Source organism: Janthinobacterium sp. HH104 (genome assembly GCF_001758715.1).
Lineage (GTDB): Bacteria > Pseudomonadota > Gammaproteobacteria > Burkholderiales > Burkholderiaceae_D > Janthinobacterium > Janthinobacterium aestuarii.
In genome coordinates this window covers 112885-155554 of record NZ_LRIB01000048.1, presented here as the reverse complement: position 1 = coordinate 155554, position 42670 = coordinate 112885, and the positions used below count along the sequence as shown (strand labels likewise).

34 protein-coding genes (1 of these 34 cut by a window edge) are annotated in these 42670 nt (G+C 62.1%); 9 read left to right on the top strand and 25 right to left on the bottom strand.

All coding sequences use genetic code 11. From position 1 onward, the window contains the following. Positions 1 to 187 precede the first annotated feature (187 nt). The 7 genes from JAB6_RS23055 to JAB6_RS23025 all read left to right on the top strand — a co-directional run bounded on the left by JAB6_RS23055 (position 188) and on the right by JAB6_RS23025 (position 11658). Entirely contained in the window at positions 188 to 376 is a 189-nt protein-coding gene (locus JAB6_RS23055; protein ID WP_139143484.1) for a hypothetical protein, read from the top strand. Then, complete coding sequence (locus JAB6_RS23050) at positions 373 to 987, top strand: hypothetical protein (RefSeq protein WP_217494653.1); 615 nt, start codon at positions 373 to 375, stop codon at positions 985 to 987. The genes JAB6_RS23055 and JAB6_RS23050 overlap by 4 nt, the downstream gene beginning before the upstream one ends. Continuing rightward, positions 984 to 1835: a phosphoadenosine phosphosulfate reductase family protein gene (locus JAB6_RS23045; protein ID WP_070304801.1), complete on the top strand. Its 852-nt coding sequence runs from the start codon at positions 984 to 986 to the stop codon at positions 1833 to 1835. The genes JAB6_RS23050 and JAB6_RS23045 overlap by 4 nt, the downstream gene beginning before the upstream one ends. Before the next feature lie 15 nt (positions 1836 to 1850). Further along, entirely contained in the window at positions 1851 to 2219 is a 369-nt protein-coding gene (locus JAB6_RS23040) for a hypothetical protein (protein ID WP_070304798.1), read from the top strand. After that, positions 2216 to 2488, top strand: coding sequence for a hypothetical protein (locus JAB6_RS23035; protein WP_254671760.1), 273 nt, complete (start codon positions 2216 to 2218; stop codon positions 2486 to 2488). Before JAB6_RS23040 ends, JAB6_RS23035 begins: the two co-directional genes overlap by 4 nt. Before the next feature lie 1597 nt (positions 2489 to 4085). Further along, on the top strand, positions 4086 to 6353 hold the full coding sequence (locus JAB6_RS23030) for a phosphocholine-specific phospholipase C (RefSeq protein WP_070304796.1): 2268 nt from the start codon (positions 4086 to 4088) through the stop codon (positions 6351 to 6353). A 262-nt stretch (positions 6354 to 6615) separates the two neighbouring features. Further along, on the top strand, positions 6616 to 11658 hold the full coding sequence (locus JAB6_RS23025; protein WP_070304793.1) for a diguanylate cyclase: 5043 nt from the start codon (positions 6616 to 6618) through the stop codon (positions 11656 to 11658). Between the two features lie 27 nt (positions 11659 to 11685). Here the strand turns inward: JAB6_RS23025 and JAB6_RS23020 are convergent, their stop codons facing one another. From JAB6_RS23020 to JAB6_RS22945, 16 genes are all read right to left on the bottom strand, one after another. After that, a complete protein-coding gene (locus JAB6_RS23020) occupies positions 11686 to 13185 on the bottom strand; it encodes a nucleobase:cation symporter-2 family protein (RefSeq protein ID WP_254671754.1) in 1500 nt (499 codons plus the stop codon). A gap of 504 nt (positions 13186 to 13689) precedes the next feature. Continuing rightward, positions 13690 to 13854: a hypothetical protein gene (locus JAB6_RS29440; protein WP_175444602.1), complete on the bottom strand. Its 165-nt coding sequence runs from the start codon at positions 13852 to 13854 to the stop codon at positions 13690 to 13692. A 128-nt stretch (positions 13855 to 13982) separates the two neighbouring features. Continuing rightward, positions 13983 to 14309 carry a hypothetical protein gene (locus JAB6_RS23010; RefSeq protein WP_070304789.1) on the bottom strand — a complete coding sequence of 109 codons (327 nt, stop codon included), beginning with the start codon at positions 14307 to 14309 and terminating at the stop codon, positions 13983 to 13985. Further along, positions 14306 to 14803 carry a glycoside hydrolase family 19 protein gene (locus JAB6_RS23005; RefSeq protein WP_070304787.1) on the bottom strand — a complete coding sequence of 166 codons (498 nt, stop codon included), beginning with the start codon at positions 14801 to 14803 and terminating at the stop codon, positions 14306 to 14308. Before JAB6_RS23005 ends, JAB6_RS23010 begins: the two co-directional genes overlap by 4 nt. A gap of 14 nt (positions 14804 to 14817) precedes the next feature. Next, positions 14818 to 15246, bottom strand: coding sequence for a hypothetical protein (locus JAB6_RS23000; protein ID WP_070304785.1), 429 nt, complete (start codon positions 15244 to 15246; stop codon positions 14818 to 14820). 174 nt (positions 15247 to 15420) lie between these two features. After that, a complete protein-coding gene (locus JAB6_RS22995) occupies positions 15421 to 17001 on the bottom strand; it encodes a tail fiber domain-containing protein (RefSeq protein ID WP_070304783.1) in 1581 nt (526 codons plus the stop codon). Then, positions 17001 to 17831 carry a hypothetical protein gene (locus JAB6_RS22990; protein ID WP_070304781.1) on the bottom strand — a complete coding sequence of 277 codons (831 nt, stop codon included), beginning with the start codon at positions 17829 to 17831 and terminating at the stop codon, positions 17001 to 17003. The genes JAB6_RS22995 and JAB6_RS22990 overlap by 1 nt, the downstream gene beginning before the upstream one ends. Then, positions 17828 to 18316, bottom strand: coding sequence for a DUF4376 domain-containing protein (locus JAB6_RS22985; protein ID WP_070304779.1), 489 nt, complete (start codon positions 18314 to 18316; stop codon positions 17828 to 17830). The genes JAB6_RS22990 and JAB6_RS22985 overlap by 4 nt, the downstream gene beginning before the upstream one ends. Beyond that, positions 18316 to 19797, bottom strand: coding sequence for a hypothetical protein (locus tag JAB6_RS29125; protein WP_070304777.1), 1482 nt, complete (start codon positions 19795 to 19797; stop codon positions 18316 to 18318). Before JAB6_RS29125 ends, JAB6_RS22985 begins: the two co-directional genes overlap by 1 nt. Continuing rightward, a complete protein-coding gene (locus tag JAB6_RS22975; RefSeq protein WP_070304776.1) occupies positions 19794 to 21263 on the bottom strand; it encodes a hypothetical protein in 1470 nt (489 codons plus the stop codon). The genes JAB6_RS29125 and JAB6_RS22975 overlap by 4 nt, the downstream gene beginning before the upstream one ends. Beyond that, complete coding sequence (locus JAB6_RS22970; RefSeq protein WP_175444601.1) at positions 21260 to 25675, bottom strand: phage tail length tape measure family protein; 4416 nt, start codon at positions 25673 to 25675, stop codon at positions 21260 to 21262. The genes JAB6_RS22975 and JAB6_RS22970 overlap by 4 nt, the downstream gene beginning before the upstream one ends. 228 nt (positions 25676 to 25903) lie before the next feature. Continuing rightward, a complete protein-coding gene (locus JAB6_RS22965) occupies positions 25904 to 26107 on the bottom strand; it encodes a hypothetical protein (protein ID WP_051991236.1) in 204 nt (67 codons plus the stop codon). Between the two features lie 140 nt (positions 26108 to 26247). Beyond that, positions 26248 to 26691 (bottom strand): hypothetical protein, encoded by a 444-nt coding sequence (locus tag JAB6_RS22960; RefSeq protein WP_070304773.1) that lies wholly within the window; start codon positions 26689 to 26691, stop codon positions 26248 to 26250. A 79-nt stretch (positions 26692 to 26770) separates the two neighbouring features. Next, positions 26771 to 27976, bottom strand: coding sequence for a phage tail tube protein (locus JAB6_RS22955; protein WP_034751877.1), 1206 nt, complete (start codon positions 27974 to 27976; stop codon positions 26771 to 26773). A 331-nt stretch (positions 27977 to 28307) separates the two neighbouring features. Continuing rightward, positions 28308 to 28850, bottom strand: coding sequence for a zinc finger-like domain-containing protein (locus JAB6_RS22950; protein ID WP_034751879.1), 543 nt, complete (start codon positions 28848 to 28850; stop codon positions 28308 to 28310). Positions 28851 to 28875: 25 nt separating this feature from the next. Continuing rightward, positions 28876 to 29292 carry a FeoC-like transcriptional regulator gene (locus JAB6_RS22945; RefSeq protein ID WP_070304771.1) on the bottom strand — a complete coding sequence of 139 codons (417 nt, stop codon included), beginning with the start codon at positions 29290 to 29292 and terminating at the stop codon, positions 28876 to 28878. A 149-nt stretch (positions 29293 to 29441) separates the two neighbouring features. Between JAB6_RS22945 and JAB6_RS22940 the strand changes: the two genes are divergently transcribed. Further along, positions 29442 to 30155: a S24 family peptidase gene (locus JAB6_RS22940; protein WP_070304769.1), complete on the top strand. Its 714-nt coding sequence runs from the start codon at positions 29442 to 29444 to the stop codon at positions 30153 to 30155. Between the two features lie 44 nt (positions 30156 to 30199). On the opposite strand, the gene JAB6_RS22935 is transcribed toward JAB6_RS22940, so the two are convergent. From JAB6_RS22935 to JAB6_RS22895, 9 genes are all read right to left on the bottom strand, one after another. Beyond that, on the bottom strand, positions 30200 to 32086 hold the full coding sequence (locus tag JAB6_RS22935) for a propionate--CoA ligase (protein WP_070304767.1): 1887 nt from the start codon (positions 32084 to 32086) through the stop codon (positions 30200 to 30202). Positions 32087 to 32132: 46 nt separating this feature from the next. Beyond that, positions 32133 to 33359 (bottom strand): hypothetical protein, encoded by a 1227-nt coding sequence (locus JAB6_RS22930; RefSeq protein WP_139143483.1) that lies wholly within the window; start codon positions 33357 to 33359, stop codon positions 32133 to 32135. 9 nt (positions 33360 to 33368) lie between these two features. Continuing rightward, positions 33369 to 34925: an MBOAT family protein gene (locus JAB6_RS22925; protein WP_070304759.1), complete on the bottom strand. Its 1557-nt coding sequence runs from the start codon at positions 34923 to 34925 to the stop codon at positions 33369 to 33371. 156 nt (positions 34926 to 35081) lie between these two features. Continuing rightward, positions 35082 to 36272 carry a 2-methylaconitate cis-trans isomerase PrpF gene (gene prpF / locus JAB6_RS22920; RefSeq protein WP_070304758.1) on the bottom strand — a complete coding sequence of 397 codons (1191 nt, stop codon included), beginning with the start codon at positions 36270 to 36272 and terminating at the stop codon, positions 35082 to 35084. Positions 36273 to 36371: 99 nt separating this feature from the next. Beyond that, positions 36372 to 38966, bottom strand: coding sequence for a Fe/S-dependent 2-methylisocitrate dehydratase AcnD (gene acnD, locus JAB6_RS22915; RefSeq protein WP_070304839.1), 2595 nt, complete (start codon positions 38964 to 38966; stop codon positions 36372 to 36374). An 11-nt stretch (positions 38967 to 38977) separates the two neighbouring features. Then, on the bottom strand, positions 38978 to 40132 hold the full coding sequence (gene prpC / locus JAB6_RS22910) for a 2-methylcitrate synthase (protein ID WP_035819899.1): 1155 nt from the start codon (positions 40130 to 40132) through the stop codon (positions 38978 to 38980). A gap of 69 nt (positions 40133 to 40201) precedes the next feature. After that, entirely contained in the window at positions 40202 to 41089 is an 888-nt protein-coding gene (gene prpB / locus JAB6_RS22905; RefSeq protein ID WP_070304753.1) for a methylisocitrate lyase, read from the bottom strand. A gap of 368 nt (positions 41090 to 41457) precedes the next feature. Beyond that, entirely contained in the window at positions 41458 to 41706 is a 249-nt protein-coding gene (locus tag JAB6_RS22900; RefSeq protein ID WP_034751890.1) for a hypothetical protein, read from the bottom strand. Positions 41707 to 41829: 123 nt separating this feature from the next. Next, complete coding sequence (locus tag JAB6_RS22895) at positions 41830 to 42066, bottom strand: hypothetical protein (RefSeq protein ID WP_070220955.1); 237 nt, start codon at positions 42064 to 42066, stop codon at positions 41830 to 41832. 176 nt (positions 42067 to 42242) lie between these two features. Here JAB6_RS22895 and JAB6_RS22890 point away from each other — a divergent pair, with 176 nt between their 5' ends. Further along, positions 42243 to 42670 carry the 5' end (the start) of an MBL fold metallo-hydrolase gene (locus JAB6_RS22890; protein WP_070304837.1) on the top strand. Its footprint extends 430 nt past the window's final position, so only the first 428 of its 858 coding nucleotides appear in the window; the start codon lies at positions 42243 to 42245; its stop codon lies beyond the right edge, outside the window.

Sequence of the window (42670 nt, the reverse complement as noted above, 5' to 3'; positions counted from 1 at the left end):
ATGCCGTGATCGTTCGCACGCAAACCGAACGCTTTGAATTTTTTGAGGTTGCCGCTTCCAGCGGCGACGTGATCGACGCCGCCATCGACCGCTACGGCGTATGCGGCGTTACCGCCAAACTGAAAGGAGCATCGCAATGCTGACCACCCTGACCGATTCACCGCGGCAAATCGCCCTGGGCGACCGCGTGACATTCGATACCGACGAAGGCTACCAGGCCGGCACCGTCAACGACCTGCGCCGCGACGTGGGCAATGGGGAGCTGCATGCGTGGGTGGAGCTGGATCACCAGTGGCCGGGCATGTTCCGGGCCGTGCCGCTGGGCGCCATCGAGGCGGTCAAGAAGACTGTCGCTCCTGTCGGGTGTCCAGCATGACAGCGGAACGGTCATTACCTGCCGTGGCGGCCTTGTTCGTGCGCGCCAATTCCATCTACAAGACCATGCCGGCGGTTGATGCTTGGGATGCGGAGCGCGACGCCCGCGCCTGGCCAGGTGGCGTGCCCGTGGTGGCGCATCCGCCGTGCCGCTCGTGGGGAACGCTGCGCCACCTGGCCAAGCCGCGCCCGGACGAAAAGGAACTCGCGGTGTGGGCCGTCGCCCAAGTCCGCAAGTTCGGCGGCGTGCTCGAGCACCCGAAGCGCTCGACCCTCTGGCCACACTGCAACCTGCCAGCGATCGGCGAGCGGGACAAATTTGGCGGCTGGACGTTGCCGATTTTCCAAAGCTCATTTGGTCACCGCGCGGAAAAGGCCACCTTGCTGTACATCGTCGGCTGTGCGCCAGCTCAAATACCGGCCATGCCCATCGTCCTGGGCGACGCCTCGCATGTGATCGCCCCATCCGGCCGCAACCGCGCCGGCGAGCGGCGCCGGAAAGGCGATCCGGGCTGGCGGCCGGAATGTGGCAAGGCAGAACGCGAACACACGCCGCCCGAGCTGGCGCATTGGCTGGTCTCCCTGGCGCGACGCTGCATGGTGCCCGCATGAACAGCCCATTCCTGTTCGACGGCCCGGGCGTCATTTCGTTCAGCGGCGGCCGCACCAGCGGCATGATGCTGTGGATGACGATTCAGGCCTACGGCGGCACGCTGCCGGCTAACGTGGTGGTTTGCTTCGCCAACACCGGCAAGGAAGAGGAAGCGACCCTTGAATTTGTGCGCGACTGCGGCGAGCGCTGGGGCGTTCCCATCGTCTGGATAGAAAACCGTCCTCGCAACGAAGCGCGCGGCAAGGAATTTACCATCGTGGACTTCACCACGGCCAGCCGCCGCGGCGAGCCGTTCGCCGATCTGCACGACGAAAAGAAATTCCTCCCGAATCCTGTGGCGCGCTTTTGCACGGCAGAACTCAAGGTGCGGCCGATGCAGCGCTATTTGAAGTCGATAGGCCTGGTCGAGTGGACCACGTTTATCGGCATGCGCGCCGACGAGCCCATGCGCGTGGCGCGGCTGGCGAATCAGGACTACGGCAAGCACGAAGTGAAAGAAGCGCCGCTGGCGGCGGTCGGCCTGACCGTGGCCGATGTCAGCGCGTTTTGGGCAAAACAAGATTTTGACCTGGGCTTGCCGAATATGAGCGGCAAGACGATGCACGGCAACTGCGACCTGTGCTTCCTGAAAGGCGGCAACCAGGTGTTATCCCTGATCCGCGAAAAGCCAAGCCGCGCGCTGTGGTGGATACAGCAGGAAAAGAACGCCCAGACGGCCGGATCGGGTGCTGGCGGCTGGTTCCGCAAGGACAGGCCCAGCTATCAGGCGATGTATGACATGGCGATGAATCACGGGGAGCTGTTCCCGTTCGACGACGCTTTAACTGACTGTGGATGTACGGACTAGAAGGAGATTACGAAAATGGATCAATACAAGGAATTCTGCCGGCTGCGCGACTACCGCCAGCCCGGCGCCGAAGTGCCGCAACACACCGAAGCCGAAGCATTCGCGTCGGCGATAGCTAGATATGCGGATCAGCGATACATGGCCCTGGCCGCGCGGCATGAGTCGGTACTCGATGGCGCAATTCTGATGGCAGAGGAATTTAGCGACGCGCGCACGCCAAGCGAGGGCGGCCATGCATTTCGGACCTATGCCGAAATCCTGCGCGGTTTAAAAACTGAGCATGCACTGGTCGCCATCGTTGCAAAAGAACAACATCTGGCGGAAACATTGCCGAAAACACCCACCACTATTACCGCCAGTACGGCAGCCAGGAGCATTCAATGAACATGAACGAAACCGAATTCGTCGCCAAACTGGCTGTGGCCATCGATAAATTGCAGCGCCCCGCCATTCCGCTGGCGATTGACCTGTGGGACATCGCCACCATCGCGTACTACTTGAAGCGCGAACCGGGAACCGTGCGGGAACGCATGGCGTGCCTGCCAAGCTTTCCCAAAGCCATCCGGCTGCCAACGTCGAAGGGGCATGCGCAGCCCCTGTATAATGCAAAGGACGTGATCGCCTGGGCCGAATCGTACCGAGAAAAGAATTAATTTCGTTTACGCCAAAATTACGCCAACACCCCGGAAAGCCGCATTATTCAACAGGTTGAGTTTCCGGCTCCGGGCACCAGCGCACAGAATTTGGAAACGTCAGAAAAGCCATTAACTCCCAAGGGGTTAGTGGCTTTTTTTACGCCCTGGCATTTCTCTTAATCGAGAGTAAACCGGCAAAAGCCAGCGGCTAACAACTCTTATCAAAACCGCCTCGGACGGAAGGAAGTTGTGGTCCAGAAGCGCAACTCTACGAAGTACGGGGCCGCCGGAGCTACAAGCATCTCAGGCCATAAATTACGACGCGCAGGAGGTTTTGACAAGCGTTCTATGCCAGATAGAATTCATTATCAATAATGCAAATTATGCATTATTGAAATTTAAGCTATACCCATATGCTAAATTGATCCGATCTTCTTGAAGCAAAGAGCGCAATCGTGATAACGCACTCCACTTCTTTGGAGAAAATCAAAGGGATTTTCAATATTAAGTTTTCAACAGAACATATTGCGCCAAATTATCCATGGCCATGCTGCGGAAACGAATACTCGAATTGATCCGGATAAACGATAATCAGTACCACTTATTAACCGACGCAAAACCTTGCCAAACGCGGCAAACCGGTCCGCAAGTGTGGAGGAAAATGAAGGATCAGGTCATTTTTCATCCACTTTCGGTGCTTCGCAGTGGTCAAGTGGCATGAGGCGCCAGGATGGTTTCCATGCTAAAGAGCTGCTTTACATCAACATTGTGGATTGCCACAAGAATAGACTTCAATGCAGAACGCAGTAATTATATGCATGGCGAGTCGGTGCTTCTATTTCGATTGATTGCACATCGCAACAAACGTCATTCTCATTACCATATGCCAGGCATTTTTCCTGCGGGTCCACCCACTCATCTTCCTGGATGAAATTTAGAGATTTCATTCAGTTTTCTTAAGGAAGCACTGATTATTTCACCGGCCGCCATTCCCTACGACGCATTGATCTGAGACAATATCGATATCACAATAGGCCGCCATTGATCATGCAAAAAAGCTTTTCCGACCTTGAATACGCCGCCCAAAAAAAGCTGCCCCGGCGAATGACTCGCCGTTCGACCATTTGGCACGTCAACCTCGCCTGGAAAGGGAATTGATCAGCATTTCCCTGGCTAACGGTATTGCGGTGCAAAGCAAATACCCATGAACAAACCTGCGACAGTGGCCAAGACTGGGTAATCACACGATGCACCCAGGCAGGTCGTTGCGTTTGCAATCAACTTTTTGCGTACTCAAATGAAAAAAACTTTTGCAACCTTGCGCCTTTCGCGCGACCGCTTCCAGCGCGTATTGCCATTGTCACTGCTATGCGCACTCGCAGCCTGTGGCGGCGGAGGCGGAACTTCGGCGTCGACCCCGGCTCCGATCCTGGTTCCGGGCACGACTCCGTCAACATGCGAGAAATCGCAGTGCGCCCCCTCTCCCTGACGCCATGAACGCGAATCGTCCGATTGGCATCCAGGATAGACGTGCCAGCCCGCGTCAGCTTCGCCAAGCAACCTTTGCCACCTGATCATCTATCCACCAAACATCGCGCCCTGCAGCCACTCCACCATGTCCACAAACAATTCCAAACGCACGTTCCTGCGTAATTCGTTCGGTACGATGGCGTCTATTGCCGCATTGTCCGCATTCCCACCGGCAATCCGTCGTGCCCTGGCGATCGAAGCCAACAACGTCACCGGGACGATCAAGGATGTTCAACATGTCGTTATGATCATGTTGGAAAACCGCTCATTCGACAGCCACTTCGGAACCTTCAAGGGCGTTCGGGGATACGGTGACCGGTTCGCAGCACCATCGCCGAACGGGTACAACATCATGTACCAGACCTATACTCAGGCAAAACCTGCCGGAACGTATATTCCCTTCCGCCTTGATGAAACAAAGGGCAATGCGCAACGCGCCGGCAGCACACCACACACATGGGCCGACTCGCAGGCGGCGTGGGACCACGGCCGGATGAATCGTTGGCCAGACGCCAAGGGCCCCTTGTCCATGGGATATTTCGATACAGCGGAAGTGCCTTTTCAACGCGCGCTAGCCGATGCCTTTACCGTCTGTGACCATTATCACTGTGGCATGCACACGGGGACAATTGCAAACCGGCTATTCTATTTTACGGGCACAAACGGCCCCAACGGCCGGAGCCCCATCGATGGCAAAAAAGTGGAGATCGCTGTACTCAACAACCAGTACAACGGAGGCAATGACATCGGGCCTTCGAGCGAAGGATGGACTTGGACCACCTATGCAGACCGCCTGGAAAAGGCCGGGGTCCGTTGGAAGGTCTACCAGAGTCTGATCGACAACTTTGGTTGCAATGAGATGATGAGTTTTCGCCACTGGCGCGCTGAAATTGAAAAACTGCCCGCCAGTCGCCGTCCACTCCATGTTTCCGCAGTCGACATCACCCAGGATGTCACCCGCGCAGGTCCATTCTATGAATCCAGCATCGACGACGCCCTCAGCCCGTTGGCGAAGGGATTCCACAACACCATGCCCCATGGCTTTCTGGAAACCTTCCGCGAAGACATCAACAAAGGCAAGCTGCCAGCCGTTTCATGGATCATTGCACCTTCGGCCTACAGCGAGCATCCTGAGTGTTCCAGTCCTGCCCAGGGCGGCTGGTATGTCCAACAGGTACTCGATGCGCTCACGGCGAATCCGGATGTATGGAGCAAGACCGTTCTGCTGATCAATTTCGACGAGAACGACGGTTTCTTCGACCACCTGCCACCGCCGTGCGCACCATCGGTCAATCCTGACGGCAGCGTCGCAGGTGCCACCACGCTCAGCAAGGCCGACATCGCGGCAGAGTATCACAACCACAAGCCGGCAACCAATCTTCAACCGGGCATTGATGGCCGGCCATATGGGCCAGGACTGCGTGTGCCGATGTGGGTCGTTTCGCCGTGGAGCCGTGGCGGCTGGGTCAACTCGCAGGTCTTCGACCATACCTCCGTGCTGCAATTTCTCGAGAAGCGGTTCGGCGTCCTCGAGCCACAGATCAGCGCTTACCGGCGTGCCGTCTGTGGTGACCTGACCTCCTGCTTTAATTTTGTCAACCCGAATGCGGGGGCGTTGCCAACGCTCACCGGGCATGGCAGCAAAGCGGATGTCGACGCGCTGGCACTAAGCCAGAGCACTGCCCGCACGCTTGCGAGACCATTGGCGTCTACAACATCGAGGTTACCGCCACAGGCTGGTGGTACCCGTCCATCGCGTGCCCTGCCGTATGTACTGCATGTGACGGCCCGCGCCGACTCCGGCGCAAAAAAAGTGACGCTGGTGTTTGCCAATGACAGCGGCAACCAGGCCGGCGCGGTGTTCCATGTGTATGACGAGCTGCATCTCGACCGGATCCCGCGGCGCTATGTCGTAGAGGCCGGAAAGACGCTGGAGGGAAGTTGGGAAGTTGCGTCCGATGGGGGAGCGTACCGCCTGTGGGTGCTCGGCCCCAACGGCTTCCACCGCCACTTTATTGGCGACCTCAAGGAACAGGGCGATCCGAGAGGCCCGGAAATTCAGGCCTGCTATATGACGTGCAGCCCTACTGAACTCGCGCTCAAACTGCACAACAAAAGCAGCGCGCGCTGCTCATTTATAGTAGCGGCAGAAGCATATCGAAGCGACGGTCCCTGGATGGTAGAGGTACCCGCCGGCGAGGTGAGAACGCTTAACTGGTCGTTGGCCGACAGCGGCAACTGGTATGACTTCTCGGTTACCTGCAGTACTCAGAAGACTTTCCGGCGCCGTGTCGCAGGGCGAATCGAGAATGGCAAGGATTCCGTGAGCGACCCGTCGCTGGGAGTTTCATAGCTCAAAAATTGATCCTGAAGGTACAAATAAGACTGCGGCGCATACTCCATCCGGCACGGGCATGCGCCGCAGGTCCATACTCTCATCTCGATGAGTTACCGCCCCCCGCACTCGCCTGCCCCACTGGCATTTTTACAACACCCCCGAACAGCCCGCTGGCTCCCCCACAGCCCCCTGCTGATATAATACTTACAATCAAGTAATATTCCGAAATGTGCGCCTTCCGGCTCCCGCAACCGTCTGTGTACTGCTAGCCCAGCCCATGCGCTCCCTTTTCGATCACGAGATCATCAAACAGCTGCACAGCGGTGCCCGCTCACGGGTTTACCGCGCCAGGGCTGCGGATGGTGCCGCGCTGATCGTCAAGAAACCCAATCAGCCGTTCCCCTCCTTTCAGCAACTGGCGCAATTCAAGCGCGAGTATGCGATCGCGCGCCGCTGCCGCCATCCTGGCGTGGCGCATCCGCTGGCGCTGCAGCTGCACGGCGGGTGCTGGACGATGGTCCTCGAGGATACTGGCGGCCAGGCGCTCGACCACGTATTGCGCGCGCAGGTGGCGGCGCGCAGGACGCCGTCGCAGCCCGCATTGGCGCTGGACGACTTTTTCGACATCGCGCTGCAACTATGCGCGGCGCTGGAGGAGGTCCATACGCATGGCGTGATCCACAAGGACATCAATCCCTCCAACCTGGTGTGGAATGGCGAGCGGCGGCGGCTGCAACTGATCGATTTCGGCATCGCCTGCGAACTGCCGTACGAAAGCCACGGCATCGTCAATCTGCAAACGCTGGAAGGCACACTGCGCTACATGGCGCCGGAACAGACGGGGCGCATGAACCGGCGGGTCGATTGGCGCGCCGATTTCTATGCGCTGGGCGCCACCTTCTACGAACTGCTGGCCGGCCAGGCGCCGTTCGAGACGGGCGACGAGATGGAACTCGTGCACTGCCACATTGCGCGCAGTCCCGACTGGTCGCACCCGGCGCTGGCAAGCCTGCCTGGCCAGCTGCTGCCGATCATCCAGCGGCTGCTGGAAAAAAATGCCGACCAGCGCTACCAGAGCTTGCAGGGCTTGCGCAGCGACCTCGAAGCCTGCCGCGCGCAAGAGCCGGCGCTGTCGCTCAAGCTGTCCGACCACAACGGCCGCTTCCTCGTGCCGCAAACGCTGCATGGGCGCGAGGATGCCATCGCCGAGCTGCTGGCGGCGTTTGAGCGCAGCGCCACGGGCAGGTGCGAGATGCTGCTGGTGGCCGGCCATTCGGGCATCGGCAAGTCGGCGGTCATCAACGAAGTGCAGAAACCGATCATCGCCCGGCGCGGCTGTTTCCTGTCTGGCAAATTTGACCAGCTACAGCGCGACGTGCCGTATGCCTCGCTGATCCAGGCCTTCCAGGGGCTGGTGCGCCAGCTGCTCGGCCAGCCCGAGGAAACGCTGCGCCAGTGGTCCGCCAAACTGCACCAGGCGCTGGGCAGCGGCATCGGCATGCTGGTCGAGCTGATTCCCCAACTGGCGTTGATCGTCGGCCCCACGGACCCGATGCCCGCGTCGGCGCCGGCACAGGCCCAGCTGCGCCTCGACCGCCTCTTCCCCCGCTTCGTCGAAGTATTCGCCTGCGCCGGGCATCCGCTGGTGCTGTTCCTCGACGACCTGCAATGGGCCGATGCGGCCACCTTGCGGATGATCGAACTGCTGATGGTCTCGTGCGACAAGAGCTGCATGCTGTTCATCGGCGCGTACCGCGACAACGAGGTGAGTCCCGCGCATCCACTCATCGCACTGCGCGACAAGCTGCTCGCCCGTGACGTACGTCTGTCGACACTGTCACTGGGCGCACTGACCGAGCCGCAGGTCGCGCAAATGGTCTCGGCCACCGTGCGCGTCGCGGCCACCGACTGCGCGCCACTGACCAGCATTTGCTACCGCAAGACGGCCGGCAATCCGTTTTTCCTCAACCAGTTTCTCGCTTCGCTCAATGAGACGGGCCAGCTGCGCTACCGGGCCACCGACGATTGCTGGGACTGGGACTTGCCCGCGATAGAACAGGCCAGATATACCGACAACGTGGTCGAGGTGCTGCTGGAGAAAATCCGCCGCCTGCCCATCGCGACGCAGCACCTGCTGCAACTGGCCGCCTCGTGCGGCAACCGCTTCGCACTCGACACGCTCGCGCTGGCAGTGGACCGCGCGCCCCGGAAAACGCAGCAAGACCTGTGGCCGGCGCTTAGTGCAGGCTTGATCCAGCCGCTCGACGAACGCTATAAATACGTGAGTGGCGACACCGATGCGGCCAACAGCGGCGTCAGTTACCGCTTCCTGCATGACCGGGTGCAGCAGGCCGCCTACCTGGTCGCCGACGACGATGCGCGCGCGGCCAACCATCTTCTCATCGGCCGCCTGCTCCTGCGGCATGCGACGCCGGAGCGTCGGGACGAGACACTGTTCGAGATCGTCGAGCAGCTCAATGCCGGCCGCGCGCTGATCAACGATGCGGACGAGCGCGCGCAGCTGGCGATGCTCAATCTCCAGGCCGGCGTCAAGGCACGGCGCTCCGCCGCATTCCAGTCCACGCTGGAGCACATGCGCACCGGTCTCGACCTGCTGCCGGCGCAGGCATGGAGCGTCCACGCCGACCTCTGGCTCGACCTGCAGCTGGGCGCGGCCGAAGCGGCCTATTTGTGCGGCCAGTTCGATGCGGCCGAGGCGATCTACCCGCAGGTGCGCGCCCGTACCCTGAGCCCCTTGCAGCAGGTGCGCTGCATTGCCATCCAGGCGCACCAGTATCAATTGCAGGGCCGCCTGCTCGACGCCATTGCCGTCCAGCGCGACGGCCTGGCGCTGCTGCACATTGACATTCCGCACGATGTGACGCAGATGAAGGCGCGCTTCGCCGATATCCTCGCCGACATCGGGCGGCAGCCCGGCGCGCAGGCGCCCGACACCTTGCTGGCGGCCGATGAGATGTGCGAGCCGGACGCGGTGGCCGCGATGCAGATGATGCAGGGCCTGTGGATGGCCAGCTATTACGCCGGCCAGCAGGATCTCAGCGCGCTGATGGTGGTGTCGATGACGCGGCTGTCCATACAGCGGGGGAACAGCGATTTCAGCGCCGTCGCCTATGTCGGCTACGCGATGATGGTGGCGCTGTACAGCGGCGACATCGCGCGCGGCTACGCCTTCGGCGCGATGGCGATGGCGCTGGCCAGGCGCCGTGCCAACCTGCAGACGCGCACGCTCACGGGCCTGATGTTCGGCGCGCTCAGCAACCACTGGACGCAGCCGCTGCGCAGCTCCGACGCCCTGTACGAAGAAGCGTTTGGCTGGGCGCTGGAAATCGCCGATTTCGTGCAGGTCGGCGTGGTGGCGGCCGTGCGCGCCACCGACCGACTCATCCTCGGCGACTACCTGCCACACCTGATGCACGACATCGAGCATGACTTGGCGCTGATGCGCGCCAACGGCCAGCAGGCGATGGCCGATTGCTGCGTCGCCGCCGCGATCCAGCCGATCAAGTGCCTGATGGGTCTCCTGCCCCGCCACGACAGCTACGACGATGGGGCCTTCAGCGAGGCGCGCTTCCTCGATCAGTATGGCAGCTCGCACCTGTACCGCGCCTACTTCTTGCAGGGGAAGATACGCAACGCCTACCTGTTCGACGGCGTCGACGCCGAACAGCTGGCCGGCCAGCTCGGCAACGTCACCCAGATCATGCGCGGCCAGGCCAAGGTTGTCGAGTGCAGCTTCTACGCCGCGCTGATCCTGATCCGTGCCTTGCGGCGCGATCCTGCGCGCCCCGATGCGGGCGATATGCTGACCGTGATCGGCACGCTGCAGGCGAGCCTCGCCAAGTGGGCCAAACAAGGCTCGGACAACAGCAACGCCAAACAACTGCTGGTGCAGGCCGAGATGGCACGCTACCGGGAAGAGCTGCAACTGGCCACACGTTATTATCAACAGGCGATCGACGCGGCAGGCCTGGCCGGCTACGTCAACATGCAAGCGCTGGGCAATGAACTGTGCGGCGAATGCTGGTTCGACCAGGGACATGCGCGCGTGGCCGGCGTCTTCATCCAGGACGCCATCGCGCATTACGGCCAGTGGGGTGCGCAGGGCAAAGTGGCGCAGCTGCATGCGCGCCACGGCGTACTGCTGTCAAGGATGGAAGGCCGCAGCACGCAGCGGCATTCTGTCTCCCACACGCACGGCAGTTCCGCGCTCGACCTCGTGTCGCTGCTGAAGGCGTCGCAGATCCTGTCGAACGAGGTGGGCCTGCGCAAGGTGCTGACGCGCCTCATTGCCATCGTATGCGAAAACGCCGGTGCGCAGGTGGCGCGCCTGCTGCTGCTGTCCGAAGGCAGCTACCAGTTGGAGGCCAATATCGATGGCGATGGCGTCACCGTTTTGCAATCGCGCCAGCTCGACCTGAGCGCCGCCAGCGACCCGCAGTTCCCGCTATCGCTGCTGCGCTACGTCGTGCGCACCGGTGCCGAGGTGATCGAAGACTGCATCACGGGCGCTTCGCGCTTTGCCGCCGACCCGTACGTGCAGTTGCACCTGCCGCGCGCTGTCATGTGCCTGCCGATCCGGCACGGCGGCCAGATCGGCGGCATCCTGTACTTCGAGAACAGGCTTGCCGACGCCTCGTTCACGGAAGAACGCGTAGCGTTCCTGCGCATGCTTGGCGCGCAGGCGATGATCTCGATTTCCAGCGCCAGGCTGCATGACAGTCTCGAACGGCGCGTTGCCGAACGCACGGAACAGCTGGAGGACGCCAACCGCAAGCTGGCGACCCTGTCCATCACCGACGGCCTGACGGGCCTGGCGAACCGGCGCCATTTCGACGACGTGCTGCGTGCCGAATGTGCGCGTGCCACGCGCGTCGGCCAGCCGCTTGCCGTCGTCATGCTCGACGTCGACTATTTCAAGCGCTTCAACGACCGTCACGGCCACCAGGCCGGCGACGCATGCCTGATCCGGGTCGCGCAGGCGCTGGCGGCCGGCATGCGGCGCGCGGGCGACCTGACGGCGCGCTACGGCGGCGAAGAATTTTCGATCGTGCTGCCAAATACCGGCGCGGACGAAGCGCAACAGACCGGCGAAGCGCTGCGGCGCGCCATCGAGGCTCTGGGCATCTCCCATGAAAGCGCGGATGCGCAGCAAGTGACGATCAGCGTCGGCATCGCGGTCCAGTCGGCACCGGGCGCAGCCGATCCGGACGCCCTGCTGCGCCTGGCCGATGCCGCGCTGTACCAGGCCAAGGATGCGGGGCGCAATTGCGTGGTGCTGAGGATCCTGCCGCCTGGCTAATCCGCGTTCAAGGCACAGGGTGGCGTATCAATCGCTGCCATGGCTATTCTCGCGCGCCTGCTCCTGCGCCGTTTCCTGCGATGCCAACCCGTTGAAGAACAGATTGAGTAGCACGGCAACGATGGCGGCCAGCAGGATGCCGCTGTGCAGCAGCGGCGACAGGGCCTTGGGCATGTGCTGCGCGTACTGTTCCGCCACCAACGGCAGCATGCCGAAACCGATAGCCAGGGCCACGATGAACAGGTTGTTGCGGTTGCTCTTGTAGTCGACGCCAGCCAGAATGCGGATGCCGGTAGCGGCAACCATGCCGAACATTACCAGCCCTGCCCCGCCCAGCACGAACGCCGGCACGGCTTCGGCCGTCTGCGCGACCTTCGGGATCACGCCCATGATGAGCAGGATGATGCCAGCCGCCACGCACACCCAGCGGCTGCGCACGCCCGTCACGCCTACCAGGCCCACGTTTTGCGAAAACGAGGTGTACGGGAAAGTATTGAAGATGCCGCCAATCAAAGTGCCCAGGCCATCGACACGCAAGCCGCGGCTGATGTCTGCCTGCTCGATGCGCTTGCCCGTCATGTCGCCCAAGGCCAGGAACATGCCCAGGGACTCTATCATGACGACGATCATCACCAGGCTCATGGTGATGATGGCAACCACGTCAAAAGTCGGCATGCCGAACTGGAATGGCGTGACGACGGCAAAAGCCTTGGCGCTGGCCACCTTGGCGAAATCGGCCTTGCCCAGCGCAAACGACAGGGCCGTGCCGGCGATGATACCGATCAACACGGCGATATTCGACAGGAAACCGCGGCCATACTTAGCCACCAACAAGATGACGGCCAGCACGAAGAAGGCGATGCCCATGTTGTCCAGCGCACCGTAACCGGGGTTGGCGATCATGGGCACGGGACCGGCTGGCGCAGGCAAGCCGGCCGCCGTGGCGGCAGCGGCCATCTTGACGAAGGCCGGATCGGCGATTTGCGCCATGGCGGGCGGCCCGCCCATGGCCCAGTTCACGCCCACGCGCATCAGTGACACGCCGATCACGGCGATGATGCTGCCGGTGACCACGGGCGGAAACAGGGCCAGCAATCGGCTGATGAAGGGCGCAATCAGCATCGAGACGACGCCGGCGCCGATCACGGCGCCAAAGATGCCGGTGATGCCCAGGGCCGGATTGTTCGCCATGGCCAGCATGGGACCGACGGCGGCAAAGGTCACCCCCATCATGACGGGCAAGCGGATGCCGAAATGCTTGCCTATTCCCAGGGACTGGATCAGGGTCACGAGGCCGCAGCAGAACAGGTCGGCACTGATCAGCGCCGCCACCTGCTCGGGCGGCAGCTTGAGGGCGCGCCCGACGATCAGCGGCACGGCGATGGCACCCGCATACATGACGAGCACGTGCTGCAAGCCCAATGTAAACAGTTTGCCAGCTGGCAGGATTTCATCGACGGGCGATGGCGCGGCAGGCGTACTGCCGGGCACGCTGCGGTGGATGGATTTCAGACGGGGAGAGGCCATTTACGCTCCACTTCCTGGGTTACCGCGGCCCGGATGGGCGCAGGTGAAAGGGAAAAGCAAGACAGAAACGGGACGGCAGGAACACGACGGTGACGGCTGATGCATGCGAAGCCCCTTGGATGGGACGACCAAGATAGCCATGCATGCTTCGTGCCAGGTGGATTGTATACAGAAATTGTGGCAAAAATCACCAGGGATTGGTCAATTTGACCGTGGATGCACCGTTTTCTCGCATGCCGCCCCGCGCACCTGCACCAGAAGGCGGCAAAGGCGGCGGCACTGGCAGACCGCTGGTGAACTGCTGCTTGGAATGCCTGTCAATACCTGCTGCGCGTCCTGATTTGCGGCCTGCGATGCTCACTATCTCGGCGGCTCCGCACCTTGTGCAGCTGCGCTTCTTGGGCCAGCCAGCAGCGGTGCCAAGCCCTCCTTCCTCCTGAAACAGTTTTGTTAGTTGCCAGGCATTTTACGCATTGCCAGGCGTTGTTAGCCTTTGCTAACCGCTTAGCCGCCGCCACAAGCATCGAGCAGCGATTCCAATTGGCGTACATGGGCGGCACGCAATTGCTCGCGCGCCAGCAAGGCTTGCACTTGCTCGAAGATACCGTGCGATGGCACCGCCGGCAAGACGGGCGCGGCGGGGCGCGTGGCGATGCACGGCGCGTTCACGGGCCAAGCTTCCAGCGTCGATGCCGGCGCCCATGCCGCGCAGCCGGTCAACAAGCTCGCCAGTAATAAAGTAGCTAGCCTGCTGGCGAGGCTGCCTGCATACCTTCCGGCACCTTCACGCGGCGGCCTCATGGCATTTCGCTGGCGATCAGCGCCTCTGCGGCACGGCAGGCGTCGCCTTCGGGCTGCAGCGCCAGGATGCGGGCCGCAGCCGCTTGCGCATCTGCCTGCCCGGCCTGCGCCGTGGCCAGCGCCTGCCCTACCCGCGCCGACCGGCGCACACCCTCCTCCCGCATCGCATTCAGGGCCTGGTTCTGGCGACGCAACACGGCTTGCACCTCAAGCACTTGCGCCGCGCACGCGGCACGGCCCGTTTCGCGGCCCCAGCGCTGGGCGCAAAACACGGCTGCCCCCAGCAACAGCAGCATGGCCACAATGCTCAACGACGGCTTCATGCCAGCACCTTGCGCGCTGCCTGGTACAAGGCCAGACGCTCAGCCAGACCATTCACGCCGCCGTTGATTCGGCGCGTCACCCGTTCCTGGTCATCCGCGTCGGCCAGGCGGTTCAAGCCGCGCGATTGCCAGAACCAGCCCGCCGAGCGGCAAGCGAAAAACGTCTGCTCCAGCAGTTGCGGCGCCGCCAGCAAATCCAGGCCCAACGCCACACCGCACGCCGCATAGTTGGCGCGCCCCGTCACCTGCAGCAAGCCGCGCCCCTTGAAACGCACACCATCGCCGGCGATCACATTGCCCAGGTCCGCGCGTCCTTCATAGGCCGCGCCGCTGGCCAGTTCGCGCACATAGCGCAACTGTCCCGATTCGTGACCCACCTGCGCCAGGAACGACGCCCGACGCAGCGGCGTATCGATGCTGAACTCGGCCATCGCCGCATTCAAGGGCGCCAGGAACAGCGTAGCGCGGCGACCGGCCAGCGGCATGATCTGCATCAATTGGGCGCCTGTCACAGCATGCCCCGCACATCCTTGACGGCAGCGGCCGCATCGGCTGCCAGTTCGCCAATATCCTTGCCGCGACGCTTGTCGAACCAGCGCACGCAGGCGCCCAACACCCACCAGGCAGGCAAGCCGGCCGCCACCATCACTGGGGCGGCGATGAACAAAAACCCCGTGGACGGGTCGCCGCCATACAAACCCGCCACGGTCTTCGCGCTGTCGAACAGGCTGGGCCACCACGACAGCACGGCGGCCACCAATACGGGGCCGAGAAAGGTGGAAATGATGATGCTGGAACAAAAACGAATAAATGCCTCCTTGGTGGATCGGGGCCACATGAACATGAAGCCCAGCGACGTGGCGGCGGCGCCGGCCAGCACCGGCACGCCAAACAGTTTGATCAATGCGCCGCCGGCGGCGGTGGTTTCGAGGGCCATGGTTGCCTTTCAGGTGGTGGGTGTGAGTTTGTAGCTGCGGAGGAATATCTGATGCCGACAGTCCAAGCATGGCTGTCTCATTTCTAGGGAAGGTGAGACAGTATTTGTGAAAGCGATTGGAAATGAAAAAGCCGCCCGGAGGCGGCTTAATTTCTGTAAGTCAACGACGTGGAATTACGGAACTGCGCTTTCTAGAGCAGCGAGCCGGGCTTCGATCACGGTCTGGCGGGCCTCCAATCCTGCCGCGATAAATTGATTCAACTCGTCATAGCGAAATGCGTAGCGGTCGCTGGCGGGAATCGTTTCTGTCCATGCTGCCTGCATTTCCCTGTCGTCTGTCGCCTCTATGGCTGCATGCTCGATGGTTTCACCCTTCCACGAGTCGTAGCAGATGAATCCGTAATTGAACGGGTCGAGGCCGTGAGATTCCATGATCTTTATCGCGGCCTGGACGGTCGGCCCGATATGTTCGCGGGCGCCGCCACCCTTTATCGCTATTGCGGTTTTCCAGCGATATACTCTAATCGCCCGTGCGATGTCGGCGGCCGCAGCAATCTCTACGGCTTCGAGCGCACGAAACATATCTTTTTCACGTGCGTCTGATGTGATGGTTGGAGCGACCGAAAAATAGGAGTTCCTCCAGCGATAATTGGATAAGCCAAGATTGTGTGCGTCGTCAACGCGCGGGCGAACTACCCCGCCGTCCGATGCTAAAATCAAATGGCTCGTGCCGCGGAGCACAAAATTTTCACCGGTGCCTCCAATTACCAATGCCCCCCCATCTGAGCCGAGATATCCGATTTGCAATGAGCTGCCCCCTTTTATAAAGGCCATGTAGGAGTTCCCGACAATGTCAGATCTGAATACCCCCCAGGCAGAGGCGCCTGAACTCAACGATAGCGGCCCGCCGGTATGGGACCAAGTGCCAGTGGTGGTCGGATTTGCTATATTCACCTTGGAGTTGAGGGCGGCCTGTTGCAGGGTACTCACAGGTTTAGCGGTATCGCTGGTGTTGTCCACGCTGCCCATTCCCACCATCGTCTTTGTTATGCCGTTGACAGCCCCTGTAAATGTAGCGCCTGAAAGTGAAGCCTTGCCTGCTAAAGCGCTGGCGGTGGCCGTGCTGACTGGCTTACTCGCGTCGCTTGTATTGTCCACGCTATCCAGGCCAACATCGGCCTTGCTGCCTGACGTGGCCACCGCCGCAAACTGTGGTTTACCAGTAATGCTGCCCCAGGTCGGCACATATGAGCCCGGCAGGGCGTCAGTAATGCCATAGCCAGCCAGCGTCATCGCGCGAGCCGCTTTTTTGGCATCCAATTCGGCCAGCGCCGCCTGCACGTCCGTCGCAACGATCCCGCCCGCCGGCGTGCTGCTTATCTGCGACGCCAAGTTGGCTGGAATCGTTACCCAGGTGCCAGCCTGGAATACGCGCAGGCAGCCGCTGTTCAGCACGGTGTCCCAGTAGGTCGCGCCGGCCAGCAGCGCATCGCCATTATTGTCAACGTCCGGCGGCAGCGTCTTAGCGCCGAGATAGCGCGCATCGAGCGATTTGAGCGCAGCCGCAGCCTTTGACGCAGCGGTGGCGGCAGTGCCGTCCGACTCCGCAGCCGCAGCCGCTGCAGCTGCAGAGGCAGCAGCACTCGCGGCCGCCACCGCGGAATTATGCGGGATATCGACGATATCCTTCGCCTTGGCCAACTGGTTGAGCTGATAGATCAGATCCTGTTGGCCATATTTAAAAACATCAGTCATTACAGCTCCTCGACTTCAATGGTGGTGGCATATGTTTGGTAATACGGCGTGGTGATGGCAGCCAGGTTGGCCAGACGCCCATACACCTGATGAGTCTGCTCGAGCTCGACGTCTTCGCTGTCTGGAAACAGGCTGACGAGTAGCGGGTGCGACAGGCCATTCCCGCGCACGATGCGCCACAGCTCGGCCCGGTCCAGTGGCGTCATGTGGCCAAGCGAAATCGACAGTTTTCGGTACAACGCACCGCGCTCGACCTTCTGCTCGCCGGCGCCATTGCGGTATTGGTTGCTGGTATCGCCTGGCGTGACGCCGGCGCCGTAAGATGCGTTCTGCTCGGGACTCCACCAGGCGCCGGCCACCAGGCGCGCAACCTCGATGTAGCCGGCAGGGTTGTCAAGATCGACCAGGTCGATTACCAGTTTCTTGACACTGCGCATTTGAAACCAGCATCGGCCGTAGGTTGTACCACCATAGCTGAAGGCATTGACCCCCAGCGGCAGCGCCCCCCAGTTCCACATGCCCAGGCGCGCGTACTCGCACGCCGGCATGGTGCCGGTATCAAAATCGGGCACGGCGTCCCCTGGCTCGACGTAGCCGCGAACGCGAATCGCCGCCGTCGGCGTCAGGTTGCAAAATGGCAGGGCCACGCCGCCGATGATCTCCGGCGTTGGCCAGGCCGCCGTAATGCTCAACTGAGTGCCAACTGAACGGAGCACCGAGGACTTGTCTTCGCGCTGTAAGTTGGCGGGTCCCAAGGTTCCGGCCTGGCTGGATGCGCTCAAGGCCGCGCGGTCGCCGACATTGTCGTGGATGATGCGCAAATTGTTCATTTCACTACCTCTACTGGCCAAACAATAGCCTCAAGCTGTCCGATGGTCTCCGCCGTTGCAATCAGTTCGCGCAAGCCACGGGCAATAACGAACGCACCCGAGACCTGTGCGACCAATGCGGCACCAACAGCGATCATGCCGGCGGCATCAAGCGCCACCGTCGTGTTATCGGATAACGTCCAATCAATGCTATATGGCAGGCCTGCCACTTGTGCCAACAAAGCCATGTGCGCTGCACCTGTGATGCGTGCCTTGTCGGCCTGGTACCGCAATCCGGCGCATGTAAAATCAGAAAGCTCGGCTGCCTCGCGTGCCAGCTTGATGCGTGCCCAGGTAGATATCCTGGTGCCCTCCAACGTTTTGGTGTCTATCCACAAGTCGGCACCAGCGTCGTAAATGTGATGCGCGCCAGGCCGGGGTGGCAACGTCTTTCCTGTGCGTTCGTTAGTCTGAGTGCCATCACTGTTGATTACGATTGTTTCCATTAAAAATTCCTTGCGATCACAATCGCCTGACATTGTTTAACATAAAGCTTGCCCATATTCGCTGCGCCAAGGTCAGCATTGGTGCCGGAAACTCCGAACTGGACGGTGTCACCCACGTTGATGTTCAAGGTAAGTCCGTAGACCGTTGCGGCAGGGGCATCGCCGTCCTGCCGCTCCTGGACTCCGCTCAACCAGCGCCAGTTCCCGCCATTCATGCGATACCAAATGCTCAGTTGGTCGTCGACCACCGCCGTACAAACGATTGAAAAAAATACGCTGCCAGAGCGGATGCGGAGCGCGGCAGGCCACCCTGGAGCGTTGTGTTTGAACAGTACTTCCAGATTGGTAAATACAGCTGCGGAATTGAGACTTGAAGTCTCAACAAATACCCCGGATGCGGACGACTGCAGGGAAATCGATGGGTAACCGGGCTCGAAAAATGCCGTTGCAGCGGAGGCAGTGCCAACGGATACACGCGCAGATGAAAGGTCGCCAGAAAATGTACCTTTCACAGCGTCCAACTCACCGGAAAATTTTCCCTTGGCGGCATCGAGGACACCAGAAAAGCTGCCCTTTGCCGCTATCAACTCTCCCGAGAACGTACCCTTGACACTGTCCAGATTGCCGCTGAAAACTGCGTGGCCATTGACGATGGAAAAGCCAGGCGCATAGATATTGCCTGCCGCATCGATCTGCATATACTTTCCCAGTGCAGGATTACCAAACAGCAATCCGCTCTCGCTCAAGTGGAAACCGCTACCGCCGTTGCTTGGCCATGCATAGGCACTGCTGGGATAGCCAGTACCGCCGTGCACTGTCGCGCTGTAAATGTCGCCCGCCGTGACCTTGCCAAGGTCGGCACTGATTGCGCTCAGCTGCCCCACCTTGAGTGCATTCAAATACGGCGCCGCCCACTTGGTAGTGCCACTGGCCGGATTAAAAATTCCATCGGACCGGTACAGCGATTCTCCGGCACCGAATGCCTGTGGCGAACCTTCCCACACCGTGCCGGCCCCCCAGGTGTTAATTGGCGGAAAGGATGCATCGCCCTGCGAGCTGATGGTCGCCGGCGTGCTCCCCAGCGACAACAGGCCTGTCTTGCTGTAGGCGACGCGCGAAGAATTGCCCGTCAGGCCATCAAAAACCTTGCTGACTGTCTGGCTGGCCGTGTAAGTGAGGCTATCGACCACGATCGTGGCCGTGACCGTCACGCTGTCGCCCACCATGCCGGCATACGCCAGCGTGGCCACGTTGCCGACGCGCGTCAGCACGCTGGCGTTACTGGCAGAAAACGCCACCTGCCCCTGCATATTCACCAAGCCTGCCGTAAAGTCGATGCTTGCCGGCGCGGCAAGCGTGGTGGCGGCCACCTTGAACGCCTGCGCCGTAGCAGCCAGCAGCAGCACGCGGTCGTTGGCCGGCGCGAAGCGCGGCACGGTATCCATGATCAGCCTGTCGCGTTCCCCCACAATCGCGCTCATACCAGCACCCCCACCGTCACTCTGCCCGTCAGCCAGAAGCGCGACAGCAGCACCACAACGCCCGGCACACCGTCCTGCAAGCCAAAGCGTTCAGCGCGCAGTTGTACGGGCTGTCCCAGTTCCAGCATCATCATCTCGGGTTCTCCATCGAATTCATAAATGGTGCGCGGCACCTTGTTCAGGGCCAGGCGCCGCAGCGCTTCCGCGCGGGCGTCGGCCCGCGTTTTCAGGCAGGTATCGACCTGCACCGGATCGTCGGAGAGGCGGTAGCGCGCACGCACCGCCGTGTCGACGACTGTCTCCGTCAGCCATTCCGTGGCGTACAAATCCGCATGCGCGGGCGGAATGCTGGTCGTCAGGCCAGCCTGCAGCGTGTAGTTCCGGTCGAAGCCGATCTTCACGGCGGCAGTCACCGGCAGGCGCTGCGCGGGACGCAGCGAGCGTTCGCGCATCTGCTCCGGTCCGATCGCCAGCGGCACGCCGGCGGCAGGCAAGGCGATCTGCACCAGGCGCAGCTGGCCGGTGCGCGACATGATCGCCTGGCCGCCCACGCTGGCCGCCAGCTGCTGGATGGCCTGCGCCTGGTTCGTGCGGTCCGCAACGTACAGCCCCACCGGCTGCGGGTGAACCGCATCGAAGGCGGCCAGGTTCTCCAAGTCCAGGTCCGCCAGCGTAAAACGGTCGGCCGTCTTGCCGTAGGCGGTGGCGATGCGCTGCACCAGCGGCGCGATGCGCGGCGCATAGCCGCCACCTTTGTCGCCCTGCACGCTGGCCGTGATCGTGGTGGAAAACGGGTCGGTGGTCAGGTTGAAGCGGCCCGCCTGGTCATTCAAGGCCACGGCGATCGGCTTGCCGTTGGTGCGCACTTCGAATGTCGATTCGACCGCGCCGAGAAAACCGTATTCCAGAGTGACCGGATTGGTCAGCAAGGGCGCCACGTTGTGGCACTCGCCGAACGGAATCGGCAAGATGGCGTCCTTGTTCGGCGTCGTGCCACCCAGCTTGGCTTCGGAGATCGGCGTATTCAAACGCTGCAACTTGTCGCGCAGGACCAGGTTGACCGACTCGCGTCCTGCACTGGCCACGTCGGCGATGATGCCGTCGAAGACCAGCTGGAAGTCGGCACGCAGCCAGGAAGGATCGCCGGCCCAGGCCTTGACCGGCCGGTTCATCCAGACGTCGTCCAGCCAGCCATCGAGCGCGCCATCGGCGTTATCGAGTTCGATATCGCCGCCCGACAGGCCCGCCTCGCCGGATAGGCTGACCTGTTCCGTGAAGGCCAGGCCGCCCTTGGCCAGCGGCCGGTACGCGGTATTGGCCGGTACTTCGCGCGGCCCGGTGACATAGGGCCGCGAAGCGATATACCGCGTCACCTCGCTGCCTCCCACATTCACTTGCGCCTCGATCAGCACCATGCGGATTGCCGACGGGCTTTGCAGCCATTCCTGAAATTGCGCATCGGTCATGCGTATTCTCCTTTCACTGCATTGGCCCAGGCGGATGCCCGGGACGATTTGTCCACGCCATCGACCACCGTCCTGGCGGCGTTGGCGTTCGATTCAAAGGTGGCCTGGATGGTGGCGCCCGTTTGCGCCCGCTGGTCGGCACGCAAGCCTTCCAACTCCATGCGCATGGCCTGGTTGTCCTCACGCAGGCCGCGGATTTCAGCCACCAGTACGTCGGAGCCGACGTTCGCGGCCGACGAGTAGCGCACGGGGTCGAAGACCGCCGCTATCACGGGAGAAGTCATCGCGGCCAGTGCTGCGACCACGGGAGGATTACCAAGTTGCACGCCCAGGTCAGCCGCACCGCCCATCGCCGCCCGCAGACCGGCGATGGCCTGCGCCACCGTCAGCACGCTGTCGTTAATGGTGATCAAACCCGACACCTGGGCATTGAGCGCATCCAGGCTGGCCTGCTGTACGTCGACCTGCGCGGCTGCCCATTTCAACGCTTCCTTGTTCGCTTCCACCACGCGGGCATAGTCGGCCGCATAACGGGCGTCGGAGGCGTTGACCACTTGCGATGCCGTCAGAAACGCCTGTTCGGCGGCAGACAGCCCCGATTGCGCCGTCGTATCGCCCGCATTCGCGGCAGCCAGGGTTTTCTCGAACTGCGCCCGCGCTTCGGCATATTTTTGCTCCGGCGTCAGCGTCGACTGTGCACCTAGCGCCATGCTGGAATTCAGGCCGTTCAAGGTCGTCACCCACGATTTCGACTTCTCCAGCGCCGACTTGGCCGCCGCCGATTCGGTTTCATAAGCCTCGGCCAGCGCATCCTTCGCGCTGGTCACCGCTTTGACGGCCTGGATCTGGTCGAACAATCCGCGATTGGCATCGGCGACGCCGGCGCGCTGGGCAGCCAGCAACTGCGCTTCTGTTTTCGTCAGTTCGTTCAACTGCTGCTGCATGTCCTTGCGTTCGCTGGCGATGTCGCTGGCCGTCTTGCTCACTTCGGCCAGTTCACCGGTGGCGCCGGTGAGGTCGGCCGCATAATCGGCCGCCTTCTTGAACGGTTCGGCGATGGCAAGCAGCTGCACATACATGTTCTGGCCGGCCACCGTGTTCAAGTCCTGCGCCAGCACCAGCGCCTTGAATTGCTCGCTAGTCGTCACGCCGGACTGCCCCAGCGCCGCCATGGCGCTACGCACCGACTTGGTGACGGGGTCCATCTGCTCGGCCTCGGTCAGGAAATTCTGCACGAAGAAGCTGGTGCCGCTGGTCAGGGTATCGAGGTCGCCCGCCGCCTGAATCAGGCTTTCGCTCAGCGCCACGGCAGAAAGACCGGAGCTGTTGAACGACTTGCCCAGCACGGTCAGCACATCCGACACCTGCATGTAGTTGTTGGCCACACGCGCCAAGGTTTCCAGATAGCCCTCGCCCACGGCCTGGTATTTTTCCAGCCCCCCAACACCGAACTTCGCCATGTCGTCGCCCAGCTTCGAAAAGGCCGCTTCCAGGGCCTTTTGCACTTCCTCACCCTTCAAGTCCTTCAGGCTGATCTTGCCCAGGCTGACGACGAAGGAATTCAAGCGCGCGGTGAAGGCATCGCCGCCGACACCCAGCAAGTCGGCCGCAGAGACGATACTCGTGCGCAGACCAAGCACGATTTTCGTAAACTGGTCATTCGTTTCCGTCCCCATGGCCGTGAGATTCGTGGACTTCTTGTCGCTGGAAAACCAGCCGCCGGACTTCTTGAGATCGACATACGAATTCACGTTGAAGCGCTTAGTATCAAGGTCGCCCAGGCTCGACGAGTTGGTTACGATGCCCACATCCTGCACCGTGGTCTTGCCGCCAAAGATGCTGCTGACGACATTGCCAATGACGCCGCCGCTGGAACTGCCTTTGGTGCCCAGCGCGGACGTCAGGATGTCCGAACGCACCAGCAAGCTGCCCAAGCCACCGATGCCCGAGACGATCTGCTTGAGCGAGACCACCATCGACGAGGAATACGCGAGGCCCAGGCCGGAGTTTTTCTCCATGATTTCCAGGCTGTTTGCGATCGACGCCGATTTCGCGGATGAATCCCCAAGCACCGTGCCGGTGCCGTTGGCGGCCTGGCGGTCTTTGGCCGTCGTGTCGGCGCCGCCACCACCGCCGCTGAAGGCGCCGCCCAGCACGGCGGCAATCGCCGCTGCCGCTGCCGCATAGCCCCACGGTCCCATGGAGCTCATGAAGGACATGAACACACCGGGTACCTTGGCTGCATTCTGCGCGGTCTGGCCGGCCATCACTGCCCCCGTCTCTGTGGCCTGCCCGACGAGCACGCCCGCAGCAGACGAGCTCGATACAAACAGGCTGGTGGCCAATTTTTGCAATTGGCCGGCCATTTCCACAGCGCGGAAAGCTTTTTCGGCCCCTTCCATCAGCTTGTAACCCGTGCTGTTTTCCTTGAAGAAGCCCTTGGCGGCACCAGCCATGTCGCGGTAGCCCTTGATCTGCGCCTGCGCGCCATCCTCGCGGGCTTTGGCATGCGCAGCTTCTTGTTTGGGCTTGTCGTCCTTGGCGTCCGTGAGCCCTTCGCTCAGGGTCCGTTGAACATCACGCTGGGCCTTTTGATAATCTGCAAAAGCCGCGCCCATTTTGCCTACCGCCGCCCCTGCCTTGCCAAACGCTTTTTCTAGCGCATCGCCCATGGCCTTGGCGCCATCAACCGATTCTTTCCACGTTTTTTCGTCCGCCGCCTTGTTGTCGGCACGCTTCTTGGTCTCCTTTGCCGCGGCCTCCTCTTCGCGTTTCTTCGCTGCCGCTTTCTTCTCCTGGCCTGCCGTTTCCTCCAGTTGCGCCAGATCGGCGCTGACCTGTTGCTGCACGCGCAGCTCCGCCGCGCCTGCTTCGGCAATCTTGTTGTCCCTTTCCTGCTGGCCCTGCGCCGTCTTCGCCTGAAAACCTTTTAATACCTCGGCTTGCTGCTGGTAGGCGGCCACCTCGGCGGCGCCACGCGCGCGTATCGCCACGCGGCGGTTCGCAAAAAACTCATCCTCGCTCAAGGCGCCGCCCTTGCGGCGCGCTTCGTCGAGCTTGGCCTGCTGGTCGTAACCCTCAGTCTTGATGCGCAACGCGCTTTGAATCGCCTGCAACTGACCTGCCAGCACCGCGTCGCGGGAGTCGGAACCTGCCGCTGGAGTCGCGGGGGCCCTGGCAGGTGCGGCAGTCCTGGCCGGTCCGGCAAACGAAGCGTGCACTTTCTGACGCAGCTCTTTCTCCTTTTCAGGAGAGACGGCAACACCGCCGGCTCTGGCGCTGGCCAAGGTTTCCTCGAGCTGCTTGATTTCCGCGACCTCGCGCTCCGCCTTGGTGACATAGCGCTTCTGCAGCTCGCCCAGCTCCTTGACGGCCTGCTTGGAGTCGGCATTGCGTTTCGATTCCGCCTGGTCGGCCTTCGCCTTTGCTTCCAGCTGCGTCTGCTTGTTCATCGCCACTGCCAACGCCTTGGCCTGCTCCTGCTCAAACTGTTCCATCTGGACGCCGGTCAATCGCGCCGCCGGGTGCGTACCGGGAACCAGCTGGCCAGTGCGGCGCACGTCGGCCGTGCGTTTCTTGATTTTTTCGATCTCGTCTTCCGGCGTCTCTTCGCGTCCGATAGAACGCATGCCATCCATGAAACTGGACCAGAGATTCTTGCTGCCTTGCAGCAAGGTACCGATCATGCTGAGCTTTTCAGCGCGTTTTTGCAGGCCTGCATTGATCAAATCACTCGCCATGACCATGGCCTCTTGCGTCTTGCCTTCCTTTTCCAGGGCGGCGATGTGCGCGTACTGGGCGCCCGTCAGGATGTTGTAATTTTTATCGTGCGTATCGACCCAGTTGGTGACGCCGTCGGCCATCGTCGCAAAGTCGGCTGCCACGGCGCCAGCAGATTGGCCATTCATTTGCGCCATGGTGACAGCGGCAGCGCCCACGGAATTGAGCGCTTCGCTGGTGAACTGGCCCGTTTCCACCAGGGTCTGCAAGACCACGCGGGTATCGCCCAGGCCGCCCTGACTGGCATCAGAAACCGACGCCACCATGGTGTTGAACTGGCCTTCAGTGATGCCGGCGGCATTCCCGGTCAATTCCAGGGCACGGGAAAACTTGTCCGATTCCAGCTGACCCTGCACAAAGGCCTCGGCCACGAACGCCGCAACGTCGGCCGCCATCTGCAGCACCAGCAACGGCCCCGCTCCCAGGCGCTTCATGGCCAGTTCCGTCAAGCCGGTGGCATTGGCCATCTCGCCCAGGCCATCCTTGATCTGTCCAATGTCGGCGTTCAAGCTGCCTTCGCCAATCTTGGCCGAGGCTTTGGCAAAGCCATCGACCGCCTCCAGCGCCTTGAGCAGCCCGTCCGCGGCATCGCTGCCGCCCTTGCCCATGGCAATGTTCACATCGGTCGCCATGCGAGCCGCTTCGGCCTGCGCGCGTACCCGTGGTTCGAAGTTGCGAAACTTGGTACTGGCTTCCTCGACTTGATCGCCTGTTTTTTTACTGGCGGTAGCCAGGTCATTCACCGCCTGCGTCCCCGCCTTTATCTCTGCAGCATTAACGGCAATCTTTAACTCAGTTATCTCTGGCATGTTTGGCCCATAAAAAAGGCCGCGCATGGCGGCCAGGTTGGAAAATGCGGGTCAGCCCGCCGCATGCTGATGCGACAGGAACAGCGCGTCGAGCTGGTCGAGCAGCTGGTGCTCGAACGGTTCGATGGCGATGGCGTGGCGCGCCTGCCAGGCGAGGATTTCCGTGCTGGCGATAGGGTTGACGGCCATGCCGTTCTGCCGCTTGCGGTTCAATTGTGCGAACCATTCCCACACGTGGGCCAGCTCGAACGGCATGGGTGGCGTCGCCTCCTCGGGCGGCGCGCGGTACAGGGGATGCCGCCTGGCGGCATCGATGTGCTCGCCCTTGGCATGGCCATCGGCCGCCCGTGTGCCGCGCTCGAACTGGTGCCCGGCGTAGCGCAGCAGGCTGGCCGTCAGAGTTTCAAAAAATTCGACTCGTTTTCCAGCGCGGTGGTCACTTTTTCCTGCCAGGTCGGGTACTTTTCAAAGGCCGCTTCCAGCAATGCCGGATCGAGCGGCACGGGTGCACCGTTGCTGGTGAAGCCGTACCAGCCCGTGACCACGGCCAGTGCCAGGCGTTTCTGGTTGCCGTCGATGGCTTGCACCAGCAGTTCCGCGCCTTCGTCGGTGGACGCGTCGATGGCCGTCTTGCGGCGCGCCGATTTCTTGTAGCCTTCGGCGCGCACGGCGTTGTTGGCCACGCGGTATTGTTCGCTGTTCTTGCCGACGATGGTCAGGCCGGCCACCGCTTCACCGTCCGCATCGAAGATGACGGGCACGTCGAAGGTGACGGGCGTGGCCACCGCGTGGATATTGCCGATGTCGAAACCTGCCTGGATTTTTTGCGCGTTGTTCATGTGTGATGCTTTCTGGATGAAGTAGAAAAATATAAAAAAAGGCCGCCATCGCGGCGGCCCCGGTGCAGGCGCTGACTGCTTACAGCGCGCTGTCCTGGATGGTCAGGGTGGTCGCTTCGTGCTGCGCGTCCGTGCCCTTGTAGCGCAGGACGTCGAAGGCGCAGGTGACGATCTTGTTTTTCTCGCCGTCGTCGATCTTGGCCGAGGTGATCTTGATGCGGCCCATGGCCAGCGCCAGCACGTCGGCTGCCGGCGCCGTGCCCGACGCCATGGCGTAGGCCAGCGGGATTTCCGTCTCGGACTTGAAGTAGTCGAGGTAGGTGGCGTCCTGCAGCAGCACCGTGAACTGGCCCGAACCCATCACCTTGCCGCGCGAGGCTGCCGTGGCGTACTTCGAGCCGATCACCGGGTCGACCTTGACCTGGCCGTCGAGCGAGACGGACATGCCGGTGCAAATCTGCGACGGGATGCCGTTCACCGAAAGCATGGCCGTGGCGCCCGAGAATTTGCCCGTGCCCGGCGCGGCCAGCGGCGTGGCGAAATGGGGCACGGCCGTGGTCGGGCCTTCCGACTTGCCCATCAGGGTGAAGTCCAGGCTGGTGATGCCGTTCGGCTGCACGGCGATATCCATCTTGCTGACCAATTGGTCGACGAAGCTGCGGTGCACGCCGATGTTCGGGTCCTGCACTTCGGCCGTAAACCAGTCCGTGGTATGGCCGGTCAACGGGGTGAAGCTGCGCTTGCCCACGGCCGCCACGCCGACCGAGTCGCCGGCCGCCTTGACGATCATGGCCGAACCGTCCATGAACTGACCATTCAGGTTGGTGGCCGTCACCGACGTGACGAAGAAATTCTTCGCGTTGTTGGCGGCCGCCGGTGCCGTCATGCCGGTGATGCGCACGACGCTGCCGGCGCGGAAACCTTCCGCCAGCCAGGAACCGGCGCTGCGCGTCAGGCCGGAGGCTGCAGCGGCGATGGTCGTTTGCGCGGCAGCCACGCCGCCCGCCGTGAAGTCGCGGCGCAGCAGCGCGGCCATCAGCGGCGCATACGTGCCGCACGCAGCTTCGGCCTTGATGGCGCCCGTGGTGCGGAAGTTGCCCAGGCGGGTATCGCCCTGCTGCTGGCTGGCGTCGATTTCGGCGCTCGCGTATTTGTCCGCTTCCGTGTCGAAGGTGGCCGTCACGCGGGGATAAATCTGGCCGCCGCCGGCGGCGGCCTTGCTGCCTTCGGCGCTTTGTTTGCTGATTACGATCACGCTGTCGATGCCGTTTGCTGTCAGTGCCATAAGTAATACCTTTCGTGGGATGAAAACCGCCGGGGCGGTCTTGTGGGAGAAACTGAAAAATGGGAGATAAAACGAAAAAGCCCGCGCGCGGTAAGGCGGCGGGCTGGCGTCCGGATGGCATGGGGGCATGCCAGATGGATGTTGGGCGAAGGGGCCATGAAGGCCGTTCGCTGCGCTGATTTCCCCTATCGGTGTCGCGCCGAAAGCGCGTCTATTACGAGTGGAGAAGCATGTGGTGTACTGCGGTATTGCCTGTGTTTCTGTTGCTGCGTGATCGAGACTCTATTGTAGGGGCGTTTTTTTCAGTGCCAGGCATATTGCAAAAAAAATTTCAGTGACCGAGACGGCGCATGGCGCGGGCGCCGTGCGACTGGAAGATGCCTTCCAGTTCGCTGACCATGTCCTTGATGCGTTCAAGCTCAAAGCCGCCGGAGCAGCTGATGGCCGCTTCGCCCCCACCGTGGCACGCCTTGCAAACGACAGGCGCGCCGGCCTGCATGGCGGCGACAACGCCCGTGCCGTGGCACACCTTGCATTTGCTGTCGAGCCAATGCGCGAGCGACGCTTCGGCCACGCGGCGGTACAAGGTATTGGCGGCCTGCGCATCCCAGGCCGTCTGCGCCTTGACCCAGCGCCGCGCGCGGCCCTTCTGCGTCACGGCGGCCGTCCAGGCACGCAGCAGCTGCGCCAGGTTGCCCGCATTGCCTTCGAACAGGCGGCTGACGGTGCCGTCCGCGTATTTGACGCGGCACAGCAAGGCGCCCATGTCGCCGGCCAGCGCGGCCGCCGCGATCACGTCCAGGTCGTGGTGGACGGCATCGTCGCGCAGGTTTTGCGACGACAGCGATGCGATGAATTTTTCTGCGAATCCCATGATATCTCCTCGTTCCTCGTTGATACTAATCGTTGTTACTTGCCGGGCCAAACAGCGCCGCCACCAGCGGATCGCGGCGCGCCGTGCCGCGTGCCCAGCTGGCCGTGCGACGCACTTGCGGCGGCAGCTCGGCCCAGCCGTCAACCTCGTCATCCTGCTCGCCCAGGGCGTACAGGGCGGGCCGCTGGCGTCCCGGCTCCGTGCAATGGCGCTGCGCCAGATGGATCTGCCCCATGCCGCACATGTGGCGCAGATAGCGGCTCATGGTGCCCGCATCGAGTCCCAGCAAGGCGGACAACTGTGCCGCGCTGGCCTGGCCCTGCTCGCGGATGTACTGCGCGATGCGGGCAATGTGCAGCTGCGACTTCTTGCTGCGTCCCTGTAACTGGCGCCCCTGCCGCGGCGCCGGCCTGCTTTCAACCAACTGACTGCTGTTCAACATCTGCCTGACCTCCCATGGTGTCGCCAACCGGCAGACGCTGTAGTGCGTTTGCGACAGGCAACAAGTGGACTTTATCAATCGCTAATGTTAAAGTCAAGCATTTGGTAATTTATCAAACGGTAAATTTCAGGTTTAATGTGGAGATGAATATGTATCAATACAGACGCGACCGCCTGCTGGCCCTGATCCGCGAGCACTACGACAACACGCGCAAGAAGATTTCCGACGTCAGCGGCTGGAGCGAGGCGCGCATCTCGCAAATCCTCTCGCCCACCTACCGCGAGGGACGCGCGTTCAGCGAAAAGATCGCGCGCAAGCTGGAAGCGGATCTGCAGCTCGATAGCATGTACTTCGACCAGGGCGCGGCGCCCGACCAGGCGGCCATGGCCGCGCGCGCGCTGGCCGGCGCGCAGCCCGTGGTGGTGGAAGATGGCGAGGATGCGCGTTTTTACCCGATCCGCAAGGTGAAACTGCGGCTGTCGGCTGGCATCACGGGCTTTGCCATCGAACCGGAAACGCACGATGGCAGTACCATCAGCGTGCCGCGCAGCTGGGTCGAGCGCAATGGCTACCACCCTGAAAAACTGGTGGCGATCAAGGTCAAGGGCGAGAGCATGGAGCCGGCCCTGTACGAGGACGACGTGGTGATCATCAATACGGCCGACAACCGGCCGGCCGACGGCATCGTGTTTGCCATCAATTATGAAGGCGAACCGGTGGTCAAGCGCATGGCGCGCGATATCGGCGAATGGTGGCTGACGTCGGACAACCCCGATCAGCGCAAATACCACCGCAAGCTGTGCCGCGGCAATGAATGCCTGATCGTGGGCCGGGTCGTGCGCAAGGAAAGCGACCGGATTTGAAAGCGAAATTTATCGATTGATAAACTTCGCTTTCATCGTGGCGCTTATGCCAGCGCTGTCTGGATCTGCTGCAGCGATGCCGGGTCATCCATCGACGTCAGATCGCCCGGGCTGCGTCCTTCGCAGATGGCCTGAATCGAGCGGCGCAGCAATTTGCCCGAGCGCGTCTTCGGCAGCTGCGCCACGAACAGCACGCGCGCAGGCCGCGCCACGGCGCCCAGCTGGCGGTCGACGACGGCCATCACTTCGCGTTCCAGCACCGCTTTCGCTTCCACGCTGTCGAAGCCTTGCGGGTCCTTCAGGATCACGAAGGCCATCGCCACCTGGCCTTTGAGCTTGTCTTCCACGCCCACGACGGCCACTTCCGATACGTTCGGATGGCTGGTGATGCTTTCCTCGATTTCACGCGTGCCCAGGCGGTGGCCGGCCACGTTGATCACGTCGTCCGTACGGCCCAAAATGAAATAATAGCCGTCCGCATCGCGCACGCCCCAGTCGAAGGTGGAATACACTTGCCGGCCGCTGAAAGTGGACCAGTAGGTGTCGACAAAGCGCGCATCGTCGCCGTACACGGTCTGCATGCAGCCCGGCGGCAGCGGGCCTTCCAGCACCAGCACGCCCTTCTCGTTGGCGCCGCACTCCTCGCCCGTCGCTTCGTTGAGCAGCTTGACCTGGTAGCCGTACATGGCCAGGCCCGGGCTGCCCAGGCGCGTCGGCGTGTCGGCCACGCCTTTCGCCACCGAGAGGATCGGCCAGCCCGTCTCCGTCTGCCAGTAGTTATCGATGATGTCCACTTTCAGTTCATCGGCGATCCATTGCGACGTGGTTTCATCGAGCGGCTCGCCCGCAAGGTACAGCGCTTTCAATGACGACAGGTCGTGCTTGCGCATCAGCTCCACCGGGTGCTTGCGCAGTACGCGGATGGCCGTCGGCGCCGAGAACATGCGCGTGACCCTGTATTTCTCGACGATGCTCCACCAGATGCCCGCATCGGGACAGACGGGCAAGCCCTCGTACAGGATGGTGGCCATGCCGGCGATCAGCGGGCCATACACGATGTAGGAATGGCCCACCACCCAGCCGATATCCGACGTGGCAAAGAAGGTTTCGCCTGGCTTGCCGCAGAAGTTGTACTGCATCGACGATGCCAGCGCCACCGCATAACCGCCCACGTCGCGCTGCACGCCCTTCGGTTTGCCCGTCGTGCCCGAGGTGTAGAGCACATACGAGGCCTCGTTCGATTCGAGCCAGGTGACGGGCACCTGCGCGTCCAGATGCTGCTCGCGCAAGGCCGCGTAATCGACGTCGCGGCCCGGCGTCAGTTCCATCGGCACGAGATGGCGGTCGACCAGCAGCACCTGTTGCGGCTTGTGCGCGGCGATGCGGATGGCTTCGTCGAGCAGTGGCTTGTAGGCGATCGCCTTGCCATTGCGCGAACCGGCATCGGCGGAAAACACCAATTTTGGCTGCGCATCGTCGATGCGGCTGGCCAGGCTGTTGGCGGCAAAACCGCCGAAGACCACGGAATGCACGGCGCCGATACGGGCGCAAGCGAGCATGGCAAACGCCGCCTCGGCGATCATCGGCATGTAGATCAATACGCGGTCGCCCTTGACCACGCCCAGCGACAGCAACATGGCGGCGCAGCGCTCCACTTCGCGCTGCAACTCGCGAAAGCTGTAGGTGCGCTCCGTGTTCGTTTCCGTGGAAATGGCGATCAGCGCGGCGGCATCGCCCTGGCTAGCCACCCAGCGGTCAACGGCGTTGTGGCACAAATTCGTCGTGCCGCCGACGAACCATTTGGCGAACGGCGGCCGGGAATAATCGAGCACTTGCGAAAACGGGGTATGCCAGTCGATCTTGTCCGCTTCCTCGCGCCAGAAAGCGTCTGGCGTGTCGATCGAGCGTTGATAAAAACTTGCGAAATTCATGTCTCCTCCGGTAGTTGTTGTTTTTCATGCTTCTTTACTTATCTGTTCATCTGCGTCCCCCGGCATGGCCATGCTGTTCAGCCAGCATCTGCCTTGCAAACAATGCCGGCTGCGCCGCCACGCAACTGCCGCGTTCCTGCGCGATCCGCGCGCGGTTTTCCTCCAGTCTGGCAGCATCGAGCGGCATGCCGAACTGCCCGTCGTCCGGTGCAGTTTCCTGTGGCGACATCACGCGCCGCAGCACGATGTCGCCCAGCGCCTTCTTGAAATGCCCCGCTTCCCAGTACCAGCGCGTGGCCTTGCTCCGCTCGTTGGCGGCGGGTATCGGCTCGCAGTTGTATGCGCCGTAACCGCTGAAATCAGTCAGGGAAATGTGCGCGTCCGGGTACCGCGCCCTGACCTCGCCAATTGCCAGCACCAGCTGGTCTTTCCACTCCTCGAACAGGGGCCACAGCCCCGCATCCTCGAACATGGCCAGCATTTGGGCGTGATACGGATAGATCACCAGCTTGATGTCGGCCTGCGTGGCCGCCATCGCCAGCAAGAAGGTGCGCAGCAACTGAAAATCTTCGGTGGCGAGGCCGCGCGTCGATTTGCGGCCCAAGTTGGCGGCGCTTTCCCGCGCCCGTTGCGCGAACATCTTGTGATAGCCGTCCCGGCGCGCATGGGCGCCATAGTCGAGCAAGGGATTGAAGCCGTCGGCCGACATGGTCGCCGCCTCGCCGTCATGCTGGATGCGCAGCGTGTGCACGGCATCCTTGACGGAGGCCAGCGAAAAGAGCGCATCGAAGCGCCAGTAAGCGCGGCCATGCGCGGGCGCAGCGGCCGCTGGTGCTTGGCGTACGGCTGGCGCAACGGCGGGATTGAGAAAGTCGATGAACTCCATGCCCACGATGACCGTGCGCGGCTTGACGCCAGCCTGGCGCAATTGCGCGAACTGGCTGGCGGATGTGGCCAGGCCGGTACCAGGAATCGCCAGGTTGTAGCCGGCGCCCAGCGCTGACAAGGCGCTGGCGCGCGGATCGAAGCCGATCTCGGCGCGCGAGTTTCCCAGGATGATGAATTGCGGCCGCAGACGCAGCGCATGTTCCTGCTTGATCTGGCTTTGGTAGCGGGTCAGGCCCGGCTTGACGGCATTGAAATGGTCGCGGCGCACGATCCCATACACGCCATACGGGTCGACGATGAACACAAAGGCGCAAACGATGATGGCCCCCGACACCAGCAGGATCAGCATCGTCAGCAGATAAAACCTGAATGGGGAGCGTGTCATGGCTTCCCCCTAGAACTGAAAGTACAGGAACTCGGCGGGCCGGTTCAAGGCCAGCGTGCTCGCCAGCGCCAGCGCGGCAATGGCGGCGGCCCACGCGGGCGACGTGCGCCAGGTCAGCCAGCGCAAGACGCCCAAGCCGCCCGCCCCTGCCGCAGCCTGGCCTTCCTGGAAATCGAGCGCCGGCTCGAAATGCCGCATGATTTGCTGCGTATTGGGCATGGCGAAAACCAGCACGGCCGCCATCGCGATCCACGTCCAGCTTTCGACAAACGCCATGCCGCCGCCCAGATAGAAGGACACGCCCATCGACGCGAGCACGGGCTGCGCCGGCAGCAGATAGGGAGCCAGCGCATCGGGCAAGGCCAGTCCGTAGCCGCCGCCCATGCCTGTTAATATTGTCAGAGCACTGTCCATATCGGAAGCGCGGAAGAAAACCCAGGCGATGCAAACGGCGGTAAAAGTGAGGCAAGTCGCCACGACATTGCCCGCACGCGTATCGGACGGCAGGTGAAGCGTGCGCGCCACCGTGCCCCAGCCCTTGTGGATAGCCAGGTAAGCGCCATGCAGCGCGCCCCAGACGATGAAATTCCACCCGGCGCCATGCCACAGGCCGCCCAGCACCATGGTGATCATCAGGTTCAGATAGCGCCGCGCGGGCCCGCAGCGCTTGCCGCCCAGCGGGATATACAGGTAGTCACGCAGGAAGCGCGACAGGGTCATGTGCCAGCGGCGCCAGAATTGCGCGATATTGCGCGCTTTGTAGGGCGAGTCGAAATTGAGCGGCAGGCGCACGCCAAATAATCTCGACAAGCCGATGGCCATGTCGGAATAGCCGGAGAAATCGAAGTACAGCTGGAACGCGTACGCCAGTACCCCGCCCCAGGCGGCCAGCAGCGATGGCGCGGCCGGATCGCTGAACAGCGGTGCCGCATACGGGCCGATGTTATCGGCGACCAGTACTTTTTTCGCCAGCCCGATGATGAAAATCGTCGAGCCGATGGCCACATTCCTGCCAGATAGCCGGAAGATGCGCTTGTCGGCGAACTGCGGCATCATCTCCTTGTGGTGCAGCACAGGGCCGGCGATCAGGTGCGGAAAATACGTGACGAACAGCAGATAGTGGACAAAGCGGCTTTCCCGCGCCTTGCCCTGGTAGGTATCGACCAGGAAGGCGATCTGCGTAAACGTAAAGAACGAGATTCCGATCGGCAGCACCACGTGCAGGACGGGCATCGGCTGCGCCAGCAATTGCGCCAGGCTGGCAACGAAGAAACCCGCATACTTGTAATAGGCGAGCATGCCCAGGTTGGCGGCGATAGCCGCGATCAACAGGCCCTTGCGGTGGCGGATGCGTCCCGGTCCCAGCAAGGTGGCGCAGCCGTAATTGAAGACGATGGAGCCGAGCAGCAACGGCAGGTAGCGGTAGTCCCACCAGCCATAGAAAAACAGCGAGGCGCCGGCCAGCCAGGCGGCGGCCCATGACTGGCTGCGCCGTCCCAGGATGAAAAAGCCCGCCACCGTGATGGGCAGATAGGCAAACAGGAAGACGTAGGAGTTAAATAGCATCTGTTCACCAGTCAGGAAGTGTGGGAGGCGGCCAGCGCCTGCACTACGCTCACGCGCATCGCGGCTGACGCCCCCCATTTTCCTTGTCGCTCAGTTTCTTTGCTAGCAGAAATATCAACTGATCTGCATGCGCATCCGCCTGTTTCGCCTGGCAGCTTAAAACGCGTCGCCGGGTATGCGCACGCCCCCTTCCATCAGCACGCGCGCGCTGCGGCTCATGATGGCCTTGGTGACGCTCCATGCGCCATCGGCCAGCGCCGCTTCCGCGCCCACCATCAGGGTGCCGGACGGGTGGCCGAAGCGCACCGAGTTGCGGGGACCGCCGCCGGCCGCCAGGTTGACCAGGGTGCCGGGAATGGCCGCCGCCGTGCCGATGGCCACAGCGGCCGTGCCCATCATGGCGTGGTGCAGCTTGCCCATGGACAGGGCGCGCACCAGCAGGTCGATGTCGCCCGCCTCCACCTGCTTGCCGCTGGACGAGACATAGCCGGCCGGCCTGGCGACAAACGCCACTTTCGGCGTGTGCTGGCGTTTCGCCGCTTCATCGAGGTGGGAAATCAAACCCATGCGCAGTGCGCCATGCGCGCGGATGGTCTCGAAACGGGCCAGCGCGGCCGGGTCGCCATTGATGGCGTCCTGCAGCTCCGTGCCCGTGTAGCCGATGGCGTCCGCGTCGACAAAAATCGTCGGGATGCCGGCGTTGATCATCGTGACTTTCAACACGCCGATGCCGGGCACGTCGAGGTCATCGACGAGGTTGCCGGTGGGGAACATCGCGCCACCGCCACCCTCTTCCTCCGCGGCCGGATCGAGGAATTCCAGTTTCACTTCGGCGGCCGGGAAGGTCACGCCATCGAGCTCGAAGTCGCCCGTTTCCTGTACTTCGCCATCCGTCATGGGGACGTGGGCGATGATGGTCTTGCCGATATTGGCTTGCCAGATGCGCACCGTGGCGATACCGTTTGCCGGCACGCGGGCGGCGTCCACCAGGCCGCTGGCAATGGCGAACGAGCCGACGGCGGCAGACAGGTTGCCGCAGTTGCCGCTCCAGTCGACAAACGGCTTGTCGATGGACACCTGGCCGAACAGATAGTCGACGTCGTGCTCCGGCTTGGTACTTTTCGCCAGGATCACCGTCTTGCTGGTGCTCGAGGTGGCGCCGCCCATGCCGTCGATCTGCTTGCCGTACGGGTCGGGGCTGCCGATCACGCGCAGCAGCAAGGCATCGCGCGCCGTGCCCGGCACTTGCGCGCTGGCGGGCAAATCCTGCAGGCGGAAGAACACGCCCTTGCTGGTGCCGCCGCGCATGTAGGTGGCGGGGATTTTGATTTGGGGGGTGTGGGTCATTAGAGTTCCTGCGTTGAATTGCTGATTAAACCCAGAGGCAAAGAGCTGGGGTCAGACCCGTCGGGTCTGACCCCTGATTTACGTTGCATCAATCGTGGATTACGCGGCTTTCGAAGACTCGAGGAAATCCTGCGCAAACCGTTGCAGCACGCCACCGGCCTCATAGATCGACACCTCTTCCGCCGTATCAAGGCGGCAGGTGACGGGCACTTCGACCGTTTCGCCGTTCTTGCGGTGGATGACGAGGGTCAGGGTGGAGCGCGGCGTACGCTCGCCCACGACGCCATAGGTTTCGCTGCCGTCCAGGCCCAGGGTCTTGCGGTTCACGCCAGCCAGGAACTCCAGCGGCAAGACGCCCATGCCCACCAGATTGGTACGGTGGATGCGTTCAAAACCTTCGGCCACGATGGCTTCCACGCCAGCCAGGCGCACGCCCTTGGCGGCCCAGTCGCGCGAGGAACCCTGGCCATAGTCGGCGCCGGCGATGATGATCAAGGGCTGCTTGCGCTCCATGTACACCTCGATGGCTTCCCACATGCGCGAGATTTTGCCTTCCGGCTCGATGCGCGTGAGCGAACCGGCCTTCACTTTACCGTCCTCGATGACCATTTCGTTCTTCAGGGTCGGGTTGGCGAACGTGGCGCGCTGCGCCGTCAGATGGTCGCCCCGGTGCGTGGCGTAGGAATTGAAGTCTTCCTCGGGCAAACCCATCTTCGCCAGGTATTCGCCGGCCGCGCTATCGAGCATGATGGCGTTCGATGGCGACAAGTGGTCGGTCGTGATGTTGTCGCCCAGGACCGCCAGCGGACGCATGCCTTTCAATGGGCGCGCGCCAGCCAGCGCGCCTTCCCAGTACGGCGGACGGCGGATATACGTCGTCTGCGGACGCCAGTCGTACAGGGGGCTGACCTTGATGCCGTCGTCGGCCTGCGCGGCAAACATCGGAATGTACACCTTGCGGAACTGCTCCGGCTTGACGCTGGAAGCGACGATGGCGTCGATTTCCTCGTCGGACGGCCAGATATCTTTCAGCAAAATCGGCTTGCCGTCCGAATCATGGCCCAGCACATCCTTCTCGATATCGAAGCGGATGGTGCCGGCGATCGCATACGCCACCACCAGCGGCGGCGAGGCGAGGAATGCCTGTTTCGCGTACGGGTGGATGCGGCCGTCGAAGTTGCGGTTGCCCGACAGGACGGCCGTGGCGTACAGGTCGCGCGACACCACTTCATTCTGGATCACGGGGTCGAGCGCGCCCGACATGCCGTTGCACGAGGTGCAGGCGAAAGCCACGACGCCAAAGCCCAATGTTTCGAGCTCCGGCATCAGGCCCGCTTCCTGCAGATACAGTTCCACGGTTTTCGAGCCGGGCGCCAGCGACGATTTCACCCAGGGTTTACGCGTGAGGCCCAGGCGGTTCGCATTGCGCGCGATCAGGCCGGCGGCGATCATGTTGCGCGGGTTGTTCGTGTTGGTGCAACTGGTAATGGCCGCGATGATGACGGCGCCGTCCGGCATCTTGCCCGGTTCGTTCTCGACCACGCCGGAAATCCCGCGCGCGGCCAGTTCCGACGTCGGCACGCGGTTGTGCGGGTTCGACGGACCGGCGATATTGCGCACGACGGACGACAGGTCAAACGTCAGCACGCGCTCGTACTGCGCGTCCACCAGGCTGTCGGCCCACAGGCCTGTCTCTTTGGCGTACAGCTCCACCAGCTTCACCAGTTCGTCGTCGCGACCCGTCAGTTTCAGATACTTGATGGTTTGCGCGTCGATGTAGAACATGGCGGCCGTGGCACCGAATTCCGGCGCCATGTTGGAAATCGTGGCGCGGTCGCCCAGGGTCAGGTGCGAAGCGCCTTCACCAAAGAATTCCAGGTAGGACGAGACGACCTTTTGCTTGCGCAGGAACTCCGTCAGCGCCAGCACGGTATCGGTCGCCGTGATGCCCGGCTGTGGTTTACCCGTCAGCTTGACGCCGATGATGTCGGGCAGGCGCATCCACGAGGCGCGGCCCAGCATCACGCTTTCCGCTTCCAGGCCGCCCACGCCGATGGCGATCACGCCCAGCGCGTCGACCATGGGCGTATGCGAATCCGTGCCCACAAGGGTGTCGGGATAGGCCACACCATCCTGCACCTGGATTACGGGCGACATGCGCTCGAGGTTAATCTGGTGCAGGATGCCGTTGCCCGGCGGGATCACGTCGACGTTTTTAAACGCCTTCTTGGTCCAGTCGATGAAGTCGAAACGGTCTTCGTTGCGGCGGTCTTCGATGGCGCGGTTCTTGGCGAAGGCATCGGGGTCGAAACCGCCGCATTCGACGGCCAGCGAGTGGTCGACCACCAGCTGCGTGGGGACCACCGGGTTGACCAGCGCCGGGTCGCCGCCCTGGGCCGCGATGGCGTCGCGCAAGCCGGCCAGGTCGACCAGGGCCGTCTGGCCCAGGATGTCATGGCAGACGACGCGGGCCGGGAACCACGGAAAATCGAGGTCGCGGCGGCGTTCGATGAACTGGCTCAGCGAAGCGTCCAAGGTGGCCGGGTCGCAGCGGCGCACGAGGTTTTCCGCCAGCACGCGCGAGGTGTAGGGCAAGGTGGCGTAGGCGCCTGGCTGGATCGCATCGACGGCGGCGCGCGTGTCGAAGTAGTCTAGCTGGGTGCCCGGCAAGGATTTGCGATACAGGGTATTCATGGGTGTGCTCATTATTTACGGTCCTTGATCGGCACGAATTCCAGGTCTTCCGGGCCCACGTAGTTGGCGCTTGGGCGGATGATCTTGTTGTCGATGCGCTGTTCGATGATGTGGGCGGCCCAGCCCGAGGTGCGCGAGATGACGAACAGCGGCGTAAACATCGCCGTCGGCACGCCCATCATGTGGTAGGACACGGCCGAGAACCAGTCCAGGTTCGGGAACATGTTCTTGATTTCCCACATGACCGATTCCAGGCGCTCGGCAATGTCGAACATCTTGGTGGAACCGGCTTCCTGCGACAGCGAACGGGCAACTTCCTTGATGACCACGTTGCGCGGGTCGGAAATCGTGTAGACGGGGTGGCCGAAACCGATCACCACTTCCTTGTTGGCCACGCGCTCGCGGATGTCCGCTTCCGCTTCGTCCGGGTTGTCGTAGCGTTTCTGGATCTCCAGCGCCACTTCATTCGCGCCGCCGTGTTTCGGGCCGCGCAACGCACCGATGGCGCCCGTGATGGCCGAGTGGATGTCCGAGCCCGTGCCGGCGATCACGCGGCTGGTGAAGGTCGACGCATTGAATTCGTGTTCCGCGTACAGGATCAGCGACGTGTGCATGGCTTTTTCCCACGACGCCGACGGTTTTTCGCCATGCAGCAGGTGCAGGAAGTGCCCGCCGATCGAATCGTCGTCCGTTTCCACTTCGATGCGCTTGCCATTATGGCTGTAGTGGTACCAGTACAGCAGCATGGAGCCGAACGACGCCATCAGGCGGTCGGCGATATCGCGCGCGCCCGGCGCGTTATGGTCGTCTTTTTCCGGCAAGGTGCAGCCCAGCACGGACACGCCCGTGCGCATCACATCCATCGGGTGGGCGGCGGCCGGCAGCGCTTCGAGCGCCAGTTTCACTGCCGACGGCAAGCCGCGCAAGGATTTCAATTTGGCCTTGTAGCCTTTCAGTTCGGCGGACGTCGGCAGCTTGCCGTGCACCAGCAGGTAGGCGATTTCCTCGAACTCGCAGCTGTCGGCCACGTCCAGGATGTCATAGCCGCGATAGTGCAAATCGTTGCCGGTCTTGCCGACCGAGCACAGCGCCGTATTGCCGGCGGTGACGCCGGACAGGGCGACGGATTTTTTAGGCTTGAAAGTGGCGGCTTGCGGTGCGTTCATTGATTTCTCCAAAAATTGACTAGTCTCGGTTGCATCACTGCGGGGCCGGCATGCGGCCCCTGCTTCTGTTTATTTCTTTTGCGCGGCGAACAGCGCATCGAGTTTTTGCTCGAAATCGTGGTAATTGATCGATTCATACAGCTCCATGCGCGTCTGCATGGTGTCGAGCACATTCTTTTGCGTGCCGTCGCGGCGCAGCGCCTGGTAGACGTTTTCCGCCGCCTTGTTCATGGCGCGGAAGGCGGACAGCGGATACAGCGCCAGACCCACGTGGGCGCTGCGCAGTTCATCCAGGGTGAACAGCGGCGTGGAACCGAATTCCGTGATGTTGGCCAGAATCGGCACGTTGACCGCCTTGGCGAAGGTGGCGTACATGTCCAGGTCCGTGATCGCTTCCGGGAAGATCATGTCGGCGCCCGCTTCGACGCAGGCGACGGCGCGCTCGAGCGCCGCTTCCAGGCCATCGACGGCCAGCGCATCGGTGCGCGCCATGATGACGAAGTTCGGGTCCGTGCGCGCATCGACGGCCGCCTTGATGCGGTCGACCATTTCTTCCTTGCTCACGATTTCCTTGCCCGGACGGTGGCCGCAACGCTTGGCGCCCACCTGGTCTTCGATGTGCAGGGCGGCCGCGCCGAACTTGATCATCGATTTCACAGTGCGCGCCACGTTGAAGGCGGACGAACCGAAACCCGTGTCGGCGTCGACCAGCAGCGGCAGGTCGCACACGTCGGTGATGCGGCGGATGTCGGTCAGCACGTCGTCCAGGCTGGAAATGCCCAGGTCGGGCAAGCCCAGCGAGCCGGCCGCGACGCCGCCGCCGGACAGGTAGATGGCCTTGTAACCGGCGCGCTTGGCCAGCAAGGCGTGGTTGGCGTTGATGGCGCCGACCACTTGCAACGGGGATTCTTCCTGGACGGCCTTGCGGAATGCGGCACCTGCGGAGTATTGAGTCATGTGTTCACCTTATGGGTTTCGGATGGTCCCGAATGTTTCACGGAGTGGCTATGAGCATCAGTATTGCAAATGCCGTGCCAGGCCCCTTCAGGCTGGGCGGAAACCGTCGAATGCAGAGTGAAAAGGCAGGCAAACGGCCATGAGGCCACGCACGGTGCGCTGTGACGCAGCGGAACAGCGATGTCACGTTTGGCGTCAAAAATGTTTCAATATTGTTTCATGAAACTTATTTTGAAACATTTATTGAAACGCGAAACAGACGGGTAGACAAGGCGATGAAAGCCCAGGCTGGCAAGACGCGCAATAAAAACAGCCGGCGGGCGCCGGCTGATTTATACAACTGATACCACTGATACTATCAGGGCAAACTAGGCCAGCCGCACCAGTGGATTGGCGATGATGTTGTCGATCTGGCGCACGGCTTCTTCGCAGGCGGCGGCAATGGCGCCCTCCTCGTCGTCGCGCACGAACTGCATGGTCGAGCCTTCGAACACTTCCAGGCCTTCCGCCGTGGCGCGTTCGATGTCGCAACTGGCCGACCATTTGCCGTCGGTGGTGGGCACGGCCAAGGGAACGATTTCCCAGCCTTTATAGTGAATTTTAGAACTGCTATTCATGGGGTGCCTCCTTGGTGACTGACTCAATACTGGAAATCGTAGCATGAAGCGCGACTGGCAGCGACGTGTTTCACGCGCCGGCCATAGCCAGGCGCACTTTCGGGCTAAACGATTTACGCTGGCTCAAGGGCGCAGCAGATTATCCACTTCCGTCCTGGCCACTTCCAGGCCCGCCGTGCAAGCCGTCTCGGGCGCCGCATAGCCGCCCAGGGTGCGGCTGCGCGTGATCGCCTGCGCCTCGGGTTCACCGTCGCGCTGCAGGCGGTAGGTAAAATCCCATAAGTCGTCGTTATCCTTTTGCGGGGTCACGGAAATCGTAAAACCGCGGTATTGTTCGCTGCGTGCAGTGATATCGTTCATGAATTCCTCCTTGGAAGAATGAGGTTAGCACGCGGCAAGACACAGGGTGCGCACGGTAGTCGCGCGCCTGGCTCGTTCGCTTATCTGTTTTTCGCATGCTAAATGTTAATTTTCAACATTTTTTGAACGAACTCTGGCGATATAATGTTATTCCCTGCCTGTCCCCTGCCGCCGTGATGACTCCACAAATCCAAGCTTTTTTCGACCCCGCCACCGCCACCGTCACCTATGTTGTCTACGAGGCCGATGGGCGGGACTGCGCCATCATCGATTCCGTGCTCGACTACGACCCGAAGGCGGGCCGCACCTCGACCGCCTCGGCCGACAAGGTGATCGCCTTCGTGCGCGAACACGGCTTGCAATGCCGCTGGCTGCTGGAAACCCACGCGCACGCCGACCATCTTTCCGCCGCGCCCTATTTGCAGCAGCAGCTGGGCGGCGACGTGGCCATCGGCGCCGCCATCCAGACGGTGCAGCAGGCGTTTGCGGCCGTCTACCACCAGGATGGCGCCAGGGCCGACGGCTCGCAGTTCGACCAGCTGTTCGCGCCGGACCAGGTATTTCATATCGGCCAGCTGGAAGTGCGCGCCCTGCACGTGCCCGG

What these genes read in the sequence shown, in the direction of transcription:
- JAB6_RS23045 (WP_070304801.1), top strand. Translation starts at nt 984, where the DNA reads ATGAACAGCCCATTCCTGTTCGACGGCCCGGGCGTCATTTCGTTCAGC.
- JAB6_RS22930 (WP_139143483.1), bottom strand. Translation starts at nt 33,359, where the DNA reads ATGACACGCTCCCCATTCAGGTTTTATCTGCTGACGATGCTGATCCTG.
- JAB6_RS22925 (WP_070304759.1), bottom strand. Translation starts at nt 34,925, where the DNA reads ATGCTATTTAACTCCTACGTCTTCCTGTTTGCCTATCTGCCCATCACG.
- JAB6_RS22895 (WP_070220955.1), bottom strand. Translation starts at nt 42,066, where the DNA reads ATGAACGATATCACTGCACGCAGCGAACAATACCGCGGTTTTACGATT.
- JAB6_RS23000 (WP_070304785.1), bottom strand. Translation starts at nt 15,246, where the DNA reads ATGGCCCTCGAAACCACCGCCGCCGGCGGCGCATTGATCAAACTGTTT.
- JAB6_RS29125 (WP_070304777.1), bottom strand. Translation starts at nt 19,797, where the DNA reads ATGAGCGCGATTGTGGGGGAACGCGACAGGCTGATCATGGATACCGTG.
- JAB6_RS23020 (WP_254671754.1), bottom strand. Translation starts at nt 13,185, where the DNA reads ATGGCCTCTCCCCGTCTGAAATCCATCCACCGCAGCGTGCCCGGCAGT.
- JAB6_RS22985 (WP_070304779.1), bottom strand. Translation starts at nt 18,316, where the DNA reads ATGGAAACAATCGTAATCAACAGTGATGGCACTCAGACTAACGAACGC.
- JAB6_RS23005 (WP_070304787.1), bottom strand. Translation starts at nt 14,803, where the DNA reads ATGCAGATCATGCCGCTGGCCGGTCGCCGCGCTACGCTGTTCCTGGCG.
- JAB6_RS23030 (WP_070304796.1), top strand. Translation starts at nt 4,086, where the DNA reads ATGTCCACAAACAATTCCAAACGCACGTTCCTGCGTAATTCGTTCGGT.
- JAB6_RS23050 (WP_217494653.1), top strand. Translation starts at nt 373, where the DNA reads ATGACAGCGGAACGGTCATTACCTGCCGTGGCGGCCTTGTTCGTGCGC.
- JAB6_RS23025 (WP_070304793.1), top strand. Translation starts at nt 6,616, where the DNA reads ATGCGCTCCCTTTTCGATCACGAGATCATCAAACAGCTGCACAGCGGT.
- JAB6_RS22995 (WP_070304783.1), bottom strand. Translation starts at nt 17,001, where the DNA reads ATGACTGATGTTTTTAAATATGGCCAACAGGATCTGATCTATCAGCTC.
- prpF (WP_070304758.1), bottom strand. Translation starts at nt 36,272, where the DNA reads ATGACCCACACCCCCCAAATCAAAATCCCCGCCACCTACATGCGCGGC.
- acnD (WP_070304839.1), bottom strand. Translation starts at nt 38,966, where the DNA reads ATGAATACCCTGTATCGCAAATCCTTGCCGGGCACCCAGCTAGACTAC.
- JAB6_RS22960 (WP_070304773.1), bottom strand. Translation starts at nt 26,691, where the DNA reads ATGAACAACGCGCAAAAAATCCAGGCAGGTTTCGACATCGGCAATATC.
- JAB6_RS22950 (WP_034751879.1), bottom strand. Translation starts at nt 28,850, where the DNA reads ATGGGATTCGCAGAAAAATTCATCGCATCGCTGTCGTCGCAAAACCTG.
- JAB6_RS23040 (WP_070304798.1), top strand. Translation starts at nt 1,851, where the DNA reads ATGGATCAATACAAGGAATTCTGCCGGCTGCGCGACTACCGCCAGCCC.
- JAB6_RS22975 (WP_070304776.1), bottom strand. Translation starts at nt 21,263, where the DNA reads ATGACCGATGCGCAATTTCAGGAATGGCTGCAAAGCCCGTCGGCAATC.
- JAB6_RS22965 (WP_051991236.1), bottom strand. Translation starts at nt 26,107, where the DNA reads ATGCCGTTCGAGCTGGCCCACGTGTGGGAATGGTTCGCACAATTGAAC.
- JAB6_RS22990 (WP_070304781.1), bottom strand. Translation starts at nt 17,831, where the DNA reads ATGAACAATTTGCGCATCATCCACGACAATGTCGGCGACCGCGCGGCC.
- JAB6_RS23010 (WP_070304789.1), bottom strand. Translation starts at nt 14,309, where the DNA reads ATGAAGCCGTCGTTGAGCATTGTGGCCATGCTGCTGTTGCTGGGGGCA.
- JAB6_RS22935 (WP_070304767.1), bottom strand. Translation starts at nt 32,086, where the DNA reads ATGAATTTCGCAAGTTTTTATCAACGCTCGATCGACACGCCAGACGCT.
- JAB6_RS22970 (WP_175444601.1), bottom strand. Translation starts at nt 25,675, where the DNA reads ATGGCGACCGATGTGAACATTGCCATGGGCAAGGGCGGCAGCGATGCC.
- JAB6_RS22945 (WP_070304771.1), bottom strand. Translation starts at nt 29,292, where the DNA reads ATGTTGAACAGCAGTCAGTTGGTTGAAAGCAGGCCGGCGCCGCGGCAG.
- JAB6_RS22940 (WP_070304769.1), top strand. Translation starts at nt 29,442, where the DNA reads ATGTATCAATACAGACGCGACCGCCTGCTGGCCCTGATCCGCGAGCAC.
- prpC (WP_035819899.1), bottom strand. Translation starts at nt 40,132, where the DNA reads ATGAACGCACCGCAAGCCGCCACTTTCAAGCCTAAAAAATCCGTCGCC.
- JAB6_RS23035 (WP_254671760.1), top strand. Translation starts at nt 2,216, where the DNA reads ATGAACATGAACGAAACCGAATTCGTCGCCAAACTGGCTGTGGCCATC.
- JAB6_RS22955 (WP_034751877.1), bottom strand. Translation starts at nt 27,976, where the DNA reads ATGGCACTGACAGCAAACGGCATCGACAGCGTGATCGTAATCAGCAAA.
- JAB6_RS22900 (WP_034751890.1), bottom strand. Translation starts at nt 41,706, where the DNA reads ATGAATAGCAGTTCTAAAATTCACTATAAAGGCTGGGAAATCGTTCCC.
- prpB (WP_070304753.1), bottom strand. Translation starts at nt 41,089, where the DNA reads ATGACTCAATACTCCGCAGGTGCCGCATTCCGCAAGGCCGTCCAGGAA.